The organism is Vogesella perlucida, assembly GCF_979366545.1.
Genome location: NZ_CEETRO010000002.1, coordinates 399,053 through 455,551 on the forward strand (window position 1 = coordinate 399,053; position 56,499 = coordinate 455,551).

Below are 56,499 nucleotides of genomic sequence, written 5' to 3' on the forward strand. Positions count from 1 at the left end.
GCGCCAGCACCCCGATATTCGCATTACGCTGGATCTGTCAGACCGCCTGACCGACCTGGTGCGCGACCGCATCGACTGCGCTATCCGTATTTCCGACCTGGCCGACTCCAGCCTGATCGCCGTGCGGCTGGCCGAAAACCGCCGCGTGGTAGTGGCGGCGCCCGCCTACCTGGCGCAGCGCGGCACGCCCAAGGCGCTGGCCGACCTGGAGCAGCACGACTGCCTGTCGCTAGGGGAAAGCCAGAGCCGTGGCTGGACCTTCAAGGTGGGCGGCGAGCTGGTGAACCTGAAGGTGCGCGGCGCGCTGGAGTGCAACGACGGTGCGGTGCTGCACGACTGGGCGCTGCAGGGGCTGGGCCTGACGTGGCGCTCGATGTGGGAGGTCAAGGACGATATTACCGAAGGCCGGTTGGTGACAGTGCTGGACCGCTTTTCCTCGCCAGACTACCCGGTGTATGCCGTGGTGGCGCAGCGCAAGTTCTTGCCGGGCAGGGTGCGGCTGTTTATCGACCACCTGCGTGAGGTGTATGCCACGCCGGGCTACTGGGATTAAGCGGATGTCGCTGTGCACTACGGCGGGGCGGGTGTTGGTGTTGTGCTGATCTGCTAAGTATTTGATAAATAATACTGCGCCAAAGGCTGTTGAAAAAAATGCAAAAAAATAGCAATCGGGGGCTTGACGCAGGTGGGGCGTGTTGACATAATTCGCTTCCTGTTCTGGCGGGGTTCCCGAGCGGTCAAAGGGATCAGACTGTAAATCTGACGGCTCTGCCTTCGAAGGTTCGAATCCTTCCCCCGCCACCAGAATACTGAAAAGCCCGTGTCGAAAGACACGGGCTTTTCGCTTTTAACAAAGCCCGCTTGCCATGCACGCGGGTTTTGTTTTGTCAGCAACATGGCAGTCAGGCCCGCGTCGAGCAAAGCGGGCTGTTTGCATGGTGATACCGTTTGCCATGCTGCTGCGGCCAACCTTACCACAAGTTGGCCGCATGCGTTGGCGGATGACGCTACAGCCAGCCCGATTGCTTGAAGCGCCACCACAGCACGCCATCGAGCACCGCCATGATCAGCAGTGTTGTGGGGTAACCAGTGACCGATTTCAGTTCCGGCATATGCTCGAAGTTCATGCCGTAGATGCCGGCAATCATGGTGGGCACGGCAAACAGTGCGGCCCACGCGGCCAGTTTTTTGCTGACGCTGGAATCGTCCAGCGAAATCATGGCCAGATTCACCTGAATGGCGGTCGCCAGCATGTCGCGCTGCGATTCCAGGTTGCGGATGATGCGCGCCAGGTGGTCGTCCACATCGCGATAGTAGTCTTGCAGGCCGCCGCACACCCGCGGCACGCGCCCACCGTGCAGGCGGGCGGTGGCTTCGTGCAGCGGCACCAGTGCGTGGCTGACCATCACCAGCTTGCGCTTTAGTGCGTACAGGTCTTGTATGTTTTGCCGCGCCTGCCCGTTGCGCGAGAACAGCCGCTCTTCCAGCGCCTCCAGCTCGTCTTCCAGCTGGTGCATCACCGAAAAATAGCGGTCGACCACCGCATCCATCAGCGCATAAAACACAAAGCCGGCGCCGTGCTGCAGCAGGTGCGGCTCGCGTTCGCAGCGTTCGCGCACGTTCTGGAAGCCTTTGCGCGTGCCGTTGCGGATGGACAGTACGTAGTTGGCGCCGACAAATACATCCACCTCGCCTTCGTTCAGATAGCCCTCGTCGTCCAGCTGCAGGGTTTTCATCACGCAGAACAGCATATCGCCGTATTCGTCCAGCTTGGGGCGCTGGTGGCCGTGCTGGGCGTCTTCTACGGCCAGCTCGTGCAGGTCGAACTCGCGCGCCAGCTGGCTGATTTCGCTGGGTAGCGGGTCTTTCAGCGCCACCCAGACAAAACAGTCTGGCCGGCACAGGTAATCGTGTATGTCGGTGCTGGCGATATCGCCCAGTTTCTGGCCGTTCTGGTAGGCCACGCAGTTGATCAGCATGCGGCGTGTCTCGTTATGGTTATGGTGCCGGCCTGGGGTGGCGGGTAGGCTCTTGAGACATTGTTGTGCCTGCGGCAGCACATTGCCAGCCTGATGTAAGGCCCGTGCCGACAGGGCTGGCTAGCTTGGCGGGCGGTATTGGCAATAAATGCCGTGCGTCGTTGCCGTGGCGCAGTGTCGTTGCCGTGCTCTTGAAATACCCGCTGTTTGCGGCCATCTGCAAGGTTTATGTCTTTCTTGGGGTGCTGTGGTGAATAAACCAAGCCTGCTGCAAAAACTCACGCCGCTGGGCGGTTTGCTGCCTTTCATGCGCCCTTATCGCGGCTGTTTTGTCCTGGCGGGGTTGTCGCTGCTGGTGGCCGCGGCGGCTACGCTACTGCTGCCGGTGGCGTTTCGCTACCTGGTGGACCATGCCTTTAGCCAGCGCCAAGCGGTAGACGGCTACTTTCTGGCGCTGTTTGGCCTGGCCAGCGTGCTGGCATTGTTTACCGCGCTGCGCTTTTATCTGGTGTCGTGGCTGGGCGAGCGCATTACCGCAGACTTGCGCAGCGCGGTGTACCGGCACGTGGTGGGCATGAGCCCGGAATACTTCGAGACCCTGCAAACCGGCGAGGTGCTATCGCGCCTGACTACCGACACCACGCTGGTGCAAACCGTGGTGGGTACCAGCCTGTCCATGGGCCTGCGCAACGTGCTGCTGATGCTGGGTGGCCTGGTGATGCTGGCCGTGACCAGCCCCAGCCTGACTGGCTATATCTTGCTGACGCTGCTGCTGGTGGTGGTGCCGATTCTGGTCTACGGCCGCCGCGTGCGCGCGCTGTCGCGCTCCAGCCAGGACCGTATTGCCGATTCCAGTGCCATGGCGGGCGAGGCGCTGAATGCCGTACAGACGGTGCAGGCTTTTGCCCAAGAGGGGCACGAGGTCGCGCGCTTTGATGCATCAGTGATGCGCAGCTTTGATACCGCGCTGGCGCGCATTGTGGCGCGCAGCCAGCTCACTGCCCTGGTGATCTTGCTGGTGTTCGGTGCCATCGTGTTTGTGCTGTGGCTGGGCGCCCACGCGGTGCTGGCCGGGCAGATGAGTAGCGGTGAGCTGGCGCAGTTCATCCTGTACGCGGTGGTCACCGCCGGTGCCATTGGCGCCGTGGCCGAGGTCTGGGGCGACTTGCAGCGCGCCGCCGGCGCTACCGAGCGCCTGCTGGCGCTGCTGGCACAGCGCTCGCCAGTGCAGCCGCCCGCACAGCCCTTGCCGCTGCCGCCAGAAGGCGAGGGCCTGCAGCTGGACAATGTTACCTTCGCCTACCCGTCTCGCCCCGAGCAGCCGTCGCTGCAGGGGCTTAACCTGCAGGTGCGCCCCGGCGAACAGGTGGCGCTGGTGGGCCCGTCCGGCGCGGGCAAGACCACGCTGTTCCAGCTGCTGCTGCGCTTTTACGACCCGCAAGTTGGCCGCATCCTGCTCAATGGCGTACCGATAGACCAGCTGGACCCGGCCGCACTGCGCCGCCATGTCGGCATTGTGCTGCAGGACACGGTGATCTTTGCTGCCAGCGCGCTGGAAAATATCCGCTACGGCCGCTCCGACGCCAGCGATGCCGAAGTAATCGCCGCCGCCCGCGCCGCGGCGGCGCACGATTTCATCGACAAGCTGCCCGAGGGCTACCACAGTTTTCTGGGTGAACGCGGCGTACGCCTGTCTGGCGGTCAGCGCCAGCGTATTGCCATTGCCCGTGCCATCCTGAAAAACCCGCCCATTCTGCTGCTGGACGAAGCCACCAGCGCGCTGGACGCCGAGTCGGAACAGCTGGTGCAGCAGGCGCTGGAGCACGCGGCAGCAGGGCGCACCACGCTGGTGATCGCCCACCGCCTGGCTACCGTCAAGCAAGCAGACCGCATTATCGTGCTGGAGGGTGGCCGCATCGTGGCAGAAGGCCGTCACGAGCAGCTGCTGCTGAGCTCGCCGCTGTACGCCAGGTTGGCCGCACTGCAGTTTGGCCACGACTAGGCGTGGCGGCGCAGCATACCGGGCGATGCCAAGGCCGCCGGATGTGCGATAATCCCCACCCGTTTTTCAGCCCTGAACAGGAAGCATCATGCAGATCACCGAAGCCCGCGTAGAACGCCTTGTGGTACACCGTGTCGGTAACCCGGCCCGCAGCGAGCCGCTGCAGCTGTCCGGCAAGGCCACCCAGGTGGACGAGGGCGTGTCGGCGCTGATTCTGGACGGCTACCTGAAGGGCATTGTGTCCGACAAGAAAAAGTACCAGTTCTATCACGAGAGCGACCTGAACCTGAACGAGCTGTACCACTACAGCCGCCAGTTCTTCCGTGGCGAGGCCGACCTGCTGGAGGTGTCGCAGCGCATTGCCAAGCACCTGTACGCCCGCTCGCAGCACCCCAATATCATGGCTGGCGATCTGCTAGTAATCCTGTTCTCCGGCCTGAGCGACGGCGACCGCGAGGTGCGCGCGCTGGGCCTGTTCAAGGCCGAAATCCAGGAAGACTTTCTCACCATCGTGGAAAGCGGCGAGGTGTTCGACATCAGCCACGCCAGCGGCATCAACCCGCGCCTGATCGACAAAGGCGCGCTGCTGCTGGAGCACGGCCCGCTGCTGTACGCAGTAGACCGCCAGGGTAACGAAGCCAAATTCTGGCTGGACGACTTCCTGCAGGCCATGCGCGTGCCGGATACCAGCACCAGCAGCAAGGTGGTGGCCGAAGTGCTGGAGCAGATCTCGGAAGAAATCGACGACCCGCAAGAGCAGGTGCGCTTCAAGGACGAAGTGATGAACCTGTGCAAAACCGAGCCCGAGCTGTCGCCGCGCCAGATGGGCAGCATGGCCGAGCGTTATGTCGGGTCGGAAGAGGTTGGCCGCTTGTTCGATAACGCTGCCGAGAGCTATGGTTTCTCGCTGGAAAGCGACGCGCCGCTGCCGGCGCAGTCGGTGGCCAAGCGCCTGGAAAAAAGCTGGAGCAAAGTGGGCATCGGTCACGGTGTCAGCCTGCTGCTGCCATCCGACCTTAGCCTGCAGAACGTACGCAGTGTGAAGGGCGAAAACGGTGAGCTGACGCTGACGCTGTTTTTGCAGCAGAAGGAAGACTGAGCCGCGCGCATCCCGCCTGATAAAAAGCCCACCGCGTGCGGTGGGCTTTTTGCTGCCTGCGGCCAACCTTTGGCCTTTGATTTTGCCGGTGGCGCTTAGCCTTCTTTCAATTCTTTCAGGTACTTGTACACGGTGGCGCGGCCCAGGCCCAGTACATTGGCGATGTAGTGGGTGGCGCTTTTGCCCTGAAACGCCCCCTCGGCGTACAGTGCGGCCACCAGCTCGCGGCGCTGTTCGCGCCCCAGGCCGTTCAGCGCCAGCTGTCGTTGCTGCAGCCAGCCGTGCATGAAAGTGTTGATGCGCTCCTGCCAGTCGTCACGGAACAGCTCGGCCGGTTGCTCTACCAGCCCGGCGCCTTTCAGCAGCATGCCCAGCATGCCGTGCATGTCTTCGAATACCGCGATGTTGAAGTTGATGCACATCACGCCTAGCGCCTGCCCGTTGTCGTCGAACAGCACGCTGCTGACGCAGCGCATGCGCCGCCCGTCCCAGTTCAGCTTTTCGTAGGGGCCGACAAAGCGGTCGGCAATGGTGCGCTCGATGTCTTCCAGCCCGGATTCATCACCGATTTCGCGCCGCGACAGATTATTGGCCAGATAGCGCACGCGCTGTTCAGCCAGGTCGTGGATCACCACCTCGGCGTAAGGGAAAAACAGTTTGGCGATGCTGTCGGCCAGGTGGGCGTAGCGTGACAGCAGCGGGTCGGTAGGGTGGGCGGCTTGGCTCATGGGTATTGGTTCCGGGCAGAGCCCGCATAGTGCCGCAGCGCGGGGTTGGCCACAAGCGCGGCCAACCTTTTACCACCGGCTTACGCCGCCTGCTGTACGCGCTGCAGTAGAGCGTGGGCGATGGCGATGTCTTGCAGCCCCATGCCGATGGAGCGGAAGAATACGTGGCGCTGGTAGTCCGGGCGCGGGCAGTGGTTGTTTGCCAGCTCGGCCAGGTCGCCGCGGATAGCGTCGGCCTGCCATTGGTGGTCGCGTGCGGCCAACACCATCTCGCCGGCGCGGCTGGGGGTGCTGGCGCGGTGGTCGCAGTACACGTCCATCTGCGGTAGCTGTGCCGGGGCAATCTCGTGTGCCTGAGTCACATTGGTGCTGATCGAGGTAATCAGCGCCGGTTTTTTTAGCGCGGCTACATCCAGCACTGGGCTGCCGGACGAGGTACACAGCATCACCACGTCGGCGTCGGCCGCGGCGGTGTCGGCCGAGGCGGCTAGCTCGATGCGGGTGTCCATCGCCAGCAGCTGCGCCTGCAGCGCGCTGCCGGCGGCTAGGCCGGGGGAAAATACGCGGATACGTGTCCATGGCCGCAGCGCCAGTACGTGGCGCAGGTGGGCCTGGCCGACGGCGCCGCAGCCTATCAGCGCCAGTTGGCGGCTATCGGGGCGGGCTAGCTGTTCTACTGCCAGGGCGGTAGTGCCGGCGGTGCGCTCTACGGTGAGCAGGCTGGCGTCGCAAAAGAGCAGCGGCTGGCCGGTCTGCATCGAAAACAGGCTGGTCCAGGCGGTGACCAGCGGCTTGCTACCGGTCACGATATAGGGCGACAGTTTGGCGCCAAACAGCTGCTGGCTGGCCAGCACGCCCTGGTAGGTAATTACATCGCCGGCATCGCCGGGGAACAGGGTGAGCGTTTGCGCTGGCTGCACCGCCTGGCCCTGGCCCAAGGCCGCAAACAGCTGCTGCAAGACCTGGCGTACCGGCAGGTAGGGCAGGTGTGGGCGGATGGCGTCGGCGTTGAGGATGAGCGGGGCGGCGTGGTGGTCGATGGCGTGCATGGTGTTTATGGCTGCGGGGTCACGATGGTCACAGCTTAGCGACGAAGAAAAAAATTGTCCATTATGGAAATTTTATCTATTCTTGCCAGCAAGCGGCCAACACGTGCCGCACCCGCTGCCGGCAGCCTGCCGGCGCGGCCATACCGGACCAGGCCAGGAGAAACCATCATGAACAAAAAACGCGCAGCTAGCCGCTATCTGCTTCCCCTCATTGCCTTGCTGGCCGGCCCGGCGCTGGCAGGTGGCCAGGCCATCCGCATGGGGCTGGAGCCGTTTTACGCACCGTTTGAGAGCAAGCTGCCCGACGGCAAACTGGTGGGTTTCGATATCGATGTGGGTCACGCCATCTGCGAACGCATGGCAGCCAAGTGCAGCTATGTGGAAACCTCGTTCGAGGGGCTGATCCCCGGCCTGAAAGCGCGCAAGTTCGAGGTGATCAACTCGGCCATGAACATTACCGCCAAACGCCGCGAGTCCATCGACTTCACCATGCCGATCTACATCGTGCCTATCCAGATGGTGGCGCGGCGCGACAGCCCGCTGCTGCCCACGGTGGCCGCGCTGAAAGGCAAGACCGTGGGCGTGCTGCAGGGCGCCACGCAGGAGGACTTTGTGCGCAAGCACTGGGAACGTGAAGGCGTGAAGGTGGTGGCCTATCGCGACCAGAGCCAGATCTACCTGGACCTGGCGGCAGGCCGCCTGGATGCCTCGGTACAAGAAGGGCAGAATGCGCAGGAAGGCTTTCTGGACAAGCCACAGGGCAAGGCATTCGAGTTCAAGGGCAAGATACTGAGCGACTTTGCCACGCTGGGCGAGGGCACCGGCCTGGGCGTGCGTAAGGGCGATCCGCTGAAAGTCGAGCTGGACAAGGCCATTCGCTCGCTGAAGCAGGACGGCACCCTGAGCCGCCTGTCGCAGAAGTACTTCAAGCGCGACATCATCGCCCAATAAGTTTTTTACCCGCCCGGCTGTCAGCCGGGTGGCGGTGCGCCAGGCTTGGCCGCCGCCAGTTCATTATCGCCGCGGCCAACCCAGGTGCGGCAGCAGGAAGGCAACAAGCAGCATGGATGCAGATGTAATCGTACTGGGTGCCGGCATGGTCGGCGTATCGGCAGCACTGGCTTTGCAGCAACGCGGCCGCCAGGTGTGGCTGCTGGACAGGCGCGCCCCGGGTGAGGAAACCAGCCACGGTAACGCCGGCCTGCTGGAGCGGGCGGCGGTGATCCCGTACGGTTTTCCGCGCCAGCTATCGTCGGTGCTGCGCCTGGCGGCCAACCGCTCGCCCGATGTGCGCTACCACCCGGCCACGCTGCCGTCCTACGCCGGCTGGCTGTGGCAGTACTGGCGCGAGTCGGCTCCGGCCAGGCTGGCGGCCACAGGCCGTGCCATGCTGCCCTTGCTGGAAGCCTGCCTGCCCGAGCACGACGCCTGGATCCGCGCTGCGGGGGTGACCGAGCTGCGCCGTAGCGAGGGCCTGCTGGAGGCGTGGCGTGGCGAAGCCACATTTTTTGACGAAGCGGCCAACGCCCAGCGTATCGCCCGCGAATACGGCCTGGGCCTTACCGTGCTGGACGCCGCAGCGCTACGCCAGGCCGAGCCGGGGCTGGGGCAGGGCTTTAGCGGGGCGATTCACTGGCACGACCCGCACAGCATCCGCGACCCTGGCGCGCTGGTGCGCGGCTACGCTGCCTTTTTTCAGACGCTGGGCGGGGTGCTCAAACAGTGCGCGGTGAAGAGCCTACGCCAAGCGGGTAGCGGCTGGCAGGTGCTTACCGATAGTGGGGTGTTACGTGCCCGCGAGGTGGTGCTCGCCATGGGGCCGTGGTCGGACGATGTCTTTACGCCGCTAGGCTACCGTATTCCGCTACAGGTAAAACGCGGCTACCACATGCACTATCACGCCAGCGGGCCGGGCCTGCAGCGTACGGTGGTGGACATGGAAAACAGCTTTCTGGTGGCGCCGATGGCGCGCGGCCTGCGCCTGGCTACCGGCGTGGAACTGGCGCGCCGCGATGCACCGCCCACGCCAAACCAGCTTGCGCAGGCCGAAGCGCTGGCGCAGGGCCTGTTTCCGCTGGGGGCACGGGTGGATGCCGAGCCGTGGGTAGGCTGCCGCCCGTGCCTGCCGGATATGCGCCCGGTGATCGGTGCCGCGCCGCGCCACCCTGGCCTGTGGTTCAGCTTTGGCCACAGCCACCTGGGGCTGACGCTGGGGCCGGTATCGGGGCGCCTGCTGGCCGAGATGATGCTGGGCGAGAAACCGTTTACCGACCCTGCGCCGTACTCGCCAGCGCGCTTTGTCTGATTGGGCTGCGTGGATCAAGTGACAAGGGCCTGTCCCGCCATGTGGCGGGACAGGCCCTTGTGCCATGTGTTGCGGCCAACCCTGGCGGTCAGCACTCCACAATATTCACCGGCACCTCGATCACATTGATCGCCAGGCCGCCGCGGGCGGTTTCCTTGTATTTGGTGCTCATGTCGCGGCCGGTGTCGCGCATGGTCTTGATCACGCGGTCCAGCGACACAAAGTGCTGGCCGTCGCCACGCAGCGCCATGCGGGCGGCGTTGATGGCCTTGATCGACGCCATGGCGTTGCGCTCGATGCACGGCACCTGCACCAGGCCGCCTACCGGGTCGCAGGTCAGGCCCAGGTTATGTTCCATGCCGATCTCGGCAGCGTTTTCCACTTGCTCCGGTGTGCCGCCCAGCACTTCGGCCAGGCCGCCCGCAGCCATGGAACAGGCCGAGCCTACCTCGCCCTGGCAGCCTACCTCGGCGCCCGAGATCGATGCATTCAGCTTGAACAGGATGCCGATGGCGCCAGCGGTCAGCAAAAAGCGCACAATGCCGTCGTCGTTGGCCGCCGGGATAAAACGGGCGTAGTAGTGCATCACCGCCGGGATGATGCCGGCCGCGCCGTTGGTGGGCGCGGTGACCACGCGGCCTCCGGCGGCGTTTTCTTCGTTTACCGCCAGCGCGTACAGGTTGACCCAGTCCATCACGGTGAGCGGGTCGCGCAGCGCGGCTTCCGGCGAGGCCAGCAGCTTCTGGTACATGTCGGCGGCGCGGCGTTTTACCTTCATGCCGCCAGGCAAAATGCCCTCGCGCTCGCAGCCGCGCTTCACGCAGCCTTGCATCACGCGCCAGATGTTGAGCAGGCCGGCGCGCACCTCGTCTTCGCTGCGCCATGCCAGCTCGTTTTCCAGCATGATCTGGCTGATCGATTTACCGTGGCGCTGGCACAGTGCCAGCAGCTCGGCACCGGTCTTGAACGGGTGTTTCAGCTCGGTGACGCCCGGCGGGGTGAAACCGGCGTCGATGGCCGCTTCATCTACCACAAAACCGCCGCCAACCGAGTAGTAGGCACGCTTGGACAGGCTGTCGCCGTTGGCCGCAAACGCCTCGAAGATCATGCCGTTGGGGTGGTAGGGCAGTGCCTTGCGTTTGTGCAGGATCAGGTGCTCGCCCTCGACGAAGGGCACCACGTGGCTGCCCAGCAGGCGGATGGTTTTGTCGGCGCGAATGGCTGCCAGCATGCCGTCTACCGCGTCGGTGTCCACCAGGTCGGGGTATTCGCCCTGCAGGCCCAGCAGCACGGCAGTGTCGGTGCCGTGGCCTTTGCCGGTGGCACCCAGCGAGCCGAACATCTCGGCCTTCACGCTGGCGGTGGCGGCGAGCAGGCCGTCTTTTTCCAGCCGCGCCACAAACTGGCGTGCGGCACGCATGGGGCCGACGGTGTGGGAGCTGGACGGGCCGATGCCGATCTTGAACAGGTCGAATACGCTGATAGCCATGCTGCTTCTCTTTTTATGGTGCGGGCGCGGGTGGCGCCTCGGGTGTTGTTTGTCTGGCCGTGTGGGCCGTGGTGTGTGGGTGCTGCCCGGGCAGCGGCGGCATTGTACTGAGCAATGCCGCCGCTGTGTGCACTACCGATGCTGCAGTGCAGCTGGCGCCTGCGTTAGCGGTAAACCGGGAAGGCCGCGCACAGCTCGGCCACCTGGCGGCGTACGCGGGCGGCGACCTCTGCATTATCGATATCGTTCAGGATATCGCAGACCCAGTGCGCTACCTGGCTCGCCTCGGCGACACCGAAACCACGGCTGGTGATGGCCGGGGTGCCGATGCGGATGCCGCTGGTCACAAACGGGCTTTGCGGGTCGTTCGGCACCGCGTTCTTGTTGACGGTAATGCAGGCTGCCCCCAGTGCCGCGTCGGCGGCCTTGCCGGTGATGCCTTTGTCGATCAGGCTCAGCAAGAACAGGTGGTCGTCGGTTTTGCCCGATACCACGGTATAGCCGCGCTGCTGAAACACCGCCACCATGGCGCGGGCATTATCCAGCACTTGCTGCTGGTAGGTTTTGAATTCGGGCTGCAGCGCTTCCAGAAACGCCACTGCCTTGGCGGCGATCACGTGCATCAGTGGGCCGCCCTGGATGCCGGGGAACACCAGCGACTGCAGCTTCTTCACCAGGGTTTCGTCCGGGTTGGCCGCCAGAATCAGGCCGCCGCGCGGGCCGCGCAGGGTTTTGTGCGTGGTGGTGGTGACCACGTGGGCGTGCGGCAGCGGGCTGGGGTAGAGCCCGGCGGCCACCAGGCCGGCGACGTGCGCCATGTCCACGAACAGCCAGGCGCCCACGCTGTCGGCAATCTGGCGCATGCGCGCCCAGTCCACCACCAGCGAGTAGGCAGAGAAACCGGCTACTAGCATCTTGGGTTGGTGTTCGATGGCCAGCCGTTGCACTTCGTCGTAATCAATCGCACCGGTGCCGGTGTCGATGCCGTACTGCACGGCTTTGTAGATCTTGCCGGAGAAATTGACGCCGGCGCCGTGGGTCAGGTGGCCGCCGTGGGCCAGGCTCATGCCCAGGATGGTGTCGCCCGGCTGCAGCAGCGCCATGTATACGGCGGCGTTGGCCTGGCTGCCGGAGTGTGGCTGCACGTTGGCATAGTGCGCACCAAACAGCTGGCAGGCGCGGTCGATGGCCAGCTGCTCTACCACGTCCACATGCTCGCAGCCGCCGTAATAGCGTTTGCCGGGGTAGCCTTCGGCGTACTTGTTGGTGAGCTGGGTGCCCTGGGCCTGCATCACGCGCGGGCTGGTGTAGTTTTCCGAGGCAATCAGCTCGATGTGGTCTTGCTGGCGCCGGGTTTCGGCCTGGATGGCGGCCCACAGGGCGTCGTCGAAACCGGCAATCTGCATGTCTTGCGTAAACATATCTCTCTCCATGGCGTGTCTGGCTGCTGCTGCAGCCGTGTGCATGGCTCTTTGGCGGGGTGCCCAGGGTGCCGCGTGGCGGCATGGGCGGGCAGGGCATGGCTGGGACGCAGGCGATGGCACCCGCCCGGCCATGCCGGACGATGCCCCCTCTGTCCTTTTGCCTGAGATATTGCGGTGCGGGCGCACCGTGTGTCCTTCGGCGAGGCGGCGTTGCGGCCAACCTTCTCTCCAGAGTGCCGGACACACACAGTTCTTTTGCCTGAGAGTTTCTGGGGCGATTCCCCTTCGGCGCTGCCGCGTGGGCAGTCTCTCCTGTGTGTGCGGCGCGGTGCGGCGGGGCGGGCCCCTGCCGTGTCGCGCGTGGCTTGCAGAATCTAGAAGACCTGACGCGCTGGTGTCAATGCGTGGCGGGTATTTATCGATGTGCAAACGCAGCAAAACGCCGCCCCTTGCGCGGGGCAAGCAGGGCGGCGTGACGGGTGTTTTGCTGGCGGGCTAGAACATGCCGTTGCCGTTAGCATCCTGCGCGGGTACCGGCTGGATCACGTCCCAGTGCTCGGCAATCTTGCCATTGGCCACGCGAAAGATATCCACCACCGCCACACCGCGCTCGCCGGGTTTGTCCTGGCTGTGCACGTGCAGCATCACCAGGTCGCCATCGGCCAGCACACGCTTGATGCTGGCGCGGCTTTGCGGCGTATTGGCGCGAATCCAGCGCACGTAGTCTTGCAGCGGCGCTACACCGTTGGCGACTTCCGGGTTGTGCTGGATATAGCCGGGTGCCAGATACGTGGCTGCCTGTTCGGCATCCAGCTTGCTGAAGGCGGCGTCGTAAAAAGCCAGTACCAGGGCCTTGTTGGCGTCCTCGCGCGGGCCTGCCAGTGCAGGCAGGGTGCTAATAGCCAGGCCGGCAGCCAGCAGCGTTGCGGTCAGCCAATGTTTCATTTGGCGGCGGCTACGGTAAAGCGCTGGCGGTGGTGGCGGGCCTGTTCGGCTTCGTCCACGATGGCGACCGCCAGGTCTGCCACGCTGATGCCGGCCGGGGCGTCGCCGTCCATCAGCAGTTCGTTGGCGCCCAGCTGGTATTGGCCACTGCGCTCACCCGGGGCCAGCAGCGCGGGGGGCGATACGAATACCCAGTCCAGCACGCTTTCGTCTTGCAGGCGGTTCAGTGCCTGGCGGGCACCCTCGGCGCCTTCTTTGTAGTCGGCGGGGAAGTGCGGGGTATCGATCAGCTGCAGGCCCGGTGCCACGTACAGGCTGCCGGCACCGCCTACCTCGATAAAGCGTGCCACGCCGGCGGCCTTGGTGCCCGCCACGATGGCGTCGTGGCCTTGCAGGAACAGGCTACGGATATCGGCTTTGTCCCAGCCCGGGTTAAAGGCGCTGATCACCGCATCGTGGCCTGCTACGTCGCGGGCGATGGCGTCGGCATCGTAAGCGTTGCTGGCTTTCACGGTAAGGTTGGCCGCAGCGGTAATACGTTCCGGGCGGCTCACCAGTGCCGTGACCTGGTGGCCACGGGCGAGCAGTTCTTGCAGCAGGGCCTGGCCAACAAAACCGCTGGCGCCGATAAGTGCGATGTTCATGCTGTGTCCTTTCGGGTGGGGTAGGGAATGACTGCATGGTAGATCACGCGCTTTCGGATGATAATCCGCTTTGAAATACAATCATTGTTAAGCTGAGGTTGGTAATGGACGAGCTACGCAGCATGGCCGTATTTGCCGCTGTGATCGAACACGGCTCCATGAACGCTGCCGGGCGCACGCTGGGCATGACGGCATCGGCCGTGAGCCAGCACATCAAACGCCTGGAGCAACAGCATCAGGTAGCCCTGCTGCACCGTACCACCCGCAAACTCACGCTCACCGAGGCAGGTAGCGTGTTTTACCGCAGCTGTGCCGCCATGCTGGCCGCCGCCAACGAAGCTAGCGTGCAGATGGCCGCGCTGCGCGACGAGCCAGTGGGCGAGCTGCGCATTGCCGCACCCAGCGGCTTTGCCGGGGGCGTATTGGGGCAGGCGCTGGCCCCGCTGCTGGCGGCCAACCCTGGCCTGAGCCTGCGGCTGTTTTTTCAGGATGAAATGATCGACCTGGTGCAGCACCGTATCGACCTGGCATTGCGTGCCGGCAATCAGCCCGACTCCACGCTGGTGGCCCGGCATCTGGCCGACTGGCCTTTTGTGCTGGTGGCGTCCCCTTCATACCTGGCGGCGCGTGGCATGCCGCAGCTGCCGGGCCAGCTATACCAGCACGACTGGATAGGGCTGGAGCAAGAGCACGGGTTGTCGCCGCTGCGCTTACAGCGGGAGGGCGAGGTAGAGCTGCTGCGCCTGCGTAGCCGCATTGCCAGTAACAGCATGCTGTCGGCGCGGGCGTTTGCGCTAGGTGGCCTGGGCATTGCCATGCAGCCAGCACCCGAGGTGCGCGCCGAGCTGCAGGCCGGGGTGCTGCTGCAGGTGCTGCCAGACTGGCAGGCGCCGGTGTTGCCGGTGTACGCGGTGACGCCGCGCCGTGACGTGCTGCCGGCCAAGGTGCGGCACGCTATTGCTTTATTGCAACAATCCATGCCCTAGCGGTTGACTGTTTCTTGTGCAGTTATTGACATGTGCATTTAAAGAGCACGCAAAAAAACTTGTATGTACTGCAATATTTGGCTAACAAACAAAAGAGCGTGGTGAGGTTTAAATATATTGATGGCCAAAGCCCGCCCGTTAGCGCATATATTCTATAAAAAAGCTTACAAGTGAGATGGAAACAGTTTTTATCCGGCCAGGCTGGGCATGATTACGTGCCATTTCAACAGTATTTTGTATGCAAGTTGTTTTGTGCTGCTTGGGGAATCTGGCTGGCGTGCTTGGTAGTACCATCCCGCTGTCCGAAAAAACATATCAATAGACATTCAGGGGAAGCTCGAATCATGACATTACGCACGCGCTTGATGATCTTTGTCCTGCTGGTACTCACTACCTTATCGGTGGTGTTCTGTACCGTAGCGTACTTGAAAATGAGCTCGGCTCTGGAGCAGGAAATCCAGAACGAAATCAAGATGGCGGCTGACAACAAAGTGAGCTTTGTCAGCGAATGGGTGGATAGCCGCCAGAAGATCGTGGGGTCGGTGTTGCCACGTTTTGGCACTGGCGATCTCAAGCCCATGCTGGATCAAGCGCGTGACGCCGGTGGCTTCGACGATATGTATGTCGGCCAGCCGGACAAAACCATGACCCAGTTTACCGGCGCTGCCCCGGTGCCACCGGGCTACGACCCTACCGGTCGCCCATGGTATCTGGCTGCCAAAGATGCCGCCGGCCCCATCGCCTCGCCACCGTACATCGATGCTGCCACCAAACGCCCCATCATCACCTTTGCCCAGGCGCGCAAGGATGGTGGCCAGCTGGTAGCGGTAGCCGGTGGTGACGTGACCCTGGCACGCGTGGTGCAAGAAGTGACCGCCGCCAAGCTGCCCGGTGAAGGTTTTGCCTTCCTGGTGACCGCCGAAGGCGACGTGATTGCCCACCCGCAAAAAGATTCCGGCCTGAAGAAAATCGGCGAAGTGATGCCGGGTTTTGACCTGGGTGCACTGGCTAAAGACGGCCAGGTTCAGGAAGTATCCGTAGACGATGCCACCAGCCTGGTCGCCCTGTACCCGGTGCCGAAAACCAGCTGGCTGTTTGGTGTGGTGGTGCCGAAATCTGCCGCACTGGCCCCGGTAAAACAACTGCTGACCGTGATGGCAGGCCTGGCGGTAGCGGCGCTGCTGCTGGCCGGTATCCTGGCCTACGCTGGTGTCGCCAAAATGCTGGCACCACTGAATGTGCTGCATAAAGCCATGGCCGAGGTGGCCAGTGGCCAAGGTGACCTCACCAAAACCCTGCCGGTAGGCAACCGTGACGAAGTCGGCCAGATCGCCGAAGCGTTCAACCAGTTTGTGGCCAAGCTGCGCGAGATGTTCATCACCGTGCGTGAGGAGTCGGATGCACTGGCCCGCGATGCGGCCGACCTGAACCGCGTGGCCGAGCAGATCGCCCAGGACTCGCGCGTGCAGTCCAGTGAGCTGTCGGCTACCGCCGCCACCATTGAGGAAATCACGGTCAGCATCAACCACATTGCTGACCACGTGGGTGAAACCGAAGCGCTGGTATCGCGTTCGCGCAGCAACTCGGTGGAAAGCCACCGCGCCATGACCGAAGTGGAGCGCGAAGTGCAGTCCATCCTGCACGCGGTATCGTCACTGCATGGCGTGATGGGCAGCCTGTCTGGCCAGTCCGAGCAGATCAAGGGCATTGTCGGCGTGATTCGCGATATTGCCGACCAGACCAACCTGCTGGCGCTGAACGCCGCCATCGAAGCGGCTCGTGCTGGCGAAAGCGGCCGCGGCTTTGCCGTGGTAGCCGACGAGGTGCGCAAGCTGGCCGAACGTACTGCTACGGCCACCGTGCAGATTGCCGAGATGATCGACACCGTGATCCGCCGCACCGGCGAGGCCATTAGCCACGCCGATGTCACCAACGAAAAAGTGAGCTCCGGCGTGACCCTGTCGCGCGAGGCTGCCAGCAAGGTAGAGGAGATCAAACACAGCGCCGAGGAGATTTCCTCGCGCATGAGCGAAATCACCTCGTCCACCGCTGAGCAGGGGGTGGCCACCAACGAAATGGCGCGCAGTGCCGAGCGTGTGAACGTGATGGCGCAGCAAACCGATACCAGCCTGCAAGAAGCCCTGGCCACCATCAACGTGCTGGCTTCCCGTGGCGACGAACTGAAAGCCCTGGTAGCCCGGTTCCGCTTGTAATCGTGGCGGCTGCCAGCAAGCCGGTCTGGCTTACTGGCAGCCGGCCCGCAATCAGACAAGCCCTGTTTGCCTTGCAAGCAGGGTTTATTTTCAAACGCGCGAGCCCCTTAGCCGGGCTCGCTTCGCATGTAGAGGCAGCTATGCAAGACCCGTTGGCCGCAGTGGCTATTAATGATGTGATCATTCTGGATGGCGCCATGGCATCCGAGCTGGAGCGCCGTGGCTGCGACCTGAACGACGCGCTATGGTCGGCGCGCGTGCTGCTGGAAGCCCCCGAGCTTATCCGTCAGGTGCATTACGACTACTACGTGGCTGGTGCGGATGTGGCCACCACCGCCAGCTACCAGGCCAGTTTTGAAGGCTTTGCCAAGCGCGGCATTGGCCACGAGCAGGCCGTGGCGCTGATGCAGCAGTCGGTACGCCTGGCGCAAGAAGCGCGCGATGCCTTCTGTGCCGATGCGGCCAACCTGGCTGGGCGCAAGCCGCCGCTGGTGGCGGCCTCGGTAGGCCCCTACGGTGCCATGCTGGCCGACGGTTCCGAATACCGTGGTGGCTACGGCCTGAGCGTACAACAGCTGATGGATTTCCACCGTCCGCGTATCGCGGCGCTGTTGGCCGCCGGCCCCGACCTGCTGGCCGGCGAGACCTTCCCCTGCGCCGAAGAAGCGCTGGCGCTGGCCACGCTGCTGCGTGACGAGTTCCCCGACGCGCGCGCCTGGATCAGTTTTTCGTGCCGCGATGCGGCCAAGCTGAGTGACGGCACCCCGTTGGCCGACGCCGTGGCCGCCCTGGCTGATTTTCCGCAGATCGTGGCGGTGGGCGTGAACTGCACCGCGCCGCGCCACATTGCACCATTGTTGGGCGAGGCGGCACGGGTTTCGGGCAAACGCCTGCTGACCTACCCCAACTCGGGCGAGAGCTACGACGCCACCACCAAGACCTGGCACGGTAGCAGCGACCCTGGCGCCTTTGCCGACGCCGCCCGCCAGTGGCGAGCCGCCGGCGCCGCCTGCATTGGTGGCTGCTGCCGCACCACGCCCGAAGACATCCGCGCGCTAAGCGCTTGGCTGCGCCCGGTTGCCCGCTAGGTACTGACAGCAGCGTTGATCTGCGCTGTGCATGACAAGGCCCCGCCACCCGGCGGGGCCTTGTGCTGTTGCGCCGTGCTGCCACCCCGGTGCGGCACGATGTACTGGCAAGCTTGTTGCTTATCGAAACCTGCGCCAGCCTGCCTACCCGGCAAGCGTGGCGGCCTTGTCCCGATACACCACCACGGTAAGCACATGACTAGCGAAAGCAAGTGCCTGAATGGCGGACACAATCCGCTGGCACATACCTGGCCAGAAGACCTGCTGGCATTCCTGATTGGTACCTCCTTTATCGGCCTGGGCATGGCCATGTTCGCGCAGGCCGGCTTGTTGACCGGTGGCACCGCCGGCGTAGCCTTCCTGCTGCACTATTACAGTGGTACCTCGTTTGCCTGGCTGTTTTTCCTGATCAACCTGCCGTTTTACTGGCTGGCACTGCGCCAGATGGGGCGTGCCTTCACGCTGCGTACCTTTGTGGCGGTGGCGCTGGTGTCGCTGTTTTCCAGCCTGCACCGCGCGCTTTTCCCCTTTGCCGGGGCGCTTAACCCGTATTACACCGGCCTGCTCGGGGGCTTGCTGATTGGCATGGGCGTGATTGCACTGTTTCGCCACAAGGCCAGCGTGGGCGGGGTGAATATCCTGGCGCTATACGTGCAGCAGCGTTACGGCCTGCGTGCGGGCAAGCTGCAGTTCGGTTTCGACCTGCTGGTCATGGCCAGCGCGCTGCTGGTAGCAGGTTGGCCGCAGCTGCTGGGGTCCCTGATCGGCGCGGCGGCCATGAGCCTGGTGATCGGTTTTTACCACCGGCCCGACCGTTACATTGCCCAGTCCTGATACGCGGGGTGAAATATTGCTGCCGCGCTTGCTTGTCATGCCATCCATGCGTGTTGTGAGCGACTGTTCTGATATTGGCGCAATGTTATTGCCAATATTTTTTACTTGTAGATAGGTTGATGTTTGTTTGTTGTGATTGTTGGCAGTATTGATAAAATGGCAAAATTGTTGCAACGCAATAGAGAGCCCGACATGAGTGCCACCGCTACCACCCTGACACCCCATAACGATGATCAGCTCAGTCATACCTGGCTGGAAGATGTGCTGGCCATTGTGGTGGGTACGCTGCTGATTTCTTTTGGTGTGGCCATGTTCAAGAGCGCCGGCCTGCTGACCGGCAGTACCGCGGGGCTGGCTTTCCTGCTGCACTACCAGACCGGCGTGCCGTTTGGCGTGGCGTTTTCACTGATCAACCTGCCGTTTTACTGGTTGGCAGTCAAACGCATGGGATGGCTGTTTACGCTGAAAACCTTTGTAGCAGTGAGCCTGCTATCGGTGTTTACCAGTCTGCACGGCCAGTTTGCCCATTTTGGCGGGCTGAACCCGTTTTACAGCGGGCTGATCGGCGGCCTGATGATGGGCATGGGGTTTATTGCGCTGTTTCGCCATAAGGCCAGCCTGGGCGGGGTCAATATTCTCGCGCTGTTCCTGCAGGACCGTTACGGTATCCGTGCCGGCAAGCTGCAGCTGGGGGTGGATATGGTCATCCTGCTGGCCTCGCTGTTCCTGGTCAGCGTACCGGCGCTGCTGGGTTCCATTTTGGGGGCGGCGTCGCTGAATATGGTGATTGCCATGAACCACCGGCCAGACCGTTATATCGGCACCTGAGTCGTGCACCACCCATGAAAAAACCGGCCAGAGGCCGGTTTTTTTGTGCCATGCCTTACCAGGCTGGCTGGCTTATTCCACAAAACGCATCTTGTAGCTCTTGGCCTTGATCTTGCCCGCGCTCAGGCGCTCGAAAGCCTGCTGGGCAATGTGACGATCCAGCGCGACAAAAGTGTTGAACTCGAACACGGTGATTTTGCCCACCTGTTTGCCATCCACGCCGCCTTCGCCGGTGAGCGCGCCCAGAATGTCGCCCGGGCGCAGCTTGTCACGTTTGCCGCCGGCAATTTCCAGCATCACCATCGGTGGCAGCAGCGGGCCGCCCGGTGCCGGTTTCAGGTCGGCCAGCTCTTCCCAGGCCAGGTCGGCTTTCTGGTATTCCTCGATGCTGGCGGCGCGGCGTGCGTCGCTGGGGCTCACCAGCGTCAGCGCCAGGCCGTGCTTGTCGCCACGGCCGGTACGGCCGATGCGGTGGATGTGCACTTCCGGGTCGTGTGCCACGTCCACGTTGATCACCAGGTCCAGGTCCTTGATGTCCAGGCCGCGGGCGGCCACGTCGGTGGCCACCAGGGTGGTGATGGTCTTGCCGGCAAAGCGCGCCAGGATCTGGTCACGGTCGCGCTGTTCCAGCTCGCCGTACAGCGCTTCGGCGCTAAAGCCGGCTTGCTGCAGCTCGGCCACCAGCTCTTTGCAGCGCTGTTTGGTATTGCAGAAGGCCAGGGCAGAGGTTGGCCGCACGCTGTGCAGCACGCGGGCGACGATGTCCAGGCGCTGGTCCGGGTCGATCTCGTACCACCATTGCTCGATCTGGCCGGCGTCGTGCAGGGCTTCTACCTTCACCATGTGCGGCTGTTTCATGAACTGCTCGGCCAGCTTGCGGATGTTGTCCGGGTAGGTGGCGCTGAACATCAGCGTCTGGCGGCTACGCGGGCAGGCACGCACGATGCCGACGATCTCTTCGATAAAGCCCATGTCCACCATGCGGTCGGCTTCATCCAGTACCAGGGTTTTGACACCGGCCAGCTCCAGCGTGCCACGCGACAGGTGGTCTTGCAGGCGGCCAGGGGTGCCGACCACGATGTGGGCACCGTGCTCCAGCGAGGCGCGTTGCGGCGCCATGGGCGTACCGCCGCACAGGGTGATGACCTTGATATTGTCGATGCAGCGCGCCAGGCGGCGGATTTCCTGCGCGACCTGGTCGGCCAGCTCGCGTGTGGGGCACAGCACCAGTGCCTGGATGGCAAACCAGCGCGGGTTGATATTGGTGAGCAGACCCAGGCCAAATGCTGCTGTCTTGCCGCTGCCGGTTTTGGCCTGTGCGATCACGTCGCGGCCATCCAGTACGGCTGGCAGGCTTTCTGCCTGGATGGCGGTCATGCTGGTGTAGCCCAGGCTATCGAGGTTGGAAAGCAGGTTTTGCGGCAGTTGCAGGGTGCTGAATTTGGCTTTGTTCACAATGACTTGGCGTGGGTTGATATGGCAAGGCGCGGAGTGTAGCAGCTGGCGGCGTTGCGGCCAACCTTGGGCGCGATTTTAACGCGATGCGCGGCCCGGTTGGCTGCCGGGTGGCTGGCTGGCCAAGCGTAGCAGCTGGCCGTTGCGATCGTCGGCAAACCACAGCGCGCCGTCGGCTGCCTGGGCGATTTCTACCGGCCCGGCGGGCCCGCCCTGGCCGCGCCACGGCCCCAGCAGGGTGCGTGGTTTGCCCTGCGGCAGCCCTTTGCTATCGGTGGCGTAGGCCACAATGCGCTGGCCGTGCTTGCGGTAGCCGTGCAGGCCCACCACCAGTTGGCCGCGCCAGGCGGCCGGTGCCTGTGGCCCCAGCCACCAGACCAGCCCCAGCGGCGCGCTGTGCGCCGGCAGTAGCAAGGTGGGCGCTTGCGTGCTGTTGCAGCGGTAGCGCGGGAACTCCGGTGCGTTCTGCTGCAGATCGTAGCAATACGGCCAACCGTAATGGCTGCCGGCTTGCAACAAGTTCAGTTCGTCGTGCGGCAGCGCGTTATCGTTCTTCAGCTGTAGCGGCAGGTGGATGCCGTCGCGGCTGTTTTCGGCCTGCAGCACGCTGCCATTGGGGTGTACGGCAATGGCCATGCTGTTGCGCAGGCCACGGGCAAACACCCCCAGGTTTTGCAGGCGGCCATCGGCCAGTACGCGGTAGCGGCGCACGCTGCCGGCGGGGTTGCTGCCTTCGGCCTCGGCGCACTGTGGTTGGCCGCGCTGCGTGTCGCAGTTGTCCGAGCTGCTGCCGATGTTCACGTACAGCGTGTTGCCCGCCAGGGTAAAGCTGGTAAGCGGGTGGCGCTGGCGCTGCGGCAGGGTGGCCACGGTGCGCCGCTGTGCCGGTGTCGCCAGGTTGAGCAGGCTGATGCGGCCAACCTCGCCCAGCAGCACACGGCCATCTGGCAGTACCGCTACGCTGTGCGGGCGGTCTAGCCCACGGGCAAGGACGGTTTTTTGCCAGCCATCTGCCTTGCGGGTGAAGCGCAGCAGGCGGCCAGCCGCTGCATCCCAGCGCACCATCTCGGTCAGTAGCACGCTGCCGTCGGGCAGCATGGCGATGCCGCGTGGCAGCGTGAGCCCGCTGGCCACCACGCCAGCGCACAGGCCGGTTGCGCTGGGGGCGGCAAGCGCCGGCACGCCGTGGCAGTTGGCCGCATAGCTGGCACTGGCCAGCAGGGTGCTGCCCAGCAGCAGGATGTTCGCTATTTTCATAAATTATTTGCTTTAATATGGCGGCCTCATTTGGAGGCATTGTTTAACGATAGCGTCAAAGTCCTGTCACGGTTGCGTCACGCACGCTGCCTACACTGCGCGCATTTCCCGATACGCAGGACGCAACATGCAGCGTGACAATATTGCCTTGTCTGCCGTGACCCAGGTGGCCGGCCATCTGCTGGACCAGCCCCCGGTGGTGGCACCGGACAGCAGCAACTACCAGGTGCTGGAAGTGTTTACCAGCCACGAAGGCCTGGCCAACCTGCCGGTAGTGCGCGATGGCCAGCCGCTGGGCATCATCAACCGCAACCATTTCATGAGCATGCTGGCGCGGCCGTTTCACCGCGAGATCTTTGGCCGCAAGCCGTGTACTGCTTTCATGGACACCAATCCGCTGGTGGTGGATTACCACCTGCCGCTGACCGAGCTGTCCTTTGTGGCGCTGCAGCGTGGTGGCAAGGTGCTGTCCGATGGTTTCATCATCACCGTAGATGGCGCCTACGCCGGTGTGGGGCAGGGCGTGTCGCTGATGCAGGCACTGGCCGACCAGCAGGCCGAAAAACATCGCCAGATGATGGACAGCATCCATTATGCCTCGGTAATCCAGCAGTCGTTTTTGCAAAGCTCGCGCCGCGACATGGCTGCCTGCCTGCAGGACTATTTCATGGTGTGGGAGCCGCGCGATGTGGTGGGCGGTGACTACTACTATTTCGTGAAGCGCGACGATGGTTTTTTTGTGGCGGTGATCGACTGCACCGGCCACGGCGTGCCCGGTGCCTTCATGACGCTGATCATGGCCTCGGCGCTAAAACAGGTGCTGGGCAGCCACGACCTGCACGACCCGGCTGCGCTGCTGGGGGCCATCAACCGGCAGGTGAAGGAATCGCTGGGCCAGTTGGCCGACGATGAGCGCCACCCGGAGCTGCACGTGGAAGTGCGCAGCGACGACGGCATGGACTGCGCGTTTTGCTGGTACGACTACGCCAGCCACACGCTGACCTTTGCCGGTGCCAAAACCCCCATTTTCGTGCTGCCGCACAAGGGCGACGAGGTGGACGTGGTGGACGGCAACAAGAAAGGCGTCGGCTACGTCAGCACGCCGCTGGACTACCAGTGGGACAACCGCAAGGTCAAGCTAAAACCCGGCAGCCGCCTGTATATCAGCACCGACGGCATCATCGACCAGATTGGCGGCGCCAAGCGCATCTGCTTTGGCAAAAAGCGCTTCAAGGAGCAAATCATCAAGCACGCCCAGCTGCCGATGGCACAGCAACAGCAGGCACTGCTGGACGCTTTTCATCAGTGGCAGGGCGAAAACAGCCGCCGCGACGACGTTAGCCTGTTTGGCGTACACATCAAGGAGCCACGCGAATGAGCCTGGACCACTTTTACCGCTTTCAAGACCTGGCCCGCCAGCAGAGCGTGGTCTTCTACTACACCGGCTATTTTTCGCAGGCCATCGTCAGTGCCATGGGCGACGCGCTGCGCCAGCGCCTGAACCAGACCGACGCCAGTAATGTGCAGCGCCGCAAACTGTTCTCGGTATTTATAGAAATGGCGCAGAACGTAGTGCATTACTCGGCCGAGCATCTGTCCGCCAGCGACAGTACCGACCAGGAAATCCGCCGTGGCGCGCTGTGGGTAGGCGAACAGAACGGCCACTTTTACGTGGTCTGTGCCAACCCGGTAGCGCGCGAGCAGGTTGGCCGCATCCGCGACAAGCTGATGCCGCTGCTGGGGATGAGTAACGACGACATCAAGCAGCTGTACAAGCAAAAGCTGCGCAGCGACAACGACGCCGAAAGCAAGGGCGCCGGCCTGGGCTTTCTGACCGTCGCTCGTGAAGCCACCGAGCCGGTGGAGTTCGACTTTATCGACGAAGACGGCCCGCTCAGCCCCATTACCATGTTTTATCTGAAAGCTTCTATCTGATATGCAAAACCTTCATATCCCCGCCACCAGCTACAGCCCGCAAGTCGACTTTGATTTTGCCCGCCACCACCTGAGCCTGAGGGGCGAGAGCTACCCGGAAAACGCCAGCGTATTTTTTGCCCCCATCATGGCAGCCCTGGACGCCTACCTGACGCCACTGGACCACGTGCGTATTACCGTAGACGTGCAGCTGGCCTACTTCAACAGTGCCAGCACCAAGGCAATTCTGGCGATTTTTGAACGGCTGAACGCGGCGGCAGTGGCCGGCAACTACGTTACCGTCAACTGGCATAGCGACCCGGACGACGACACCATCATGGAGTTTGGCCAGGAGATCGCCGAAGACAGCCCGGCGCTGGACGTGCACCTGCTGTCTCTGGCCTGATCAACCCATCATCTCGCGGGCGGCGCGCAGCCCGGACAAATAGGCACCGTGCACGGTGGCAAAGTGCTGGCGCGAGGTGGCTTCCCCGGCAAAAAAAAGCTTGCCCGCCAGCGGTGCGGCCAAGGTGTCGCGCATGGCGGGCGTGCTGCCTACTGCATTAAACGAGTAGGCGCCGCCGGCGTACGGGTCGCTGCGCCAGCGGGTGATCTGCGCGGCAATCGGGGCGGGCGTGTCCGCACCGAACAGCAGGCGCAGGCGCTGCATGGCGCTGTCGACAATGGCCCGGTCCGGCCAGCCCTCCAGCGTGCGGCTAAACTGCGCGGCATTAAAACCCAGCAGCACGGGTTGGCCGCTGGCACCGTGCACGTTCAGCCACTCTACCCACTGGCCGCGCTCTGCCAGCGGTGGCAGGTATTCCAGCCAGTCTTGCTGTGGCCAGAACACGCGCTCGAAACGCAGATAGCATTTGTTGAAATCACCCATCCCCAGCGCCTGTATGGCCTGGCGATGCGGCGCAGGCAGGCTGGGCGAAAACTGCACGCTACCGGCCTGCAGCACCCCCAGCGGCAGGGTCAGCAGTACGCGGTCTGCCGTCCAGTGCCGGTTGGCGCTGTGCACGGTCACGCCCTGGCCTTGCCAGTCCACACGCTGTACTGCCTGCCCGGTTTCGATGGACAGCCCGCGTGCCAGATAGGTGATCAGCTGGCCAAAGCCGCCGGGAAACAGCCGGTCCTCGCCCTTGCCACCCTCGGCGCTGTCAAACCAGTGCGCCGACAGCTGTTCGCCGCTGGCGGCGTATTCCTGTTCTATATCGCTATTTAATACAAACAGCAGCTGGCTGCGCTCGCGCGGCGACAGCCTGGCCCAGCCTAGTTCCTGTTGCAGCACAGTCAGTAGCGGCTGGTCTTCGGGGGCCTGCTGGGCGGTGCGTACCGCGCTTGAGAGGCGGCTGCGCCAGACGGCAAGCTCGCGCTCCAGCGTGGCATCGGCCTCTTCGCCATCGCTGTCGTACAGCACGCTGCGCTCGTAATAGGTGGGGTAGGTGGCGGCACCGGCGGCACTGGCCAGCTGGGTTAGCGGGTTACCGCGGCTGCCGTGTATCCAGGATGCGCCCAGGTCCAGCGGCAGGTCGCGCCAGGCCTGGCTGGTCCACACCCGCCCGCCCAGGCGGCTGCGGGCCTCCAGTACGGTAACGTGGTGGCCGGCGTCGTGTAGCGCCCGTGCCGCCGCCAGGCCAGCCATGCCGGCACCGACCACGACAATGCGTTGGCGTTTCGCCGCGGGGGCGGCCAGGGCGGTGCTGGCCAGCGACAGGGCGGCCAGCTGCAGGAAAGTACGCTTGTGCATGGGTTTGCTCCCTTGGTTAGCTAGCGGCAGTGTGCCTTGCCGCATGGCCGCGATAAAAGCCGGGCTGCGTGTTGCCCGCAGTGCCTTGGCTGGCGTGTTGCAGACTACAGTATGCCCGCTGTCGGCAGCAGCAAAGCAGGGGGCTACGGTTGGTCATGAAGAGGGGATGCGCTGTTTTTGTCTGCTAACGCCGGTGCATCAGGCATATCTTTCCCCGCTGTCTTTGTGCCTGGCATGGCGGGCGGGTTTGTCGCCAGATAGGGGCAAAAAAGAATTATCGAAGCCCTAAATGCTGCTGGCGAGCGCTTGGGCGGTAGCGTATACCAGCAAGGCTGTACCAAGGAGGGCTGCCATGATGCGTATAAAAAACAGGGGTTTGGCCGGTCGTGTGGCCAGGCTAGGGTTGGCCGCAGTGGTGCTGGCGGGGCTGGCATGGCCCGCGCAGGCGACGACGCCGCCATTGCGGGTGTTGCTAAGGGAAAAACCGGCGACCGAGGGTCAGACGGAGTCGGGTGCAGGATTCCAGTCGTCGCTGGGGGCGTTGCTGGCGCAAAAAATGAAGCGCCCGGTGCGCTACCTGAGCCTGCCGCGCAAGCGCCTGCCCCAGGCGCTGCAAGCGGGTGAGGCGGATGTGCTGTGCGGTTATATTCCGGAGTGGCTGCCCGGTCCGTTTCGCTGGAGCGTGCCATTCATCGATGTCAGTGATCTGCTGATCAGCAGCACACGGGTGGCACCGCTGGACAGCATTACCCAGCTGGCCGGCAAGCCTATCGGTACGCTTAGTGGCTACCGTTACCCCAGGGTGGAGCAAATACTGGAGCAGCAGTTTGTGCGTAGCGATAGCGTGTCGGTGAAGGCCAATCTGCAAAAGCTGCTGGCGGGCCGCTACGATTACGCCATCGTGGGGGAGGCGGCGCTGCGCTATTACCTGCAGCATGATTTCCCCAAGCTGCCGCTGAACCCGCCGCAGGTGCTGCACCGCGTGCGGGCGCAGTGTGCGCTGTCGCCAGCGTCGCCACTGACCCTGGCGCAGCTGAATCAGGCTATCGGCCAGATCCAGCGCGATGGCAGCTACGCCAGGCTGCTGGCGGCCAACCCCTGGCACTGAGCCGCTTACGGGCGGTTGGCCGGGTGGCAGTGGCAGCTCACCAGGTGGTCGTTGACCACGCCGGTAGCTTGCAGGAAGGCGTAGATCACCGTGCTGCCGACAAAATTCATGCCGGCCTTTTTCAGTGCCTTGCTGATGCTGTCCGATAGCGGCGTGCTGGCCGGGGCCTCAGCCAGCGTGGCCCAGTGGTTCTGCACCGGCTGGCCACCTGCCTGCGCCCACAGCCAGGCGGCAAAGCTGCCGTGTTCACGCTGCATGGCCAGAAACACCCGCGCGTTGCGGATGGCGCTGTTGACCTTTAGCCGGTTACGCACGATGCCCGGGTCCTGTAGCAGGCGTTCTACATCGGCGTCGGTCATCGCCGCCACCTTGACCGGGTCGAAGTCGTGAAACACGCGGCGGTAGTGCTCGCGTTTGCGCAGGATGGTAATCCACGACAGCCCGGCCTGCGCGCCCTCCAGTATCAGCATTTCGAACAGCTTGCGGTCGTCGTGTACCGGGCGGCCCCACTCGTGGTCGTGGTAGGCCACATACAGCGGGTCGGTGCCGCACCAGCCACAGCGTATCGGTTCAGTCATGTTTTTTCTCCAGGTCTTCCAGTGCCATTAACAAAGCCAGGCGGTCTTCGCGGGCGACAGCTTGCCAGCTACGCCCGCTCAGTGCGCCTTCCAGTGCCCACAGCAGGTTCAGGCTGGGGCGCTGGCCGCTGCGTTTTACCTGCAGGTAGGCGGCTACGGCGCCCAGCTCGCGCAAGTTGGCCGCGTCAGTAATGCCCGCCGCCTGCAGCATGCGCCAGGACGCCGGGCCCAGGTTGGCGGTATGTGTCATGCCGCCAGTGTAGCGCGGCGCTGCTGCCAGCGTGTTGTCAGTGGCATGGCACAGACCTTGCTGCTTTTATGGCTAATTCACTCCAAAGACAGGTTACTCATGTTAAGCGTGATGCTGGTCAACGATGGCTCCGGCAAGGCCGCCGCGCTGAAAGAAGCGCTGGCGGCAGCGGGCGTGCGCGTGGTGGCCGAGGTGGCGGCCAACCTGCAGCTGGCCGACATGCTGGCTGCCGCACGGCCCGACGTGGTGCTGATCGACAGCGATGCACCGTCGCGCGACATGCTGGAGCAGGTATGCGTGATGGGCGCGCGCCATGGCCAGCCGGTGGTGATGTTTACCGACGACAGCCGCCGCGACACCATCCGCGCTGCGCTATCGGCCGGGGTAGCGGCCTATGTGGTGGGCAGTGTGGAGGCGGCGCGTATCCAGCCCTTGCTGGAGGTGGCCATCGAGCGCCACCAGCTGGAGCAGACACGGCGCAGCGAGCTGGCTAGCGCCCAGCAGCAGCTGGCCGAGCGCAAGGTCATCGAAAAAGCCAAGGGCCTGCTGATGCAGATGAAAAACCTGGACGAGCAGGCCGCCTATAAACAGCTGAGGCAGCGGGCGATGCAGCAGCAAAAGCGCCTGGCCGACGTGGCGCAAGAGATCATCAGCCTGGCCGAATGGCTGCAAGGCTGAGCCGTGCTGGTGCGTGGCCGCGCTATCGCGGTGCACAAAACCGCTAGCGGGACAGTAAAAGCAGGTTTTCAGGCTGGCACGACACTTGCTGAAGTGACAGCAGGCGCAAGGTAGCGCCAAGACATTCAACAGGAAGGTGCCAACGGCGGCGCAAGCCTGGGAGTACGGACAACGGCGTCCGTTGCCCTTTCTGACGAGAGGGCGACGGACGCTTTTCTTTTGTGGCTACCGCTAGGAGCAAACCATGAAACAGCGTCAACACCCCGACACCCCCCACACTGCGGCCAACGCCCGCCGCGACTTTCTCAAGGGAGCCTTGTCACTGATGGCCTCTACTGCCTTGCCCGCCGGCTTTATCCTGCCTGCGCTGGCTGCCCCCGTGGGCAAACCGGAAAAAACCGAGGTCAAGGTGGGGTTCATCCCGCTGACTGACTGTGCCTCGGTGATCGTGGCCGCCAAGATGGGCTTCGACAAGAAATACGGCATCACCATCGTGCCCTCCAAAGAGGCCAGCTGGGCGGCGGTGCGCGACAAGCTGGTGAACGGCGAGCTGGACGCCTCGCACGCGCTGTACGGCATGATCTACGGTGTGCACCTGGGCGTGGGCGGCCCCAAGAAAGACATGGCGGTGCTGATGACGCTGAACCAGAACGGCCAGGGCATCACACTTTCCAACCAGCTCAAAGACAAGGGCGCTACCACCGGCCCGGCGCTGGCCAAGCTGATCAAGGCCGAGCCGCGCGAGTACACCTTTGCCCAGACCTTTCCTACCGGTACCCACGCCATGTGGCTGTATTACTGGTTGGCCGCGCACGGTGTGAACCCGCTGACTGACGTGAAAACCATCGTGGTGCCGCCGCCGCAGATGGTGGCCAATATGCGCGTAGACAATATGGACGGCTACTGCGTGGGCGAGCCGTGGAACGCCCGCGCCATCGCCGACGGCATCGGCTTTACCGTGGCCACCACCCAGCAGATCTGGCCCGATCATCCGGAAAAGGTACTGGGCACTACCGGCGACTGGGTCAAACAGTACCCCAATACCGCCCGTGCGCTGGTGGCGGCACTGCTGGAAGCCTCGCGCTACATCGACGACGTGAAAAACCGCGCGGCAGTGGCCAAGCTGATCTCCGACAAAGCCTACGTCAACGCGCCAGAGCCGGTGATCGAGGGCCGTTTCCTGGGTGCCTACGAAGACGGCCTGGGCAAAAAGTGGCAAGACCCCAAGCTGATGAAGTTCTTCGACGGCGGCAAGGTCAACTACCCCTACCTGTCCGACGGCATGTGGTTCCTGACCCAGCACAAGCGCTGGGGCCTGCTGAAAACCGACCCGGATTATCTGGCGGTGGCAAAACAGATCAACCAGACCGCCATCTACAAAGACGCCGCCGCCATGGCCCGCGTGCCGGTACCGGCCAGTGACATGCGCAGCAGCAAGCTGATCGACGGGGTGGTGTGGGATGGCAAGAACCCGGCCGCCTACGCCGCCAGCTTCAAGATCAAGGCCTGAGGAGGTGTGACATGACGGTTGCCAAACCTGTTGCGGCCAACATGCCGCTGCCACGCCGCCGCAAGCCGGTATCGCCGGTGGCCCGCCTGGCCGCCACCCCCGTGCTGGCACCGGTGGTGCCGCTGCTGCGTGCCGTGGTGCCGCCGCTACTGGGCCTGCTGGCTTTTCTGCTGTTGTGGACGCTGGTGTCGCAGCTGAGCCGCGGCAGCCTGCCCGGCCCGGTCAGTACCTGGGCGTCGGCGCGCGAGCTGTTTGCCGATCCCTTCTACCAGAACGGCCCCAACGACCAGGGCATAGGCTGGAACATCCTGATGTCGCTGGGGCGCGTCGGCATGGGCTTTGGCATGGCGGCGCTGGTGGGTATTCCGCTGGGCTTCCTGATCGGGCGCTTTGATTTTCTGGCGCGCATGACGGCACCGGTGATCAGCCTGCTGCGCCCGGTGAGCCCGCTGGCCTGGCTGCCTATTGGCCTGTTGGTGTTCAAGGCCGCCAGCCCGGCGTCGATCTGGGTCATCTTTATTTCCAGCATCTGGCCGATGATCCTCAACACCGCTGCCGGTGTGCGTGCCGTACCGCAGGACTACCTGAACGTGGCGCGCGTGCTGCGGCTATCAGAGTGGAAGGTGTTTACCGTCATCCTGCTGCCGGCCACGTTGCCGCACATGCTGACCGGTGTGCGTCTGGCGGTGGGCACGGCCTGGCTGGTGATTGTGGCCGCCGAGATGCTCACCGGCGGCGTGGGCCTGGGCTTCTGGGTATGGGACGAATGGAACAATCTGAACGTGGAGCACATCCTGATCGCCATCTTCGTGGTGGGGCTGGTGGGTTTGCTGCTGGAACAAGCCCTGGTATGGCTGGCGCGCAAGGCCAGCTTCGGGCAGGAGAACTGATATGGACCGCTTTGTCGAGCTGGAAAACATCCGCAAGCATTTCGATACCAAAAAAGGCCGCTTCGTGGCACTGCAGGACGTGAACCTGACCATCCGCCAGGGCGAGTTCGTATCGCTGATCGGCCACTCCGGCTGTGGTAAATCCACCGTGCTGAACATCATCGCCGGCCTGTTGGACCCCAGCGATGGCATAGCGCTGTGCAATGGCCGCGAGATCGACGGGCCCGGCCCAGAGCGCGCCGTGGTGTTCCAGAACCACAGCCTGCTGCCGTGGCTTACTTGCTACGGCAATATCCTGCTGGCGGTAGAGCGCGTGTTTGGTGCCAAGGAGAGCAAGGCGCAGCTGGCCGCCCGTACCGAAGAGGCGCTGGCGCTGGTGGGCCTGCAGCACGCCCGCGACAAGCACCCGCACGAGATATCGGGCGGCATGAAGCAGCGCGTGGGCATTGCCCGTGCGCTGGCCATGGAGCCCAAAGTGCTGCTGATGGACGAGCCATTTGGCGCGCTGGACGCACTGACCCGCGCCAACCTGCAGGACGAGATGGTCAAGATCGTGGAAAAAACCGGCAGCACGGTGGTGATGGTGACGCACGACGTGGACGAAGCCGTGCTGTTGTCCGACCGCATCGTAATGATGACCAACGGTCCAGCGGCTACTGTTGGCGAGATATTGTCGGTAGACCTGCCACGCCCGCGCAGCCGCCTGGCACTGGCCAGCGACCCGGCCTACCACGCCTGCCGCAGCGCGGTGCTGGACTTTCTGTACCAGAAGCACAAGCGGGAAGCGGCTTAACCGAAAACAGTTTGTCCCGCCAAGCGCGTTGATACCGGGCCCCGTGCCCGGTTTTTTCATGGGCGTGTCTGGCTGCGCTGCCTCGGGGCAAACAGGCCGGCATGCAGCAAACTGGTGCGGCGCTGCACCAGGGCTAGGCAGGGTTGGCCGCAAAAGCGGCTGAAACAGTACTGCCAGGCTGGCACGGCAGTTGCTCTAGCCAGAATACGCAAAGGTCTCTTGCGCCAATGGCGGCGCAAGAGCGGGACAAGGAAGTCCGCTACCGTGGGGGTGCCCACGGTAGCGGGCTTTTTTTTTGGCCGTGCCGCAGCAACGCCGCGGTGGCGCAGCCGGCTGGAAAGGACGCAAGGCAATGAACAAACCCAAACTGGTCATGGTGGGCAACGGCATGGCAGGTGTGCGCACGCTGGAGGCGCTGCTGGCGCTGGCGCCGGACGCCTACGACATCACCGTATTCGGTGCCGAGCCGCACGCCAACTACAACCGCATCATGCTGTCGCCGGTGCTGGCCGGCGAACAAACCCTGCCCGATATCATGCTGAACGAGGAGAGCTGGTACGCCGCACACGGCATTACCCTGCACCTGGGCCAGCCGGTGGTGGCGCTGGACCGTGGCCGCCGCCTGGTACACACCGCCGACGGCCGCAGCGTGCCCTATGACCGGCTGCTGCTGGCCACCGGCTCCAGCCCGTTTATCTTGCCGGTGCCGGGCAACGACCTGCCCGGCGTGGTGACGTTTCGTGATATTGCCGACGTGCAAACCATGATTGATGCGGCGGCCAACCATCGCCACGCGGTGGTCATCGGTGGCGGCCTGCTGGGGCTGGAGGCGGCAAACGGCCTGCTGGCGCGCGGCATGCAGGTGACGGTAGTGCACCTGGGCGAATGGCTGCTGGAGCGACAGCTGGACCGCACCGCGGCCAACTTGCTGCAGCAAAGCCTGGCGGCCAAGGGCCTGCGCTTTTTGCTGCAAAAGCAAACCGCCGCGCTGGTGGCCGGGGCCGATGGCCGCGTGGCCGGGGTGCAGTTCAAGGATGGCGAGAGCGTACCGGCGCAGCTGGTGGTGATGGCCGTGGGCATTCGCCCCAACGACGCTCTGGCGCAGGCCAGCGGCCTGCACTGCAACCGTGGCGTGGTGGTAAACGACCACTTGCAAACCTTCGACCCGCGCGTCTATGCCGTGGGCGAGTGCGTGAGCCACCGTGGCGTCAGCTACGGCCTGGTGGCGCCACTGTTCGACATGGCCAAGGTGGCGGCCAACCATCTGGCCAGCCTGGGCATTGCCCGTTATGTCCCTGCCGCCACCAGTACCAAGCTCAAGGTCACCGGCATGGATGTGTTTTCTGCTGGTGATTTTATGGGCGGTGACGGCTGCGAGGACATTACGCTGTCCGACCCGATGGCCGGCATCTACAAACGGCTGGTCATCAAAGACGACAAACTGGTGGGTGCCTGCCTGTTTGGCGATACCGCCGACGGCGCCTGGTATTTCCGCCTGATTCGCGAGCAGCAGTCGGTGCACGCCATCCGCGATCAGCTGATGCTGGGCGAGGGCGCGGTGGGCGATACCGGCCACCAGGGGCAGAACCGCGCGGCCGGCCTGCCGGACGAGGCCGAGGTGTGCGGCTGCAACGGTGTGTGCAAGGGCACTATCGTCAAGGCCATCCAGGAAAAAGGGCTGTTTACCGTGGATGACATCAAGAAGCACACCAAGGCCGCCAGCTCCTGCGGCTCGTGCAGCGGGCTGGTGGAGCAGATATTGATCAGCTGTGTGGGCGGTGCGGCCGATGTGAAGCCCAAGTCGGAAAAGCCGGTCTGCGGCTGTAGCGACATGACCCACGGCCAGCTGCGGGCCGCCATCCGCGAACAGCATCTGACCAGCCTGGCCGACACCTTTCGTGTGTTGGGCTGGCGTAGCCCCGATGGCTGCGCCAGCTGCCGCCCGGCGGTGAACTACTACCTGATTTCCACCTGGCCGGGCGAAGCCACGGACGACCCGCAAGCGCGCTTCATCAACGAACGCGTGCACGCCAATATCCAGAAAGACGGCACCTATTCGGTGATCCCGCGCATGTGGGGCGGGGTGACCAACCCGGCCGAGCTGCGGCGTATTGCCGACGTAGCCGACAAATACGCCATCCCGATGGTGAAGGTGACCGGCGGCCAGCGTATCGACTTGCTGGGCGTCAAAAAAGAAGACCTGCCAGCGGTATGGCGCGAGCTGGACATGCCGTCCGGTCACGCCTACGGCAAAAGCCTGCGCACGGTGAAAACCTGTGTCGGCAGCGAGTTCTGCCGTTTTGGCACCCAGGACTCCACGCAGATGGGCATCGACCTGGAAAAAGACCTGTTCGGTATGTGGAGCCCGGCCAAGGTAAAGCTGGCGGTATCCGGCTGCCCGCGCAACTGCGCCGAATCCGGCATCAAGGACGTGGGCATCATCGGCGTGGATTCCGGCTGGGAGCTCTACATCGGCGGTAACGGCGGCATCAAGACCGAGGTGGCGGAGTTCTTCTGCAAGGTGAAAACGCACGACGAGGTCATGCAGTACAGCGGCGCCTTCCTGCAGCTGTACCGCGAGGAGGCGTTCTACCTGGAGCGCACGGTGCACTTCTTGCAGCGGGTGGGCATGGACTACATCAAGCAGCGCGTGCTGGACGATGCAGTTGGCCGCAGCGAGCTGTACGCACGGCTGAAGTTTGCGCTGTCGTTCGAGCAAGACCCGTGGGCCGAACGCTACGCCGGCGGCGTGGCGCAGCACGAGTTTGCGCCGTTGACGGTGTAGAAAATCTGATGTCGCCACGGAAGCACACCGACCGCACGGAAAAATGCACAAGCCGGTTGGCGCGGTACTGACACTGGCTGTCATGCCTGCCTCGTCGCGATGGGCATCGGCAATGCCGTGCCGTTTTTCGTGTTCTTTCGTGTGTTTTCGTGGCCAAAAAAAGGAAACCAACCATGAACAACTGGAAAGCCGTCTGCCGCCTGGCAGACATCCCGCCGCAGGGCGCGCGGGTACTGAAACGGGCAGGGCAGGTCGACATTGCCGTGTTCCGCACCATCGACGACCAGGCCTTTGCGCTGCTGGACCGCTGCCCGCACAAAGGCGGGCCGCTGTCGCAGGGCATCGTGTCCGGCCACCGCGTGGCCTGCCCGCTGCACAACTGGCACATCGACCTGGCTACCGGCCAGGCCTGCGCGCCGGACGAAGGCTGCAGCGGCCACATTCCGCTGACGCTGCAAGACGGCACTGTTTATCTGGCGCTGGACTGAGCGCGGCCAGGTTGGCCGCAAGGAGCAAGCATGAATGCCACAAGTGAACCCGGCAGCGCCATCGCCAGCGTGTGCTGCTACTGCGGCACCGGCTGCGGCGTGCTGCTGAGCCCGCGGCCCGATGGCAGCCTGGGCGTGGCGGGCGATCCGCAGCACCCGGCCAACTTTGGCCGCCTGTGCAGCAAGGGCCGCACGCTGGGGCAGACCATCGGCGTGGCCGGTAGCCGGCTGCTGCAACCGCAGCTGCGCACCGGCAAGGATGAAGCGCGCCAGCCGGTAAGCTGGAACAGCGCGCTGGATGCCGTCAGCCACCAGCTGGCCGCCACTATCGCGCAGCATGGCCCGGATGCGGTGGGGTTTTACCTGTCCGGCCAGCTGCTGACCGAAGACTACTATCTGTTCAACAAGCTGGCGCGCGGCCTGGTGGGTACCAACAATATCGATACCAACTCGCGGCTGTGCATGTCCAGCGCGGTCACCGGTTACAAGCGCACCCTGGGCGCCGACGCGCCACCCTCCTGCTACGAAGACTTCGACCACGCTAGCTGCGTGTTTATTGCCGGTTCCAATATGGCGGTGGCGCATCCGGTGCTGTTTCGGCGGCTGGAGGCGGCGCGTGCGGCCAACCCTGCCATGAAAATCATCGTGGCCGACCCGCGCCGCACCGATACCGCCAGCCTGGCCGACCTGTACCTGCCAGTGCTGCCCGGCAGCGACGTGGCGCTGTTTCACGCCATGCTCAACGTGATGATCTGGGAAGACCTGATCGATCGTGACTACATTGCGCAGCACACCGAGGGCTTTGACGCGCTGCGGGCGCGCCTGCGCGAGTACACGCCACGCGCCGCCAGCCAGCTGTGCGGTGTGCACGAAGACGATATTGTTACCGCAGCGCGCTGGTTTGCCGCCAGCCCGGCCACGCTGTCCTGCTACACCATGGGGCTGAACCAGTACAGCAACGGCAGTGACAAAAACGCCGCGCTGATCCACCTGCACCTGGCCACCGGCCACATTGGCCGCCCCGGCTGCGGGCCTTTTTCACTGACCGGCCAGCCCAATGCCATGGGCGGGCGCGAGGTCGGCGGCCTGGCCACCGTGCTGCCCGGCCACCGCGACCCGGCCGACGCGGCACACCGCGCCGAAGTGGCCGCGCTGTGGGGCGTGCCCGCCCTGCCGGCCAACCCTGGCCTGCCCGCGGTGGCGCTGTTCGAGGCCGCCGCGGCAGGGCGCATCAAGCTGTTGTGGATAGCCTGTACCGACCCGGCGTTTTCGCTGCCAGACCAGGCGCTGGTGCGCGAAGCCTTGCAAAAGGTGGACTGCGTCATCGTGCAGGAAGCCTTTACCAGCAGCCACACGCTGCCGTTTGCCGACATTGTGCTGCCGGCCGCCACCTGGCCGGAAAAAGACGGCAGCATGACCAATAGCGAACGCCGCATCAGCCGCGTGCGCGCCGCGCTGCCACCGCCAGGGCAGGCGCGCGAGGACTGGCGCATTGTGGCCGCCGTGGCCCAGCGGCTGGCTGCGGCCATCGCCCCGGAACGGGAGAGCTTGTTTACCTTTGCCAACGCGGCGGCGGTGTTTACCGAGCACGCCGCCACCACCGCCGGGCGCGACCTGGATTACAGCCGGCTGGATTACGCGCTGCTGGATCAACTCGGGCCGCAGCAATGGCCGTTTGACGGCCAGCTTGGCCGCAGCCGCCTGTACGGCGATGGCCGCTACCCCACACCCAGCGGCCGCGCCCGCTTTGTTGATGTTGGCTGGCAAGCACCGGCCGACAAGGTATCGGCGCATTTTCCGCTCCGCCTGACCAGTGGCCGCCTGCGCGACCACTGGCACAGCATGAGCCGCACCGCGCTGGTACCGGGGCTAAACCGCCATGTGGCGCTGCCGCAGCTTGTCATGCACCCGCGCGACATGGCACGCCATGGCCTGCAGGCCGGCATGCTTGCCATGCTGCGTAACAAGCGCGGCAGCGCGGTGCTGCCCGTGGTGGCCGATGACGGCCTGCGCCCCGGCGTGGTGTTCGTGCCCATGCACTGGGGCAGCGCCACGCTGGGCGGGCTGGGTATCAACGCACTGACCAGCCGTGTCGTAGACCCGCTGTCGCAGCAGCCGGAGCTGAAGCTGGCTGCCGTCAGCGTGGCGCCAGCGCGGCTGCCGTGGCGTGCGTCGCTGCAAGTACGGGGTGATGCGGCCAACTTGCGGTTGCAGCTGGACGTGCTGCGCGCCCATTTTTCCTACGCCGTGTCGGTGGCCATCAGCCTGGCGGGGCAGCCCGGCCTGCAGCTGGAGTTGGCCGCAGCCGAGGCACCATCGGCTGCGGTATTGCAGCAGCTGGCTAGCGTATTGCAGCCGCCCGGTGCGGTGCTGGCGGCGTTCGACGACCCGGCGCGCGGCGTGTTGCGCCGCGTGTGGTTGGCCGCAAACCTGCCATTGGGCTATCTGCTGGCTGGAGATACGGCGGCGGCGCCAGCACTGGGCGCCTGGCTGGACGGTGGCCAGCCACCGGCCAGCCTCGGCGCCTTACTGCAGGGCAGGGCGGGTGGTGAGGCGCTGGCGCGCGTGGTGTGCAGCTGCGAAGGCGTGCGCGAAGATGCCATCGTGGCGGGCGTGGCACGCGGGCTGGACGTGGCAGGCCTGCAGCGCGAGCTGCGCTGCGGCACCGGCTGTGGCAGCTGCGTGCCGGAGCTGAAGCGGCTATGCCAGCGCGCCACGGTATAGCGATGGCTATGCGGCTATTTGGTTATAAGAAAACGATCTGGCAGAACTTTTGGCTTGATGTATCGTGCAAAGCGGCTCGGACACCGGGCGCGGACGCAGAAAGGAACGCAGCATGAATGGCAAGGTATGGTTGGTTGGCGCGGGGCCCGGTGACGCGGAGCTGCTCACGCTCAAGGCATTGCGCGTGCTGCAGGCTTGCGACGTGTGGCTGGTGGACGACCTGGTCGGGCGCGATATCCTGGACTTTGCCCGACCCGGTACCCGTATCGTGCCAGTGGGCAAGCGTGGTGGCTGCAAGTCCACGCCACAAGCCTTCATCTTGCGGCTGATGGCGCGCTACGCCCGCCAAGGGCGGCAGGTGGCGCGGCTGAAAGGCGGCGACCCGTTTATCTTCGGCCGTGGCGGCGAGGAATGGGCATGGCTGGCCGAGCGCGGCGTAGCGGTAGAGGCTGTCAATGGCATTACTGCTGGTTTTGCTGCCGGCGCCGACCTGGGCCTGCCGCTGACCCACCGTGGTGTGGCACGGGGCGTGGCGCTGGTGACCGCACATACGCAGGACGGCAGCCAGCCAGACTGGGTGGCCTTGGCGCACAGCCGTCTCACTGTGGTCTGTTACATGGGCATGGCCGGCTTGCCGCAGCTGGTGCCGCAGCTATTGGCCGCCGGTTTTGCGGCCAACTTGCCGGTGGCGGTGGTGCACCGTGCAGGCTGCCGTGAGCAGCAGCATCTGGTGACTACGCTGGCACATCTGCAAGCCGACGTGGCCGCCAGCGGCCTGGCCAGCCCGGCGGTGATCGTTCTGGGCGAAGTCGTAGAGCACGCCATGAACCTGGCGGTACCGGCTGCCCCGGCCTGTAGCGCCGTGGCCTGAGGTGCTATGGCCTGTACGGCCAGCCCCGGCTGAGGCTGTGGTGTGTTTGCGGAAATGAAATGCTGCTGTTGCTGTCCGGATGGCGGGTTTGTTGCGCATTTTCGGCTTTTTCAGGCGATGGTCTGGCGCGCTAGCGCGTTTGTGTTACTTTTATCGACGGATACCCCCGTGTACTGCGTTTGGCGCGGTACCAGACGTTAGAGAGAGAAACCACAAGATCATGTTTGCACACGTTGAAGCCTATGCAGGCGACCCCATCCTCACCCTGGTGGAAACCTTCAACAAGGACAGCCGCAGCCCGAAAGTGAACCTGGGTATCGGCCTGTACTACGACGAAGAAGGCCGCATTCCGCTGCTGCCGTCGGTACAAAAAGCCGAAGCGCGCCGCGTGGCCGAAGCAGGCCCGCGCAGCTACCAGCCCATGGAAGGTGCGGCCAACTACCGTACCGCCGTGCAGCAGCTGCTGTGGGGCGCACAGCACGAAGCCGTACAGGCTGGCCGCATCGCTACCATCCAGACCATTGGCGGCTCCGGCGCGCTGAAGATTGGCGGCGACCTGCTCAAGCGCTATTTCCCCAACGTGGACGTATGGGTCAGCAACCCTACCTGGGATAACCACCGTGCCATGTTTGAAGGTGCCGGCTTTACCGTGCACGACTACCCGTACTACGACGCTGAAACTGGCGGGGTGAAGTTTGACGACATGATCGCCTGCTTCAGCCAGCTGCCCGCCAAAACCATCGTGCTGCTGCACCCGTGCTGCCACAACCCTACCGGCGTGGACCTGGACCAGGACCAGTGGCGCAAGGTGATCGAGGTGGTAAAAGCACGTGACCTGCTGCCGTTCATGGACATTGCCTACCAGGGTTTTGGTGACAGCCTGGACGACGACGCCTTTGCCATCCGCGCCATGACCGAAGCCGGTGTGAGCTTTGTGGTGAGCAACTCCTTCTCCAAAAACCTGTCGTTCTACGGCGAGCGCTGTGGCGGCTTGTCGGTAGTGTGTGGTACGGCAGAGGAAGCCGGCCGCGTGCTGGGCCAGATGAAGGCCACCGTACGCCGCAACTACTCCAGCCCGCCCACCCACGGTGGCCAGGTGACTGCCATCGTGATGAACGACGCCGCACTGCGCGCCGAGTGGGAAGGCGAAGTGACCGAGATGCGCGTACGCATCAAGGCCATGCGCCAGAAGCTGTACGAGGTGCTGAGCGCCAAGGTGCCTGGCCGTGATTTCAGCTACTTTATCAAGCAGCGCGGCATGTTCAGTTACACCGGCCTGAGCCCGGCGCAGGTAGACCGCCTGCGCGAAGAGTTTGCCGTGTATCTGGTGCGCTCCGGCCGCATGTGCGTGGCCGGCCTGAACAGCCGCAACGTGGAATACGTGGCCGATGCCATGGCCGAGGTGCTGAAAGGCTAAGCCTGGCGACCATTTGCCCAAGCCAGCCCCGCCCGTCAGGCGGGGTTTTTTGCATCTTTATTATTGCCATTGGCTATGTGATAGTAAAATTCCATTGCTTTGATTAAATCAATTCAATAGTCATGTGGGCCGAGGGCAACTATGCTGATCTCACCAAGTCAGACAGACACCTCAAGCAAGGAGAGACAGCATGAGCACCGAACAGAAATGCCCCTTCCACCGCGCCTCTGCCACCAAAGCCACCTTCGGCGCCCGCGCCAACCGTGACTGGTGGCCCAACCAGCTGAACCTGGGCATCCTGCACCAGCACGCCCCCGCGTCTAACCCGCTGGGCGATGATTTCGATTATGCGGAAGCCTTCCAGCAGCTGGACCTGGCCGCGGTGAAGAAAGACCTGTACGCGCTGATGACCACCTCGCAAGCCTGGTGGCCGGCCGACTGGGGCCACTACGGCGGCCTGTTCATCCGCATGGCCTGGCATAGCGCCGGTACCTACCGTACCGCCGACGGCCGTGGCGGTGGCGGCACCGGTAACCAGCGTTTTGCCCCGCTGAACAGCTGGCCCGACAACGGCAACCTCGACAAGGCGCGCCGCCTGCTGTGGCCGATCAAACAGAAATACGGCAACCAGCTGTCGTGGGCCGATCTGATGATCCTGGCCGGCAACTGTGCGCTGGAATCCATGGGCTTCAAGACCTTCGGTTTCGGCGGTGGCCGCGCCGACATCTGGCAGCCGGAAGAAGACATTTACTGGGGTGGCGAAAAAGAATGGCTGGCCACCAGCGACAAGGAAAACAGCCGCTATAGCGGCAACCGCGAGCTGGACAACCCCTTGGCCGCCGTGCAGATGGGCCTGATCTACGTGAACCCGGAAGGCCCGGACGGCAACCCAGACCCGGTAGCCAGCGGCCGTGACGTGCGCGAAACCTTCGCCCGCATGGCCATGAACGACGAAGAAACCGTGGCGCTGGTAGCTGGTGGCCACACCTTCGGCAAGGCGCACGGCGCTGGCGACCCGGCCCTGGTGGGCCCGGAGCCGGAAGCCGCCCCGCTGGAAGCCATGGGCCTGGGCTGGATCAACCAGCTGGGCAGCGGCAAGGGGGTGCATACCACCACCAGTGGTATTGAAGGCGCGTGGAAACCCAACCCCACCACCTGGGATAACGGCTACTTCGACATGCTGTTCGGCTACGAATGGGCACTGACCAAGAGCCCGGCCGGCGCGCACCAGTGGGTTGCCCAGAACGTGAAGCCGGAACACATGATTCCGGACGCGCACGACCCTGCCAAGAAACATGCGCCCATGATGACCACGGCCGATTTGAGCCTGCGCTTTGACCCGGTTTACGAGCCGATTGCGCGCCGCTTCCATCAGGACCCGCAAGCGTTTGCCGACGCCTTTGCCCGTGCCTGGTTCAAGCTGACGCATCGCGACATGGGCCCGAAAGCGTTGTACCTGGGGCCGGAGGTGCCGGCAGAAGACCTGATCTGGCAAGACCCGATCCCGGCAGTAGACCACGTGCTGGTGGATGACGCCGACGTGGCCGCGCTGAAGGCCGAGGTACTGGCCAGCGGCCTGAGCGTGGCCGAGCTGGTGGCCACCGCCTGGGCATCTGCATCCACCTTCCGCGGCTCCGACAAGCGCGGTGGTGCCAACGGTGCCCGCATCCGCCTGGCCCCGCAGAAAGACTGGGAAGTGAACCAACCGGCGCAGCTGGCCCGCGTGTTGGCCGTGCTGGAAGGCATTCAGCAGCGCTTTAACGCCGCGCAGCAGGGTGGTAAGAAAGTATCGCTGGCCGATCTGATCGTACTGGCCGGTGGCGCTGCGGTAGAACAGGCTGCCGCAGCGGCAGGCCACGCCGTCACGGTGCCGTTTGCTGCAGGCCGCATGGACGCGCTGGCCGAGCAGACAGATGTCGAGTCGTTCGCGGTACTGGAGCCGCAGGCCGATGGCTTCCGCAACTATCAGCAGCAGGCTTTCCGCGTGCCCGCCGAGCAGTTGCTGGTGGACAAGGCACAGCTGTTGAAGCTGAGCGCGCCGGAAATGACGGTGCTGGTTGGTGGCCTGCGGGTACTGGGCGCCAATGCCGGTGGTGTGCAGGATGGCGTGTTCACCCAACGCCCTGGCGTACTGAGCAACGACTTCTTCGTCAACGTGCTGGATATCGGCACCGTGTGGGCGCCGACGTCGGAAGAGGCCAGCCGCTTTGAAGGCCGCGACCGCGACACCGGTAGCGTGAAGTGGACCGCCAGCCGTGTCGACCTGGTGTTCGGCTCCAACTCGCAGCTGCGGGCGCTGGCCGAGGTGTACGCCCAGCAGGACGGCGAGGCCCGCTTTGTACGCGACTTCGTCCGCGCCTGGAACAAGGTGATGACGCTGGACCGTTTCGACCTGAAGTAAGCGCTGCTCCGCTGCTGCCTGTGCCACGCAGGTGGCAGCATCGTCAACAGCAAGGCCCCGCCATAGGCGGGGCCTTGTGCTTTGCTGTGCGGCCAACCTTTTGCAGCGTAGCAAGGTTGGCCGCAGCCAGCCTAGCTGCGCGCCAGCAAATACACCGCTACCGCCCCGGCCACGGCGGGCACGGCAAACACCAGTAGCATGATGGGTAGCTCCTCGCGCAGCGTGTAGCCGGCGTGGCTCACGCCTATCCACATATTTACCAGCGCCACCACCAGCCAGGCCGGTACAAACACCTTGGCGGCCAGCGTCATGGCGGCTGTGTTGGCACCCCATAGCCAGCCAAACAACACAAATAAACCCAGCAGCCCCAGGCCGCCTGCGATGACCAGAATAACGTGCATGTTTTCTCCTTAATTATCTGCGCCAGCTGGCCAGCTGAATACCGACAGGTTGGCCGCAATGTCCTTGCCGGCGTAGGGCGGGAAAACGTCGATGTCGGCATCGCTGCGGCCAACGAGTATCCCCTTGCGGTTGGATAGCGCATCGAAACCGGCCTGACCGTAGTACTTGCCCATGCCGGAGTAGCCCACGCCGCCAAAAGGCAGGCTGTCGATCCAGCAGTGCAGATTGGTCTGGTTGATGCAGCCGCCGCCAAACGACAGCGTCGCCAGAAAGCGTTCTACGGTAGGGGCATGCTCGCTGAACAAATAGGCCGCCAGCGGCTTGGGCTTGCGCGCAATCTGCGCCAGTACGCTGCCCAGATCGTCGTACACCAGTACCGGCAGCACCGGGCCGAAGATTTCCTGCTGCATGGACGGGTCGTCCCAGCTGGCGGGGTACAGCACCGTCGGCTCCACGTAGCGCGCCGCCACGTTGTAACGGCCGCCGTGCACTACTTTGTCTGGCTGGATGTAGCCAGCTACGCGTTCGGTGTCGTGTTCGGAGATCATGCGGGCGAAGTCCGGGCTGTGCTGCGGGTCGTTGCCGTACATGCGCACGATGGCGGCTTTCAGCTCGGCGATAAAGGCGTCGGCTACGCTACGCTGCACGCAGACATAGCCCGGCGCGATGCACCATTGGCCGGAGATGGCGTTGTGCCCCCAGGCAATGCGCTCGGCTGCGGCGGTAAGGTTGGCCGTATCGTCCACAATGGTGGGGTTCTGGCCGCCCAGCTCCAGAATCAACGGTGTCAGGTGCTCGGCGGCGGCGCGCATTACCACCTTGCCGACGCTGGCGCTACCGGTAAAGAAAATGAAGTTGAAGGGCAGGGCGAGCAGCGCACCGATTTCCTCGCGCCCGCCGGTCACGATGCTCACTGCCTCCGGCGAAAAATACTGCGGTATCAGCCGCGCCAGTAGTGCCGCCACGGTGGGCGTGGTGTTAGCTGGCTTCAGGATCACGGTATTGCCTGCTGCCAGCGCGGCGATGGCCGGGTCCAGCAGTAGCAGGATGGGCGCATTGAACGGGCCGATCACCAGGCAGCTGCCGTAGGGTTCCTTGTAGATCATGCCGCGGTGGCCACTGGCTTCCAGCCCCGGCGGAATGGCCACTTGCTGGGGTGCCATCAGCGTGGCCAGGTGGCTGCGGTAGTAGTCGATCACCCCCAGCGGTACGCTGATTTCAAACTGCTGCTCGAATGGTGGCTTGTGAAAGTCCTGGTATAGCGCGTCGCACAGTGTCGCCTGGTTGTCTTGCAGCAGGCGGGCCATGCGGTCCAGCTGATCCAGCCGCCAGGCGGCGCTTTTGCTGCCGCCGCTGGCAAAAAAGGCTTGCTGGGTGTCCAGCAGATTTTGGTACGGGTTCATGGCGGGCTCCAGCGTGTACCCGGCCACGAGGGCCGGGGAGGTGGATCACAAGCCCGGTTTGCAAGACAAACCGGGCTTGTTTTGTAAACGACAGCGGGTCTGGCCGTGCCGTGGCGCAGCACTTATTTGGTGGTGTAGCCGCCGTTGATCAGGATGGTTTGCCCGGTGACCCACCAGCCGTCGCTAACCAGCGCTAACCAGGTGGCGGATGAATGGCACCACGTCGTGGATGTCGGTTAGCCCGGTGGGCGAGAACGGCGATAGCGCGGCGGCAGTCTTGTGGTAAGCCACCGCCTCTTCGCCTTCTGCCGGGTAGAAGAACGGCGTATCCATCGGGCCGGGGCCGACCGCTGTCACCGAAATGCCACGAGCGCCGAACTCTTTGGCGGCGGCACGGGTAAAGTGCTCTACCGGCGCCTTTGTGCCGGCGTAAGAGGCATAGAACGGCGTGAAGGCGCCCAATAGTGAGGTGACGATGGTGCACACCTTGCCGTTGTCGTTCAGCTGTTTGCCGGCTTCTTTCAGAAAGAAAAACGCCGACTTGGCGTTGATGGCGCTCATCTCGTCGTATTCGGCTTCGCTGATGCCCACCATCGGCTTTTTCAGCACTTTGCCTACGGTGTTGATGGCAATGTCAGGGCGGCCAACGGCGGCCACGGTGTCGGCGAACAGTTTTGCAATGGCGGCGGCGCTGGTCAGATCGCCCTGCAGGGTAACGGCCTGGGCGCCGGCGGCACGTACCGCGCTGGCGGTGGCTTCGGCATCGCTGGCGCTGGCGGCCGAGTTGTAGTATATGGCAACAGCCCTGGCGCCGTGTGCGGCCAGGTCGCGTGCCAGCAAACCGCCCAGGTTTTTGGCGCCGCCGGCGATCAGGACTACCTTGCCGTGAGTACTGTGCAGATCAGACATATGAGGCTCCTTGTAACGCTGTGGTGGGAGTCCTCAGTGTTAATTAATTGCAATATCACAATAAACAAGTAGTATCGGATTTGTTTATCCGTAAATCGCAAACAATGGACCGCATCGATCAACTGCGCGTGTTCCTGCGTATCAAGGAAAGCGGTAGCTTTGCCTTGGCGGCAGACCAGCTGGGTCTGCCGCGTGCCACCGTGTCGCAAGCGCTGCGCCAGCTGGAAGAGCGGCTGGGCGTGCGGCTGTTTCACCGTACCACGCGCCAGGTTAGCCTGACGCAAGATGGCGAAGCCCTGGTCGAGCGTGCTGCGGCGCTGATTGCCGATATGGCAGAGCTGGAGCAGCATTTTCGCCCGCAGGACGACCTGGTGTCAGGCCGCCTGAGGGTGGATGTGCCAAGCCGCATTGCACGGCGCTTGCTGGCACCCGCGCTGCCTGGTTTTCTGGCGCGCTACCCGCAGCTACAGATAGAGCTGGGCAGTAGCGACCGTATGGTAGACCTGGTACGCGAAGGGGTGGATTGCGCGCTACGAGTGGGTAATGTGCAGAACGACAGCCTGGTGGCGCGCCCGTTGGGCTACTTTGCCATGGTCAACTGTGCCAGCCCGGCCTACTTGGCCGCGCAGGGCGTGCCGCTGGATATGGCCGACATGGCTGGCCAGGCGATGGTGGGCTATGTATCGCTCAGCAGTGGCCGCCAGGCGCCGTGGTGCTGGCAGGAGGGCGAGGCCGAGCGCAGCATGCTGCTGCCGGTGCACGCCAGCGCAGACAATGCCGAGACCTATATCGCCTGCGCGCTGGCGGGGCTGGGGCTGATACAGGTGCCGCGCTACGATGTGGCGCACCATCTGGCCAGTGGCGCCTTGCAGGAAGTGTTGCCGCAGGCACGGCCTGCGCCACTGCCGGTGTATCTGGTGTACCCACACCGCCGCCAGCTGTCACGCCGTGTCCAGCTGTTTCATGGCTGGGTGCAGGGCGTGCTGCAGCAGCGTACCGATGCCATGTGGCCCCCGGTGCAGCCCTAGCCAGGCAGCTATGCAACAGGATCGCGCTGTCGACGGTTTGCCGCGTGTGTGTCTGCATCGTGCTGGCCTCGTACAGCATTTACTCTGCAGGCAGGCACTGTTTTCATACTGCAATGCCCCGCCACTGGCGGGGCATTGTGGTTTTTATCACCGGCCCGATGGTTGCCAAGCGTGATTGGCAAGGTCTGACAGGCTGGTCTTTCATCACTTTTGATGATGCATTCGGTAGAACGAGTGCGCAGTATGCATAAGGAAATTGATTATGCATGGATGTCGAGTGATGGGGGAGTCATGAACAGGAAAGCGTACATTGCGGTAACGACAAGTTTGCTGTGTCTGCTGACACCGGTTGCATCTGCTGTGTGTCTGGTCAAAACCGTCGATCTGGACAAGGTGGTGACAACTGCCCAGATCATAAAAAACGGCAATCTCAGTTTTATCGATCCTTGTGTAGGAGAGGTGAAAGCCGACATCAAGGTGATGGTGTACCAGACCCGCGATACGGCACAGCGCCATGTGCTGCATCAGGGCGATAACCTCAAGCGCATCGCGCCACCCAAAGCGGCAGGTCTGAAAGACCCGGGCAGCTTTTATGTGGCGACCAGCATGCTCAGCAGTCATCTGCAGGAGCGCAGTGGTGCGCAGCGTTTTGATCCGATTTCCGGTCTGGTTCTCGGTGGGCCGGTGTTGATGGATGCCCCGTTACTGATTCCGCTGGGTGCTTATGCCTGGTCGGAAACCGAAAAAGTCACACTCTCCTACGGCAAGCGCAGCCAGGTGTTGTCGCCTCGCAATGGTTTTATCACGGTTGACCTGAAGGCGGCCAAGGTACAGGCCTTTACCTTGGTGCAAGGTAGTCGTCGGGCCATATTCGAGGTGCTGGGCGATAGCCTGGATCCCGAGCTGGCAGAGCGGTACGGGGTATTGCAAAAGGCTCGGCACGAGGAAGATGGTGAGTTCGCCCGTTCGCAGTTGGCTACCCTGTTCTGGGAGTGGGGTCTGACTAACAATGCCATGTCGGTGACTTATGAAACCCCCTAAGCATCTGATACCGCTCACGCTTGCCGTGTTGCTGGGGGCGTGTGCCCAACTGCCGATGCCGTCTTTGCCGGCAATGGATGTGGGGAGCGTCATGAACCATTTGCGTGGCCCCTCCGATGCCACGCAAGAGCAGGCAGCCAAAGCGCCTGCCCCGGGTAACAAACGGGCCAAAGCGCCGGAGAAATCTGCCCCGGCACCCGTGGTGCAGGCCTACACCCGCGACCGGGCCATGCTGGATCTGCTGGATACCAACGGGCGTGCCTGTGCCGCGGCCAGTGATACCGGTACGCTGGGTAACCTGAAGATGTTTGCAACCGTGTCTGCCGAGCTATCCAAGATGGCGCTGACGCAGAGCATGAGTACGGGCGATTTCAATGGGGCATTAAACGATGTCAAATCGAAAATGCAGCATCTGGCCTTGCAGACACTATGGTTGCCGATGGAAAGCGAGCAGCTTATCGGCACGGCACTGCTGAAATCAGACAGCGTGACATCGGATGCCCGTAAAAACGCTTCGCCACAGCTGATGGCCGTGAAAAACGAGATCCAGCAGGCACTGGATGACTACACCAAGCTGGCGAGCGCCAAATACGACTCGCCCTACTCGTTCCAGATTCTGTACATGAAAGGCGTCGAATTAACGATGGCTATGTATCCTGGCGGGTATCTGGTGGTGCCCGAGAATCTGCTTTCATTCCTAGCCCAGATGCCGGCGCAGGAGCGCAGCATGCTGATCCGTTATCAGATGGGTCATGAGGTGGCACATGCCCTGCGCCGCCACAAGACCAAGTGGCATCAGTTCAGGATGGTGGATGCCGGCTTCAAGACAGAAAGCATGACCAGCCTGCTGGCTGCGAACAAGGGCCTGATCAGCGCGCTGAACCCGCAGAACGTGATCAAGCTTTTTGATGTGGGCAATTACGTTATCAAAGAAGGGGTCAAAAAGCACTGCGAGTTGCTGGATGCAGTTGCCCTGCTGCATGAGCGGCAAGAGCTGGAGGCCGATGTGTGTTCAGTGCACATGCTGTCCGAGCTGGCCCGGCAGGATAGCCGTTATGCCTTTAGCCCGGTTGTCGCCATGGATGTCTATGAGCGCTCGAAAAAGCGTGCGCCCCAGCAGGCTGCCAAGGGGAAGCGGGCTGCGTGCTCTGCCGATATGAACCATCCGGATAGTGCGGAGCGCCGGCAGAATATTGCCATGTTCTACGACGCAGTGAAGAGGCGAGCACCATGAGCTGGGGGCCAGTCCGGCTGGCGGTGGGGTTGTGTGCACTGATTGTGTCGACCTTCATCACGTCTTGCCTTGTGGCAACGCTGACCCAGCCGCTGGAACGCATCGTGTCGGTGATGTCTTCCGTGTTGATACAGCAGAAGATTTATGCAGACGCCAAGATGCCGACAGATACGGACCAGCCTGCCGGGCGTGCCGGGGTGGCACGCGCTTGTCTGGGTGTGCAGTGTGTGGTGGAGGTAGACATCGGCGATGCGGATTACGAAAGCTATTTCAAGGGGGTGTCACCGCTCAGCCCTGCCGTTTTATCGCAAGGCGTGGACAAGCTGGTGGCGCTGGCCCGGGAAAAAAGCGACCGCCCGGCTGCCGTAGTGTGGGATCTGGATCTGTCTTACGGCAAGACGGATGCCAGCCAGCGCAACCCACTGTTCGACAACCTAGTCCGGCTATCCTCGCTTACGCCGGTCTTGCTGGTGTGCCCCAAGGCTTTCATTGATTCGCCTGAGCGAGTGGGCTGGCGCGAGATGGACTATCTGCGCTATATCGCCCGGCATAATGCGGCGAATGTGGCAGCAGGGGGCGGGGTGTATTTTTTCCGTTCCGGTATTGACCGTTTTGCGTTGTTTTACGATCAGCAGGCCAGCAATGCCGGCCGTGTGGCCGCGCTGGCAATGCAGGGCAGCCTGGCTGAGCGACGCGAACATGCGCTGCACCCCGGGCAGGTTTGCCGTGGGGGAACCCAGGCGGAATATGGCAATGGCACCAGTCTGATCAAACCGGTTGATGATGCCATCCTGAAAACAGCCTGGACCGACTTGCATACCGGCGATCAGGACATGATGTATGGCGGGAACATACTGCTGATTGGCGGTAGCTACCTGGGGAATGACAAGTTTTCCATGTTGTCGGGTGCGGAGGCGGTGAGTGGTTCGCGCCTGCACGGCTATATCATCCAGGAGCAGTTGGCTGGCAACCAGGACGCGCCGGCCGTGTTCAGCTGTTTCTTCGATGTGGCAGTCGGCATCCTTTCCGGCTTTGCTTTCATGGCGTTGTGGCGCATGGTGGCGCGTACCGAGCCGCACTATGCGGCCAACCTGCTGGCGCATGGCGCATTTTTTGTGCTGGCTATCCTGTTGCCTTTGCTGCTGCTGTGGCTGACCTACCGTTTTTCGCAGTCAGGCATCAGTTTTGCCTCTGCCGGTATGGTGGTGTCGGCCTTGTTTGATGCTTTTTTTGCACCGCAGGAAACAGAAGACGGCGAGTTGCTGTTTGAGGGGCACACGCGGTCATCCCTCCTGGCTGTGCTGTTGTTGCTGGTGGTGTCTGTGGGTGTTGTGGCCTGTATGGCTTACAACATGGTCCCCATGCATGCATTGCTTGCCAGTATTGCGCTGGGCTGCGCATTGCAGTGGCACGCACGCACGCGCTCTGGTTTGCTGGTGTTTCTGTGTGCCGCTTTATTGGCGACGTACTTTCTGTTGCTGGTGTTTCACCACCCGCAATCGGTCTTGCTGGCTTGGCCCTTGTTGATCATTGCGTTGTGGCTCTACGCCTTCAGTAGGGATGGGCGTGCGTTGCTATCGTCGCCAGGGGTGGCGCCGGAGGCAGCGCTGAAGGCGGCACTGCTGTCGCGTCCCTTGCAATTGTTTGCCGTGGCAGTGCTGGTGTCTGTGTTGCCGGATGTGCCTGCCATGGATGCCGTCTCTGAATGGCAAGGCGTACAGACATGGCTAGTGGTTTCCTTGCTGGGAGGCGTATTGCTGTGGCTGACTGATCGCTGGCGGCCAGACCGCTGGCGTGGCCATGACTTGATGGCACTGGCTGCCTGGGAATCAGTCAAGAACCTGATTGCCATAAATGTTCTGGCTGAGTGGCTGACACCGTCAGACTACGCGCTGCTGCTGCCGTGGCCGGTCGAATTCATGCTGGCTATGTTGCTGCTGTTGCTCAGTTGCCTGTGTTTTGCCTATGGCAGGATAGCCAAAAGGCAAGAGGCGGCGAGCCACGAATCTTATTGATCCCGTGGCATGATGGCCGCCGGCCTGGCTGGCGGCCAACCTTGTGGCAAGGTTGGCCGCAGCAGCCAGGCGTGGGGCGGGTTATTGCACCACCGACTTCACTTTCCAGTCGTTGCCTTCCACTTGCGAGATGGTGACTGGCGCGTTTTTCAGGTTGCCGGCGGCGTCAAAGCTGAAATCGGCCGTGGCGCCCTTGTAGGCCGTTTTGGCGATCAGCGGCAGGAACTTGGCCGGCTCGGTGCTGTTGGCGCGCTTCATGGCGTCGGCCACGATCATCACGCCGTCGTAAAACTGCGGCCCCAGCAGGACCACATCCTGTTTGAAGCGCGCCTTGTAGCGGGTTTCAAAGTCCTTGCCGGCCGGGCGGCTGCCCAGCTCGCCACCGGCTACGGCCGAGTAGTGGCCCGCGGCGTCCGCACCGGCTAGCTGGATGAAGGTGGGCGTGTTCAGCATGTCACCGCCCATCAGGCGGGCATTGATGCCCAGGCGCTTCATCTGGCGTGCCATCGGGGCCGCCTGGGCGTCGGCGCCACCGTAGAAGATTACGTCCGGGTTCTGCGCTTTCAGGGCGGTGAGGATGGCGGTGAAGTCGGTGGCTTTATCGTTGGTGTATTCGCGCTTGAACGGCTTTTTGCCCATGCCGGCGAGTGCCTTCACAAACTCGTCGGCAATGCCCTGGCCGTAGGCGGTGCGGTCGTCAATCACGGCGATGCGCTGCGCTTTGAGCTGCATCACCGCGTAGCGCCCCAGCGAGCCGCCGATCTGGCTGTCGCTGCCCACCAAGCGGAAGGTGGTCTTGTAGCCGCTGGTGGTGTAGGCCGGGTTGGTGGAGACCGACAGCTGCGGGATGCCGGCGTCCGAGTAAATGCGCGAGGCGGGGATGGACACGCCGGAGTTGAAGTGGCCAATCACCGCCTTCACGCCTGCATCCATCAGGCGCTGTGCCACCTGGGTACCCACGCGCGGGTCAGCCTGGTCGTCTTCCGATACCAGCTCGAATTTCACTTTCTGACCGGCCACGGTAATGGGCTTGGCGTTGAGGTCGTCGATGGCCATGCGGGTGGCGTTTTCGTTGTCCTTGCCGTAATGCGCCTGCGGGCCGGACATCGGCGAGGCAAAGCCGATTTTCACCACGGTGTCGGCAAATGCCGGAGACGACATGGCCAGGACTGCGCCGGCTACCCATACCGCCAGTTGTTGCTGCTTCATGTGTTTACTCCCATTCTCGTTGCAAGGTCCAGGTTGGCCGCAGTGCGGCCGTGATGCCCGGCGGGTGCCGGGCGGATAGTGCCGGTAAGACGGCGGTGACATTGCACGTGGTGTGCCTGCTGGCCGTTTGACCGGTTTTTTTATCAATCCCATGTAAAACAAGGTGTTGCCTGTGTTGTGGCTAGTGGCGCCTGCCACGGGCTTGCACCAATTGCATACAAACTATTGTCAATAATCGCCCATGCCGGTGCGCGTGCTCAGAAACGGTTCAGCCGGTACGGCGCCATGTCGATGCCGCAAGCCTGGCCGCCTATCTGCGCCGCCAGCAGCGCGCCGGTGGTGGCCGCCAGCGTCAGGCCCAGGTGGCCGTGGCCGGTGGCAAAGTACAGCCCGGACACATCCGGCGCCGGGCCGATCACCGGCACGGTGTCGGGTACCGATGGCCGGTTGCCCATCCACACACTCATGTCCCGGGTGCTGAAATCGCCCACGATGCGCCGTGCCTTGTCCAGCAGGATATGGGCGCGCCGCCAGTCCGGCGCGGCATCGCGGTGGGCCAGCTCCACGGTGCCGGCCAGGCGCAGGCCGCCGTTGGCCATGGGCAGAATCACAAAGCTTTCGCTGGCGCACTGGATAAAGTGGTGCAGTGCCACGCCGGCGTGGGGCAGCGTCACGTGGTAGCCGCGCTCGCTTTCCAGCGGCAGCCGGTAGCGGCCCTGGCGGGCGAAGCGGTCGCTCCATACGCCGCAGGCAATCACCACGGCATCGCCGTGCAGCGTGCCGCGGCGGGCGGTGTCTACCCCCTGGCACTGCCCGCCACCATGACGCACCTGCAGCACCTCGTCCTGTACGAAGCAGCCGCCGTCCCGTATGAAGGCATCAAACAGGCCACGGCTGAAGGTGTACGGGTCGTCCACGTGCGACCAGGCGGGTACCTGTATAGCGTATTGCCATTCGTCTGCTATGCCGGGCGAGGCAATCTCTAACGCAGCGCGATCCAGTGGTTGCCACTGCACGCCATGTGCGGCTTTGGCTTGCCAGGCTGGCAGGGCGGCGTGGAACTCGGCCTCGCTGCGGTACAGCGTCAGGTTGCCGTGCCGGCGCCACAGGTGTTGCAGGCCGGCGTGTTCGATCAGCGGCGCGTAGTCGTCGTTGACCCTGCCCAGCAGTGCAGCCAGTGCACGGGTAAGCTCGGCCACGCGGCGCGGCCGGCTGGCGGCCACAAAGCGTGCCAGCCACGGCGCCAGCGTGGGCAGGTAGCGCCAGCGCACTGCCAGTGGCCCCAGCGGGTCCAGCATCCAGCCTGGCACCTTGCGCAGTACGCCGGGTTCGGCCAGCGGAATCACGTCGCTTATTGCCAGTGCCCCGGCGTTGCCGTAGCTGGTTTCGCGCGCCGGTTCGCCGCGGTCCAGCAGGGTGACGCGGTGGCCGGCACGCTGCAGCTGCAGCGCGGTGGCGATGCCGACAATGCCGGCGCCAGCCACGATGATGTGTTGCTGCGGTTTGACCATGTTCAGCCCACCACAAAGCCGTGTACGTACGGGTCGGCGTCGTCCAGCAGGATGCGGTTGTAGCCGGTGGTGATGGCCCAGCCGGCAATGCCGGGAATGATGGCCGGTATGCCCGCCACCTCGGTAACGGCTTCGATGGTGCCGGTGAACTGGCTGCCGATCAGGCTTTCGTGCACCAGTACGTCGCCCGGCTGCATCAGGCCGCGGCCAAAGCGTTGCGCCAGCCGCGCCGAGGTGCCGGTGCCGCACGGCGAGCGGTCCAGCGCGGCGGCACCGTACAGCACCGCGTTGGCCGCGTGCGAGCCGGGCTGCTTCGGTGCGCCGGTCCACTGTACGTGGCGCACACCGCGGATGGTGGGGTCCAGCGGGTGCACGATGTCGTAGTGGGCGTTGATGTAGTCGCGCAGCTCGTTACCCATGGCCACCAGCTGGCCGGGGGTGTAATCGGCCATGTCGCGGTAGTTTTCCTGCGCTTCCACAATAGGGTAGAAGTTGCCGCCGTAGGCGATATCCACCGTCAGCGGGCCCAGTGCGGCGATCTCTACCGCTACATCACGCAGCAGCAGGAAGGACGGCACATTGGTCAGCTTGACCGACTGCACCTTGCGGCCAACTTGCGTGTACTCGGCCACTACCTTGCCGGCTGGCGTGTCCAGGTTCAGCACGCCCGGCGTGCGCGGCGTCACCAGCTGGTGTTCGATGGCCATGGTGACCACGCCGATGGTGCCGTGGCCGCACATCGGCAGGCAGCCGCTGGTTTCGATGTACAACACCGCCACGTCGCAGTCGTCACGGGTGGGCGGGTACAGAAAGGCGCCGGACATCTGGGCGTGGCCGCGTGGCTCGAACATCAGGCCGGTGCGCATCCAGTCAAAGCGGGCCAGAAAGTCCTGGCGGCGCTCGGCCTGGGTGTTGCCGGCCAGTGCGGGTGCGCCGCGTGTGACCAGCCGTACCGGGTTGCCACAGGTGTGGCCGTCTATGCATTCAAACTCCGTCACTGCCATTGCCATGCTCCTTTGCTTGCGGTGTCTTCACTGTATGCAGTGGCAGTTTTGAATACAATAATGGATGCAATATTTGTTGAAATGCCACAGCCGCCATGGCAGCTTTTTACTACCGGATAGAACTAATAAACATAACAAAAACAATAATATAAGTTGGTGTTGTAAAAAATCACTGCTGCATTGCGGCAAGGTGTTGCAATAAAATAAACGCCATTTTGTATACAAAAACGCTTGTTTTTTGGGTGCAGAATTCCCTAGCATGAAATGGACCCGCAGCCACCGCGCTGCATCCACACCCTGCAAGGAGCACCCTGATGGCACACCTCTGGACTGGCGTTTTCCCCGCCGTTACCACCAAATTCCACGCCGACGAAAGCCTGGACCTGGCCGCTACCACCCATCACATCCAGTGGCAGCTGGACTGCGGTGCCGACGGCATTATTGTTTGCGGCTCGCTGGGCGAAGCGTCCACGCTGACGGCCGATGAAAAGATCACCATCCTGAAAGCCGCCAAGGAAGTGGCCGGCAGCAAACCGGTCTTGCTGACCGTGGCCGAAGACAGCACCCGTGCCGCCGCCGCGCTGGCGCAGGCGGCATACGCCGCCGGTGCCGACGGCATCATGCTGCTACCGGCCATGCGTTATGTGTCCGACCCGCGCGAAACACTGAACCACTACCAGCGCGTGGCCGACGCCAGCCCGCTGCCGATCATGATTTACAACAACCCGGTGGCTTACGGCGTCAACATCACCCCTGAGATGTACGCGCAAATGGCTGCCGAGCCGAAGTTTGTGGCCATCAAGGAATCCAGCGGCGACATTCGCACGCTGACCAATGTGATCAATGCGGTGGGCGACCGCTTTGCCATCTTCAGCGGCGTGGACGACCTGGCGCTGGAAAGCCTGCTGATGGGTGCCGATGGCTGGGTAGCCGGCCTGGTGGTGGCGTTTCCGAAAGAAACGGTGGCCATCTACAAGCTGGCCCGCGCTGGCCGCGTGGAAGAAGCCCGCGCCATCTACCGCTGGTTTGCCCCGCTGCTGCACCTGGACGTCTCGATGAAGCTGGTACAGAACCTGAAGCTGGCCGAGGCCATGGTAGGGGTGGGTAGCGAACACGTGCGCGCGCCGCGTCTGCCGCTGGCCGGTGCCGAGCGTGAGCAGGTGCAGGCCATCATTGCTGCCGGTATCGCCAGCCGCCCGGCGTTGCCCGCCCTGTAACCCCTGCTGCGGCCAACCTTGCCAGGCAGGTTGGCCGCAAGCAGATGGCAAGGGCGCGGTGACGCCCGGAGGAGTCAAGCCATGTTCTGCAACCTGATCGACGGGCAGTGGCGCGGCAGCGGCCACGCCATCGTCAACCGTAATCCTTCTGACCTGCACGACGTGGTGGGCGAGTATGCCGCGGCCAGTGCCGACGATATGCGCGACGCGGTAGCCGCGGCGCGGGCGGCGCTGCCCGGCTGGCGTGCCACCACGGTGCAGCAGCGTGCCGATATCCTGGATGCGGCCGGTAGTGAAATCCTGGCGCGCAAGCAGGAGCTGGGTACGCTGCTGGCGCGTGAAGAAGGCAAGACCCTGGCCGAGGCAGTGGGCGAGGTGGCCCGCGCCGGACAGATCTTCAAGTTTTTTGCCGGCGAGGCGCTGCGTGGCCAGGGCGAGTGGCTGGAGTCAGTGCGCCCCGGCGTGGAAGTCACCATCAGCCGCGAGCCGGTGGGTGTGGTGGGGCTGATTACACCGTGGAACTTTCCGATTGCCATACCGGCGTGGAAAGCCGCCCCGGCGCTGGCCTTTGGCAATACCGTGGTGCTGAAACCGGCCGAGCTGGTGCCGGCCAGCAGCTGGGCGCTGGCGGACATCCTGCAGCGTGCGGGCTTGCCGGGCGGCGTGTTCAACCTAGTGATGGGCAGCGGCCGCGTATTGGGCCCGGCCATGCTGGAGGCGGGTATCGATGCGCTGAGCTTTACCGGCTCGCAGGCCACCGGCCAGGCATTGGCCGCCAGCTGTGCGGTGCGCGGCATCAAGCTGCAGCTGGAAATGGGCGGCAAGAACCCCTTGCTGGTGGCCGACGATGCCAGGCTGGAGCAAGCGGTGGAGTGCGCGATCAACGGGGCGTTCTATTCCACAGGCCAGCGCTGCACCGCCAGCAGCCGGCTGATTGTCTGCGCGGGCATTTACGATGCTTTTGTGGCCAGGTTGGCCGAGCGCACCGCTGCCTTGCGGGTAGGGCACGCGCTGGCGCCGGACACGCAGATCGGCCCGGTA

Annotated in this window: 48 protein-coding genes, 1 tRNA gene and 2 riboswitches (2 of these 51 only partly in view); of the genes, 31 read left to right on the forward strand and 18 right to left on the reverse strand. The window is 63.5% G+C overall.

Annotated elements, in window-relative coordinates; genetic code table 11:
- Together ACZ9XP_RS04250 and ACZ9XP_RS04255 are read left to right on the forward strand one after the other, a co-directional pair.
- Positions 1–553 carry the 3' portion of a LysR family transcriptional regulator gene (locus ACZ9XP_RS04250; protein ID WP_147684824.1) on the forward strand. It extends 344 nt beyond the left edge of the window, so 553 of the gene's 897 nt are visible here — the last part of the coding sequence; its start codon lies beyond the left edge, outside the window; it ends in the stop codon at positions 551–553.
- A 166-nt stretch (positions 554–719) separates the two neighbouring features.
- Positions 720–804 (forward strand) — tRNA-Tyr (locus ACZ9XP_RS04255).
- 203 nt (positions 805–1,007) lie between these two features.
- Here ACZ9XP_RS04255 and corA read toward each other — a convergent pair.
- Positions 1,008–1,979, reverse strand: coding sequence for a magnesium/cobalt transporter CorA (gene corA, locus ACZ9XP_RS04260; RefSeq protein WP_147684826.1), 972 nt, complete (start codon positions 1,977–1,979; stop codon positions 1,008–1,010).
- Positions 1,980–2,229: 250 nt separating this feature from the next.
- On the opposite strand from corA, the gene ACZ9XP_RS04265 reads away from it, so the two are divergent.
- Together ACZ9XP_RS04265 and ACZ9XP_RS04270 are read left to right on the forward strand one after the other, a co-directional pair.
- The gene (locus ACZ9XP_RS04265) at positions 2,230–3,981 is read left to right on the forward strand and encodes an ABC transporter transmembrane domain-containing protein (protein WP_465188058.1); all 1,752 of its coding nucleotides are present in this window, start codon (positions 2,230–2,232) and stop codon (positions 3,979–3,981) included.
- Between the two features lie 88 nt (positions 3,982–4,069).
- Positions 4,070–5,080: a nucleoid-associated protein gene (locus ACZ9XP_RS04270; RefSeq protein WP_147684831.1), complete on the forward strand. Its 1,011-nt coding sequence runs from the start codon at positions 4,070–4,072 to the stop codon at positions 5,078–5,080.
- Positions 5,081–5,175: 95 nt separating this feature from the next.
- On the opposite strand, the gene ACZ9XP_RS04275 is transcribed toward ACZ9XP_RS04270, so the two are convergent.
- On the reverse strand, positions 5,176–5,808 hold the full coding sequence (locus ACZ9XP_RS04275) for a PAS domain-containing protein (protein ID WP_147684833.1): 633 nt from the start codon (positions 5,806–5,808) through the stop codon (positions 5,176–5,178).
- A gap of 80 nt (positions 5,809–5,888) precedes the next feature.
- Positions 5,889–6,857 carry an ornithine cyclodeaminase family protein gene (locus tag ACZ9XP_RS04280; RefSeq protein ID WP_465188059.1) on the reverse strand — a complete coding sequence of 323 codons (969 nt, stop codon included), beginning with the start codon at positions 6,855–6,857 and terminating at the stop codon, positions 5,889–5,891.
- A 168-nt stretch (positions 6,858–7,025) separates the two neighbouring features.
- Here ACZ9XP_RS04280 and ACZ9XP_RS04285 point away from each other — a divergent pair, with 168 nt between their 5' ends.
- Positions 7,026–7,808, forward strand: a complete 783-nt coding sequence (locus tag ACZ9XP_RS04285; protein WP_147684837.1) for a transporter substrate-binding domain-containing protein — start codon at positions 7,026–7,028, stop codon at positions 7,806–7,808.
- Between the two features lie 112 nt (positions 7,809–7,920).
- Positions 7,921–9,162 carry an NAD(P)/FAD-dependent oxidoreductase gene (locus tag ACZ9XP_RS04290; protein WP_465188060.1) on the forward strand — a complete coding sequence of 414 codons (1,242 nt, stop codon included), beginning with the start codon at positions 7,921–7,923 and terminating at the stop codon, positions 9,160–9,162.
- Positions 9,163–9,250: 88 nt separating this feature from the next.
- Here the strand turns inward: ACZ9XP_RS04290 and ACZ9XP_RS04295 are convergent, their stop codons facing one another.
- From ACZ9XP_RS04295 to ACZ9XP_RS04310, 4 genes are all read right to left on the reverse strand, one after another.
- Positions 9,251–10,651 carry an L-serine ammonia-lyase gene (locus tag ACZ9XP_RS04295; protein WP_147684841.1) on the reverse strand — a complete coding sequence of 467 codons (1,401 nt, stop codon included), beginning with the start codon at positions 10,649–10,651 and terminating at the stop codon, positions 9,251–9,253.
- Positions 10,652–10,815: 164 nt separating this feature from the next.
- Positions 10,816–12,072, reverse strand: coding sequence for a serine hydroxymethyltransferase (glyA, locus tag ACZ9XP_RS04300; RefSeq protein ID WP_147684843.1), 1,257 nt, complete (start codon positions 12,070–12,072; stop codon positions 10,816–10,818).
- 148 nt (positions 12,073–12,220) lie between these two features.
- Positions 12,221–12,311, reverse strand: a riboswitch (glycine riboswitch).
- 1 nt (position 12,312) lies between these two features.
- Positions 12,313–12,400: riboswitch (glycine riboswitch) on the reverse strand.
- Positions 12,401–12,570: 170 nt separating this feature from the next.
- Entirely contained in the window at positions 12,571–13,020 is a 450-nt protein-coding gene (locus ACZ9XP_RS04305) for a nuclear transport factor 2 family protein (protein WP_147684845.1), read from the reverse strand.
- The gene (locus ACZ9XP_RS04310; RefSeq protein ID WP_147684847.1) at positions 13,017–13,664 is read right to left on the reverse strand and encodes an NAD(P)H-binding protein; all 648 of its coding nucleotides are present in this window, start codon (positions 13,662–13,664) and stop codon (positions 13,017–13,019) included. Before ACZ9XP_RS04310 ends, ACZ9XP_RS04305 begins: the two co-directional genes overlap by 4 nt.
- 104 nt (positions 13,665–13,768) lie before the next feature.
- On the opposite strand from ACZ9XP_RS04310, the gene ACZ9XP_RS04315 reads away from it, so the two are divergent.
- From ACZ9XP_RS04315 to ACZ9XP_RS04335, 5 genes are all read left to right on the forward strand, one after another.
- Positions 13,769–14,650 (forward strand): LysR family transcriptional regulator, encoded by an 882-nt coding sequence (locus ACZ9XP_RS04315; RefSeq protein WP_147684849.1) that lies wholly within the window; start codon positions 13,769–13,771, stop codon positions 14,648–14,650.
- A 344-nt stretch (positions 14,651–14,994) separates the two neighbouring features.
- Complete coding sequence (locus ACZ9XP_RS04320; protein WP_240803406.1) at positions 14,995–16,863, forward strand: methyl-accepting chemotaxis protein; 1,869 nt, start codon at positions 14,995–14,997, stop codon at positions 16,861–16,863.
- Positions 16,864–17,003: 140 nt separating this feature from the next.
- The gene (gene mmuM, locus ACZ9XP_RS04325) at positions 17,004–17,951 is read left to right on the forward strand and encodes a homocysteine S-methyltransferase (protein ID WP_465188061.1); all 948 of its coding nucleotides are present in this window, start codon (positions 17,004–17,006) and stop codon (positions 17,949–17,951) included.
- Positions 17,952–18,146: 195 nt separating this feature from the next.
- The gene (locus ACZ9XP_RS04330) at positions 18,147–18,785 is read left to right on the forward strand and encodes a YitT family protein (RefSeq protein ID WP_465188062.1); all 639 of its coding nucleotides are present in this window, start codon (positions 18,147–18,149) and stop codon (positions 18,783–18,785) included.
- A gap of 192 nt (positions 18,786–18,977) precedes the next feature.
- Positions 18,978–19,613 (forward strand): YitT family protein, encoded by a 636-nt coding sequence (locus tag ACZ9XP_RS04335; protein WP_465188063.1) that lies wholly within the window; start codon positions 18,978–18,980, stop codon positions 19,611–19,613.
- A gap of 72 nt (positions 19,614–19,685) precedes the next feature.
- Here ACZ9XP_RS04335 and dbpA read toward each other — a convergent pair whose 3' ends face one another.
- Positions 19,686–21,068, reverse strand: coding sequence for an ATP-dependent RNA helicase DbpA (gene dbpA / locus ACZ9XP_RS04340; RefSeq protein ID WP_147684857.1), 1,383 nt, complete (start codon positions 21,066–21,068; stop codon positions 19,686–19,688).
- 78 nt (positions 21,069–21,146) lie between these two features.
- Entirely contained in the window at positions 21,147–22,325 is a 1,179-nt protein-coding gene (locus tag ACZ9XP_RS04345) for a PQQ-dependent sugar dehydrogenase (protein WP_147684859.1), read from the reverse strand.
- Positions 22,326–22,452: 127 nt separating this feature from the next.
- Between ACZ9XP_RS04345 and ACZ9XP_RS04350 the strand changes: the two genes are divergently transcribed.
- The 3 genes from ACZ9XP_RS04350 to ACZ9XP_RS04360 are packed head-to-tail and all read left to right on the forward strand — an operon-like array spanning position 22,453 to position 24,645.
- Positions 22,453–23,703, forward strand: coding sequence for a SpoIIE family protein phosphatase (locus tag ACZ9XP_RS04350; RefSeq protein WP_147684861.1), 1,251 nt, complete (start codon positions 22,453–22,455; stop codon positions 23,701–23,703).
- Entirely contained in the window at positions 23,700–24,260 is a 561-nt protein-coding gene (locus ACZ9XP_RS04355) for a SiaB family protein kinase (RefSeq protein WP_147684864.1), read from the forward strand. Before ACZ9XP_RS04350 ends, ACZ9XP_RS04355 begins: the two co-directional genes overlap by 4 nt.
- Position 24,261: 1 nt before the next feature.
- Positions 24,262–24,645 carry a DUF1987 domain-containing protein gene (locus ACZ9XP_RS04360; protein WP_147684866.1) on the forward strand — a complete coding sequence of 128 codons (384 nt, stop codon included), beginning with the start codon at positions 24,262–24,264 and terminating at the stop codon, positions 24,643–24,645.
- On the opposite strand, the gene ACZ9XP_RS04365 is transcribed toward ACZ9XP_RS04360, so the two are convergent.
- Positions 24,646–25,992, reverse strand: coding sequence for an FAD-dependent oxidoreductase (locus ACZ9XP_RS04365; RefSeq protein WP_147684868.1), 1,347 nt, complete (start codon positions 25,990–25,992; stop codon positions 24,646–24,648).
- Between the two features lie 352 nt (positions 25,993–26,344).
- Here ACZ9XP_RS04365 and ACZ9XP_RS04370 point away from each other — a divergent pair, with 352 nt between their 5' ends.
- Positions 26,345–27,100 carry a substrate-binding periplasmic protein gene (locus ACZ9XP_RS04370; RefSeq protein WP_170253642.1) on the forward strand — a complete coding sequence of 252 codons (756 nt, stop codon included), beginning with the start codon at positions 26,345–26,347 and terminating at the stop codon, positions 27,098–27,100.
- Positions 27,101–27,105: 5 nt separating this feature from the next.
- On the opposite strand, the gene ACZ9XP_RS04375 is transcribed toward ACZ9XP_RS04370, so the two are convergent.
- Both ACZ9XP_RS04375 and ACZ9XP_RS04380 read right to left on the reverse strand, forming a co-directional pair.
- Entirely contained in the window at positions 27,106–27,678 is a 573-nt protein-coding gene (locus ACZ9XP_RS04375) for a DNA-3-methyladenine glycosylase I (RefSeq protein ID WP_147684872.1), read from the reverse strand.
- Positions 27,671–27,928: a TfoX/Sxy family protein gene (locus ACZ9XP_RS04380; RefSeq protein ID WP_147684874.1), complete on the reverse strand. Its 258-nt coding sequence runs from the start codon at positions 27,926–27,928 to the stop codon at positions 27,671–27,673. Before ACZ9XP_RS04380 ends, ACZ9XP_RS04375 begins: the two co-directional genes overlap by 8 nt.
- Positions 27,929–28,027: 99 nt before the next feature.
- Here ACZ9XP_RS04380 and ACZ9XP_RS04385 point away from each other — a divergent pair, with 99 nt between their 5' ends.
- The 10 genes from ACZ9XP_RS04385 to katG all read left to right on the forward strand — a co-directional run bounded on the left by ACZ9XP_RS04385 (position 28,028) and on the right by katG (position 42,485).
- On the forward strand, positions 28,028–28,606 hold the full coding sequence (locus tag ACZ9XP_RS04385; protein ID WP_147684876.1) for an ANTAR domain-containing protein: 579 nt from the start codon (positions 28,028–28,030) through the stop codon (positions 28,604–28,606).
- 244 nt (positions 28,607–28,850) lie between these two features.
- On the forward strand, positions 28,851–30,116 hold the full coding sequence (locus tag ACZ9XP_RS04390) for a CmpA/NrtA family ABC transporter substrate-binding protein (protein ID WP_147684878.1): 1,266 nt from the start codon (positions 28,851–28,853) through the stop codon (positions 30,114–30,116).
- Positions 30,117–30,127: 11 nt separating this feature from the next.
- Positions 30,128–31,006 carry a nitrate ABC transporter permease gene (gene ntrB, locus ACZ9XP_RS04395; RefSeq protein ID WP_147684880.1) on the forward strand — a complete coding sequence of 293 codons (879 nt, stop codon included), beginning with the start codon at positions 30,128–30,130 and terminating at the stop codon, positions 31,004–31,006.
- Between the two features lies 1 nt (position 31,007).
- Positions 31,008–31,799: an ABC transporter ATP-binding protein gene (locus ACZ9XP_RS04400; protein WP_147684883.1), complete on the forward strand. Its 792-nt coding sequence runs from the start codon at positions 31,008–31,010 to the stop codon at positions 31,797–31,799.
- Positions 31,800–32,151: 352 nt separating this feature from the next.
- Positions 32,152–34,584 carry a nitrite reductase large subunit NirB gene (gene nirB, locus ACZ9XP_RS04405; RefSeq protein WP_147684885.1) on the forward strand — a complete coding sequence of 811 codons (2,433 nt, stop codon included), beginning with the start codon at positions 32,152–32,154 and terminating at the stop codon, positions 34,582–34,584.
- Between the two features lie 173 nt (positions 34,585–34,757).
- Complete coding sequence (gene nirD, locus ACZ9XP_RS04410) at positions 34,758–35,072, forward strand: nitrite reductase small subunit NirD (RefSeq protein WP_147684887.1); 315 nt, start codon at positions 34,758–34,760, stop codon at positions 35,070–35,072.
- A 30-nt stretch (positions 35,073–35,102) separates the two neighbouring features.
- Positions 35,103–37,796: a nitrate reductase gene (locus ACZ9XP_RS04415; protein ID WP_465188064.1), complete on the forward strand. Its 2,694-nt coding sequence runs from the start codon at positions 35,103–35,105 to the stop codon at positions 37,794–37,796.
- Between the two features lie 112 nt (positions 37,797–37,908).
- Complete coding sequence (gene cobA / locus ACZ9XP_RS04420; RefSeq protein WP_147684892.1) at positions 37,909–38,667, forward strand: uroporphyrinogen-III C-methyltransferase; 759 nt, start codon at positions 37,909–37,911, stop codon at positions 38,665–38,667.
- Between the two features lie 220 nt (positions 38,668–38,887).
- Entirely contained in the window at positions 38,888–40,084 is a 1,197-nt protein-coding gene (locus ACZ9XP_RS04425; RefSeq protein ID WP_147684894.1) for an amino acid aminotransferase, read from the forward strand.
- 190 nt (positions 40,085–40,274) lie between these two features.
- A complete protein-coding gene (gene katG / locus ACZ9XP_RS04430; protein ID WP_465188065.1) occupies positions 40,275–42,485 on the forward strand; it encodes a catalase/peroxidase HPI in 2,211 nt (736 codons plus the stop codon).
- A gap of 131 nt (positions 42,486–42,616) precedes the next feature.
- Here katG and ACZ9XP_RS04435 read toward each other — a convergent pair whose 3' ends face one another.
- The 3 genes from ACZ9XP_RS04435 to ACZ9XP_RS04445 all read right to left on the reverse strand — a co-directional run bounded on the left by ACZ9XP_RS04435 (position 42,617) and on the right by ACZ9XP_RS04445 (position 45,199).
- Positions 42,617–42,886 (reverse strand): hypothetical protein, encoded by a 270-nt coding sequence (locus ACZ9XP_RS04435; protein WP_147684898.1) that lies wholly within the window; start codon positions 42,884–42,886, stop codon positions 42,617–42,619.
- Between the two features lie 9 nt (positions 42,887–42,895).
- A complete protein-coding gene (locus ACZ9XP_RS04440) occupies positions 42,896–44,290 on the reverse strand; it encodes an aldehyde dehydrogenase family protein (protein ID WP_147684900.1) in 1,395 nt (464 codons plus the stop codon).
- Between the two features lie 183 nt (positions 44,291–44,473).
- Positions 44,474–45,199: an SDR family oxidoreductase gene (locus tag ACZ9XP_RS04445; RefSeq protein ID WP_465188066.1), complete on the reverse strand. Its 726-nt coding sequence runs from the start codon at positions 45,197–45,199 to the stop codon at positions 44,474–44,476.
- 104 nt (positions 45,200–45,303) lie between these two features.
- Here ACZ9XP_RS04445 and ACZ9XP_RS04450 point away from each other — a divergent pair, with 104 nt between their 5' ends.
- The 4 genes from ACZ9XP_RS04450 to ACZ9XP_RS04465 all read left to right on the forward strand — a co-directional run bounded on the left by ACZ9XP_RS04450 (position 45,304) and on the right by ACZ9XP_RS04465 (position 50,517).
- Positions 45,304–46,227, forward strand: coding sequence for a LysR family transcriptional regulator (locus ACZ9XP_RS04450; RefSeq protein ID WP_465188067.1), 924 nt, complete (start codon positions 45,304–45,306; stop codon positions 46,225–46,227).
- A gap of 243 nt (positions 46,228–46,470) precedes the next feature.
- Complete coding sequence (locus ACZ9XP_RS04455; RefSeq protein WP_147684903.1) at positions 46,471–47,268, forward strand: hypothetical protein; 798 nt, start codon at positions 46,471–46,473, stop codon at positions 47,266–47,268.
- On the forward strand, positions 47,255–48,502 hold the full coding sequence (locus ACZ9XP_RS04460; RefSeq protein ID WP_465188068.1) for a hypothetical protein: 1,248 nt from the start codon (positions 47,255–47,257) through the stop codon (positions 48,500–48,502). Before ACZ9XP_RS04455 ends, ACZ9XP_RS04460 begins: the two co-directional genes overlap by 14 nt.
- Positions 48,499–50,517 carry a hypothetical protein gene (locus tag ACZ9XP_RS04465; RefSeq protein WP_465188069.1) on the forward strand — a complete coding sequence of 673 codons (2,019 nt, stop codon included), beginning with the start codon at positions 48,499–48,501 and terminating at the stop codon, positions 50,515–50,517. The genes ACZ9XP_RS04460 and ACZ9XP_RS04465 overlap by 4 nt, the downstream gene beginning before the upstream one ends.
- An 81-nt stretch (positions 50,518–50,598) precedes the next feature.
- Here ACZ9XP_RS04465 and ACZ9XP_RS04470 read toward each other — a convergent pair whose 3' ends face one another.
- The 3 genes from ACZ9XP_RS04470 to ACZ9XP_RS04480 form a co-directional block, all read right to left on the reverse strand.
- Positions 50,599–51,726, reverse strand: a complete 1,128-nt coding sequence (locus ACZ9XP_RS04470) for a branched-chain amino acid ABC transporter substrate-binding protein (RefSeq protein WP_147684909.1) — start codon at positions 51,724–51,726, stop codon at positions 50,599–50,601.
- Positions 51,727–51,983: 257 nt separating this feature from the next.
- Positions 51,984–53,237, reverse strand: a complete 1,254-nt coding sequence (locus tag ACZ9XP_RS04475) for an NAD(P)/FAD-dependent oxidoreductase (protein WP_465188070.1) — start codon at positions 53,235–53,237, stop codon at positions 51,984–51,986.
- A gap of 2 nt (positions 53,238–53,239) precedes the next feature.
- Positions 53,240–54,241, reverse strand: a complete 1,002-nt coding sequence (locus ACZ9XP_RS04480; RefSeq protein WP_465188071.1) for a 4-hydroxyproline epimerase — start codon at positions 54,239–54,241, stop codon at positions 53,240–53,242.
- Positions 54,242–54,555: 314 nt separating this feature from the next.
- On the opposite strand from ACZ9XP_RS04480, the gene ACZ9XP_RS04485 reads away from it, so the two are divergent.
- Both ACZ9XP_RS04485 and ACZ9XP_RS04490 read left to right on the forward strand, forming a co-directional pair.
- Entirely contained in the window at positions 54,556–55,458 is a 903-nt protein-coding gene (locus ACZ9XP_RS04485; RefSeq protein ID WP_147684916.1) for a dihydrodipicolinate synthase family protein, read from the forward strand.
- A gap of 81 nt (positions 55,459–55,539) precedes the next feature.
- A protein-coding gene (locus ACZ9XP_RS04490; RefSeq protein WP_147684918.1) for an aldehyde dehydrogenase family protein crosses the window boundary here: on the forward strand, positions 55,540–56,499 show its 5' portion. 468 nt of this gene lie beyond the right edge of the window; 960 of the gene's 1,428 nt are visible here — the first part of the coding sequence; its start codon is at positions 55,540–55,542; the stop codon falls past the right edge of the window.

Bases quoted from the DNA above. Each gene is read 5' to 3' on its own strand.
- ACZ9XP_RS04415 (WP_465188064.1), top strand. From the start codon at position 35,103: ATGAATGCCACAAGTGAACCCGGCAGCGCCATCGCCAGCGTGTGCTGC.
- ntrB (WP_147684880.1), top strand. From the start codon at position 30,128: ATGACGGTTGCCAAACCTGTTGCGGCCAACATGCCGCTGCCACGCCGC.
- ACZ9XP_RS04440 (WP_147684900.1), bottom strand. From the start codon at position 44,290: ATGAACCCGTACCAAAATCTGCTGGACACCCAGCAAGCCTTTTTTGCC.
- ACZ9XP_RS04290 (WP_465188060.1), top strand. From the start codon at position 7,921: ATGGATGCAGATGTAATCGTACTGGGTGCCGGCATGGTCGGCGTATCG.
- ACZ9XP_RS04355 (WP_147684864.1), top strand. From the start codon at position 23,700: ATGAGCCTGGACCACTTTTACCGCTTTCAAGACCTGGCCCGCCAGCAG.
- ACZ9XP_RS04365 (WP_147684868.1), bottom strand. From the start codon at position 25,992: ATGCACAAGCGTACTTTCCTGCAGCTGGCCGCCCTGTCGCTGGCCAGC.
- ACZ9XP_RS04310 (WP_147684847.1), bottom strand. From the start codon at position 13,664: ATGAACATCGCACTTATCGGCGCCAGCGGTTTTGTTGGCCAGGCCCTG.
- ACZ9XP_RS04455 (WP_147684903.1), top strand. From the start codon at position 46,471: ATGCATAAGGAAATTGATTATGCATGGATGTCGAGTGATGGGGGAGTC.
- ACZ9XP_RS04385 (WP_147684876.1), top strand. From the start codon at position 28,028: ATGTTAAGCGTGATGCTGGTCAACGATGGCTCCGGCAAGGCCGCCGCG.
- ACZ9XP_RS04360 (WP_147684866.1), top strand. From the start codon at position 24,262: ATGCAAAACCTTCATATCCCCGCCACCAGCTACAGCCCGCAAGTCGAC.
- ACZ9XP_RS04485 (WP_147684916.1), top strand. From the start codon at position 54,556: ATGGCACACCTCTGGACTGGCGTTTTCCCCGCCGTTACCACCAAATTC.
- ACZ9XP_RS04270 (WP_147684831.1), top strand. From the start codon at position 4,070: ATGCAGATCACCGAAGCCCGCGTAGAACGCCTTGTGGTACACCGTGTC.
- ACZ9XP_RS04345 (WP_147684859.1), bottom strand. From the start codon at position 22,325: ATGAAAATAGCGAACATCCTGCTGCTGGGCAGCACCCTGCTGGCCAGT.
- ACZ9XP_RS04350 (WP_147684861.1), top strand. From the start codon at position 22,453: ATGCAGCGTGACAATATTGCCTTGTCTGCCGTGACCCAGGTGGCCGGC.
- ACZ9XP_RS04470 (WP_147684909.1), bottom strand. From the start codon at position 51,726: ATGAAGCAGCAACAACTGGCGGTATGGGTAGCCGGCGCAGTCCTGGCC.
- ACZ9XP_RS04305 (WP_147684845.1), bottom strand. From the start codon at position 13,020: ATGAAACATTGGCTGACCGCAACGCTGCTGGCTGCCGGCCTGGCTATT.
- mmuM (WP_465188061.1), top strand. From the start codon at position 17,004: ATGCAAGACCCGTTGGCCGCAGTGGCTATTAATGATGTGATCATTCTG.
- ACZ9XP_RS04425 (WP_147684894.1), top strand. From the start codon at position 38,888: ATGTTTGCACACGTTGAAGCCTATGCAGGCGACCCCATCCTCACCCTG.
- glyA (WP_147684843.1), bottom strand. From the start codon at position 12,072: ATGTTTACGCAAGACATGCAGATTGCCGGTTTCGACGACGCCCTGTGG.
- ACZ9XP_RS04280 (WP_465188059.1), bottom strand. From the start codon at position 6,857: ATGCACGCCATCGACCACCACGCCGCCCCGCTCATCCTCAACGCCGAC.
- ACZ9XP_RS04435 (WP_147684898.1), bottom strand. From the start codon at position 42,886: ATGCACGTTATTCTGGTCATCGCAGGCGGCCTGGGGCTGCTGGGTTTA.
- nirD (WP_147684887.1), top strand. From the start codon at position 34,758: ATGAACAACTGGAAAGCCGTCTGCCGCCTGGCAGACATCCCGCCGCAG.
- ACZ9XP_RS04370 (WP_170253642.1), top strand. From the start codon at position 26,345: ATGATGCGTATAAAAAACAGGGGTTTGGCCGGTCGTGTGGCCAGGCTA.
- corA (WP_147684826.1), bottom strand. From the start codon at position 1,979: ATGCTGATCAACTGCGTGGCCTACCAGAACGGCCAGAAACTGGGCGAT.
- ACZ9XP_RS04450 (WP_465188067.1), top strand. From the start codon at position 45,304: ATGGACCGCATCGATCAACTGCGCGTGTTCCTGCGTATCAAGGAAAGC.
- ACZ9XP_RS04295 (WP_147684841.1), bottom strand. From the start codon at position 10,651: ATGGCTATCAGCGTATTCGACCTGTTCAAGATCGGCATCGGCCCGTCC.
- katG (WP_465188065.1), top strand. From the start codon at position 40,275: ATGAGCACCGAACAGAAATGCCCCTTCCACCGCGCCTCTGCCACCAAA.
- ACZ9XP_RS04375 (WP_147684872.1), bottom strand. From the start codon at position 27,678: ATGACTGAACCGATACGCTGTGGCTGGTGCGGCACCGACCCGCTGTAT.
- ACZ9XP_RS04335 (WP_465188063.1), top strand. From the start codon at position 18,978: ATGAGTGCCACCGCTACCACCCTGACACCCCATAACGATGATCAGCTC.
- ACZ9XP_RS04465 (WP_465188069.1), top strand. From the start codon at position 48,499: ATGAGCTGGGGGCCAGTCCGGCTGGCGGTGGGGTTGTGTGCACTGATT.
- ACZ9XP_RS04315 (WP_147684849.1), top strand. From the start codon at position 13,769: ATGGACGAGCTACGCAGCATGGCCGTATTTGCCGCTGTGATCGAACAC.
- ACZ9XP_RS04380 (WP_147684874.1), bottom strand. From the start codon at position 27,928: ATGACACATACCGCCAACCTGGGCCCGGCGTCCTGGCGCATGCTGCAG.
- ACZ9XP_RS04460 (WP_465188068.1), top strand. From the start codon at position 47,255: ATGAAACCCCCTAAGCATCTGATACCGCTCACGCTTGCCGTGTTGCTG.
- cobA (WP_147684892.1), top strand. From the start codon at position 37,909: ATGAATGGCAAGGTATGGTTGGTTGGCGCGGGGCCCGGTGACGCGGAG.
- ACZ9XP_RS04445 (WP_465188066.1), bottom strand. From the start codon at position 45,199: ATGTCTGATCTGCACAGTACTCACGGCAAGGTAGTCCTGATCGCCGGC.
- nirB (WP_147684885.1), top strand. From the start codon at position 32,152: ATGAACAAACCCAAACTGGTCATGGTGGGCAACGGCATGGCAGGTGTG.
- ACZ9XP_RS04400 (WP_147684883.1), top strand. From the start codon at position 31,008: ATGGACCGCTTTGTCGAGCTGGAAAACATCCGCAAGCATTTCGATACC.
- ACZ9XP_RS04285 (WP_147684837.1), top strand. From the start codon at position 7,026: ATGAACAAAAAACGCGCAGCTAGCCGCTATCTGCTTCCCCTCATTGCC.
- ACZ9XP_RS04475 (WP_465188070.1), bottom strand. From the start codon at position 53,237: ATGGTCAAACCGCAGCAACACATCATCGTGGCTGGCGCCGGCATTGTC.
- ACZ9XP_RS04330 (WP_465188062.1), top strand. From the start codon at position 18,147: ATGACTAGCGAAAGCAAGTGCCTGAATGGCGGACACAATCCGCTGGCA.
- ACZ9XP_RS04275 (WP_147684833.1), bottom strand. From the start codon at position 5,808: ATGAGCCAAGCCGCCCACCCTACCGACCCGCTGCTGTCACGCTACGCC.
- ACZ9XP_RS04390 (WP_147684878.1), top strand. From the start codon at position 28,851: ATGAAACAGCGTCAACACCCCGACACCCCCCACACTGCGGCCAACGCC.
- ACZ9XP_RS04320 (WP_240803406.1), top strand. From the start codon at position 14,995: ATGACATTACGCACGCGCTTGATGATCTTTGTCCTGCTGGTACTCACT.
- ACZ9XP_RS04480 (WP_465188071.1), bottom strand. From the start codon at position 54,241: ATGGCAGTGACGGAGTTTGAATGCATAGACGGCCACACCTGTGGCAAC.